Annotated in this window: 41 protein-coding genes and 2 pseudogenes; 25 read left to right on the forward strand and 18 right to left on the reverse strand. The window is 50.8% G+C overall.

The genetic code is table 11. The features are described from left to right. The first annotated feature begins 21 nt into the window (after window positions 1-21). From EYC98_RS18560 to EYC98_RS18570, 3 genes are all read left to right on the forward strand, one after another. Window positions 22-645: a glutathione S-transferase family protein gene (locus EYC98_RS18560; RefSeq protein ID WP_279246890.1), complete on the forward strand. Its 624-nt coding sequence runs from the start codon at window positions 22-24 to the stop codon at window positions 643-645. A 126-nt stretch (window positions 646-771) separates the two neighbouring features. Continuing rightward, window positions 772-2,307: an arylsulfatase gene (locus tag EYC98_RS18565; RefSeq protein WP_420887198.1), complete on the forward strand. Its 1,536-nt coding sequence runs from the start codon at window positions 772-774 to the stop codon at window positions 2,305-2,307. A 392-nt stretch (window positions 2,308-2,699) separates the two neighbouring features. After that, the gene (locus EYC98_RS18570; RefSeq protein WP_279246891.1) at window positions 2,700-3,362 is read left to right on the forward strand and encodes an HAD family hydrolase; all 663 of its coding nucleotides are present in this window, start codon (window positions 2,700-2,702) and stop codon (window positions 3,360-3,362) included. A 150-nt stretch (window positions 3,363-3,512) separates the two neighbouring features. On the opposite strand, the gene EYC98_RS18575 is transcribed toward EYC98_RS18570, so the two are convergent. Further along, window positions 3,513-4,298: a bacteriorhodopsin-like gene (locus EYC98_RS18575; protein ID WP_279246892.1), complete on the reverse strand. Its 786-nt coding sequence runs from the start codon at window positions 4,296-4,298 to the stop codon at window positions 3,513-3,515. Between the two features lie 272 nt (window positions 4,299-4,570). Here EYC98_RS18575 and EYC98_RS18580 point away from each other — a divergent pair, with 272 nt between their 5' ends. The 7 genes from EYC98_RS18580 (at window position 4,571) to EYC98_RS18610 (ending at window position 18,041) form a co-directional block, all read left to right on the forward strand. Beyond that, window positions 4,571-6,715, forward strand: a complete 2,145-nt coding sequence (locus tag EYC98_RS18580) for a molybdopterin-containing oxidoreductase family protein (RefSeq protein ID WP_279246893.1) — start codon at window positions 4,571-4,573, stop codon at window positions 6,713-6,715. A gap of 95 nt (window positions 6,716-6,810) precedes the next feature. After that, a complete protein-coding gene (locus tag EYC98_RS18585) occupies window positions 6,811-7,854 on the forward strand; it encodes a DUF429 domain-containing protein (RefSeq protein ID WP_279246894.1) in 1,044 nt (347 codons plus the stop codon). 423 nt (window positions 7,855-8,277) lie between these two features. Further along, window positions 8,278-9,867, forward strand: coding sequence for a DNA phosphorothioation-dependent restriction protein DptF (gene dptF / locus EYC98_RS18590; RefSeq protein ID WP_279246895.1), 1,590 nt, complete (start codon window positions 8,278-8,280; stop codon window positions 9,865-9,867). Window positions 9,868-9,869: 2 nt separating this feature from the next. Beyond that, window positions 9,870-11,213, forward strand: a complete 1,344-nt coding sequence (gene dptG, locus EYC98_RS18595) for a DNA phosphorothioation-dependent restriction protein DptG (protein WP_279246896.1) — start codon at window positions 9,870-9,872, stop codon at window positions 11,211-11,213. Then, window positions 11,194-16,344 (forward strand): DNA phosphorothioation-dependent restriction protein DptH, encoded by a 5,151-nt coding sequence (gene dptH, locus EYC98_RS18600; protein WP_279246897.1) that lies wholly within the window; start codon window positions 11,194-11,196, stop codon window positions 16,342-16,344. The genes dptG and dptH overlap by 20 nt, the downstream gene beginning before the upstream one ends. Continuing rightward, on the forward strand, window positions 16,334-16,867 hold the full coding sequence (locus EYC98_RS18605) for a hypothetical protein (protein WP_279246898.1): 534 nt from the start codon (window positions 16,334-16,336) through the stop codon (window positions 16,865-16,867). The genes dptH and EYC98_RS18605 overlap by 11 nt, the downstream gene beginning before the upstream one ends. 4 nt (window positions 16,868-16,871) lie before the next feature. After that, window positions 16,872-18,041, forward strand: a complete 1,170-nt coding sequence (locus tag EYC98_RS18610) for a DGQHR domain-containing protein (RefSeq protein ID WP_279246899.1) — start codon at window positions 16,872-16,874, stop codon at window positions 18,039-18,041. A 4-nt stretch (window positions 18,042-18,045) separates the two neighbouring features. Here the strand turns inward: EYC98_RS18610 and dndE are convergent, their stop codons facing one another. From dndE to EYC98_RS18640, 6 genes are all read right to left on the reverse strand, one after another. Beyond that, a complete protein-coding gene (gene dndE, locus EYC98_RS18615) occupies window positions 18,046-18,396 on the reverse strand; it encodes a DNA sulfur modification protein DndE (protein ID WP_279246900.1) in 351 nt (116 codons plus the stop codon). 12 nt (window positions 18,397-18,408) lie between these two features. After that, window positions 18,409-20,403, reverse strand: a complete 1,995-nt coding sequence (gene dndD / locus EYC98_RS18620; RefSeq protein WP_279246901.1) for a DNA sulfur modification protein DndD — start codon at window positions 20,401-20,403, stop codon at window positions 18,409-18,411. Then, window positions 20,400-21,983 carry a DNA phosphorothioation system sulfurtransferase DndC gene (gene dndC, locus EYC98_RS18625; RefSeq protein ID WP_279246902.1) on the reverse strand — a complete coding sequence of 528 codons (1,584 nt, stop codon included), beginning with the start codon at window positions 21,981-21,983 and terminating at the stop codon, window positions 20,400-20,402. The genes dndD and dndC overlap by 4 nt, the downstream gene beginning before the upstream one ends. Further along, window positions 21,980-23,077, reverse strand: a complete 1,098-nt coding sequence (gene dndB, locus EYC98_RS18630; protein WP_279246903.1) for a DNA sulfur modification protein DndB — start codon at window positions 23,075-23,077, stop codon at window positions 21,980-21,982. Before dndB ends, dndC begins: the two co-directional genes overlap by 4 nt. Window positions 23,078-23,488: 411 nt before the next feature. Further along, on the reverse strand, window positions 23,489-24,079 hold the full coding sequence (locus EYC98_RS18635; RefSeq protein ID WP_279246904.1) for a DUF4007 family protein: 591 nt from the start codon (window positions 24,077-24,079) through the stop codon (window positions 23,489-23,491). 498 nt (window positions 24,080-24,577) lie between these two features. Then, the gene (locus tag EYC98_RS18640; RefSeq protein ID WP_279246905.1) at window positions 24,578-25,006 is read right to left on the reverse strand and encodes an SHOCT domain-containing protein; all 429 of its coding nucleotides are present in this window, start codon (window positions 25,004-25,006) and stop codon (window positions 24,578-24,580) included. Between the two features lie 351 nt (window positions 25,007-25,357). Here EYC98_RS18640 and EYC98_RS18645 point away from each other — a divergent pair. The 3 genes and pseudogenes from EYC98_RS18645 to EYC98_RS18655 form a co-directional block, all read left to right on the forward strand. Continuing rightward, window positions 25,358-25,711: pseudogene (locus tag EYC98_RS18645) on the forward strand (DDE-type integrase/transposase/recombinase); the annotation flags it as partial. A gap of 449 nt (window positions 25,712-26,160) precedes the next feature. Beyond that, on the forward strand, window positions 26,161-27,054 hold the full coding sequence (locus tag EYC98_RS18650; RefSeq protein WP_279246906.1) for a hypothetical protein: 894 nt from the start codon (window positions 26,161-26,163) through the stop codon (window positions 27,052-27,054). Between the two features lie 161 nt (window positions 27,055-27,215). Further along, window positions 27,216-28,241, forward strand: a complete 1,026-nt coding sequence (locus EYC98_RS18655) for a RelA/SpoT domain-containing protein (protein ID WP_279246907.1) — start codon at window positions 27,216-27,218, stop codon at window positions 28,239-28,241. Window positions 28,242-28,456: 215 nt separating this feature from the next. Here the strand turns inward: EYC98_RS18655 and EYC98_RS18660 are convergent, their stop codons facing one another. Continuing rightward, window positions 28,457-28,708, reverse strand: coding sequence for a hypothetical protein (locus tag EYC98_RS18660; RefSeq protein WP_279246908.1), 252 nt, complete (start codon window positions 28,706-28,708; stop codon window positions 28,457-28,459). A gap of 286 nt (window positions 28,709-28,994) precedes the next feature. On the opposite strand from EYC98_RS18660, the gene EYC98_RS18665 reads away from it, so the two are divergent. The 3 genes from EYC98_RS18665 (at window position 28,995) to EYC98_RS18675 (ending at window position 31,054) form a co-directional block, all read left to right on the forward strand. Further along, entirely contained in the window at window positions 28,995-29,477 is a 483-nt protein-coding gene (locus EYC98_RS18665) for a hypothetical protein (RefSeq protein ID WP_279246909.1), read from the forward strand. After that, window positions 29,478-30,071, forward strand: coding sequence for an AbiU2 domain-containing protein (locus EYC98_RS18670; protein WP_279246910.1), 594 nt, complete (start codon window positions 29,478-29,480; stop codon window positions 30,069-30,071). A 614-nt stretch (window positions 30,072-30,685) separates the two neighbouring features. Then, a complete protein-coding gene (locus EYC98_RS18675; RefSeq protein WP_279246911.1) occupies window positions 30,686-31,054 on the forward strand; it encodes a hypothetical protein in 369 nt (122 codons plus the stop codon). A gap of 492 nt (window positions 31,055-31,546) precedes the next feature. Here EYC98_RS18675 and EYC98_RS18680 read toward each other — a convergent pair whose 3' ends face one another. Further along, window positions 31,547-32,911 carry a lipase family protein gene (locus EYC98_RS18680; RefSeq protein ID WP_279246912.1) on the reverse strand — a complete coding sequence of 455 codons (1,365 nt, stop codon included), beginning with the start codon at window positions 32,909-32,911 and terminating at the stop codon, window positions 31,547-31,549. Window positions 32,912-33,108: 197 nt separating this feature from the next. On the opposite strand from EYC98_RS18680, the pseudogene EYC98_RS18685 reads away from it, so the two are divergent. From EYC98_RS18685 to EYC98_RS18700, 4 genes and pseudogenes are all read left to right on the forward strand, one after another. Continuing rightward, a pseudogene (locus EYC98_RS18685) lies at window positions 33,109-33,222 on the forward strand (IS6 family transposase); the annotation flags it as partial. A 67-nt stretch (window positions 33,223-33,289) separates the two neighbouring features. Continuing rightward, complete coding sequence (locus EYC98_RS18690; protein WP_279246913.1) at window positions 33,290-33,670, forward strand: hypothetical protein; 381 nt, start codon at window positions 33,290-33,292, stop codon at window positions 33,668-33,670. 384 nt (window positions 33,671-34,054) lie between these two features. Continuing rightward, window positions 34,055-35,788, forward strand: coding sequence for a SulP family inorganic anion transporter (locus EYC98_RS18695; RefSeq protein WP_279246914.1), 1,734 nt, complete (start codon window positions 34,055-34,057; stop codon window positions 35,786-35,788). Between the two features lie 213 nt (window positions 35,789-36,001). Next, window positions 36,002-36,994 carry an NAD-dependent epimerase/dehydratase family protein gene (locus EYC98_RS18700; protein ID WP_279246915.1) on the forward strand — a complete coding sequence of 331 codons (993 nt, stop codon included), beginning with the start codon at window positions 36,002-36,004 and terminating at the stop codon, window positions 36,992-36,994. Window positions 36,995-37,068: 74 nt separating this feature from the next. Here the strand turns inward: EYC98_RS18700 and EYC98_RS18705 are convergent, their stop codons facing one another. Next, window positions 37,069-37,824, reverse strand: a complete 756-nt coding sequence (locus EYC98_RS18705) for a competence/damage-inducible protein A (protein WP_279246916.1) — start codon at window positions 37,822-37,824, stop codon at window positions 37,069-37,071. A 280-nt stretch (window positions 37,825-38,104) separates the two neighbouring features. Here EYC98_RS18705 and EYC98_RS18710 point away from each other — a divergent pair, with 280 nt between their 5' ends. Continuing rightward, entirely contained in the window at window positions 38,105-38,896 is a 792-nt protein-coding gene (locus EYC98_RS18710) for an SDR family NAD(P)-dependent oxidoreductase (RefSeq protein WP_279246917.1), read from the forward strand. 188 nt (window positions 38,897-39,084) lie between these two features. On the opposite strand, the gene EYC98_RS18715 is transcribed toward EYC98_RS18710, so the two are convergent. Next, window positions 39,085-43,563 carry a hypothetical protein gene (locus EYC98_RS18715; RefSeq protein ID WP_279246918.1) on the reverse strand — a complete coding sequence of 1,493 codons (4,479 nt, stop codon included), beginning with the start codon at window positions 43,561-43,563 and terminating at the stop codon, window positions 39,085-39,087. A gap of 415 nt (window positions 43,564-43,978) precedes the next feature. On the opposite strand from EYC98_RS18715, the gene EYC98_RS18720 reads away from it, so the two are divergent. Further along, window positions 43,979-44,818, forward strand: coding sequence for an enoyl-CoA hydratase-related protein (locus EYC98_RS18720; RefSeq protein WP_279246919.1), 840 nt, complete (start codon window positions 43,979-43,981; stop codon window positions 44,816-44,818). Between the two features lie 59 nt (window positions 44,819-44,877). Here the strand turns inward: EYC98_RS18720 and EYC98_RS18725 are convergent, their stop codons facing one another. Continuing rightward, entirely contained in the window at window positions 44,878-45,528 is a 651-nt protein-coding gene (locus tag EYC98_RS18725; protein WP_279246920.1) for a YgdI/YgdR family lipoprotein, read from the reverse strand. A gap of 172 nt (window positions 45,529-45,700) precedes the next feature. Between EYC98_RS18725 and EYC98_RS18730 the strand changes: the two genes are divergently transcribed. From EYC98_RS18730 to EYC98_RS18740, 3 genes are read left to right on the forward strand one after another with little or no spacing between them, the layout of a single operon-like run. Continuing rightward, a complete protein-coding gene (locus tag EYC98_RS18730) occupies window positions 45,701-47,062 on the forward strand; it encodes a TrpB-like pyridoxal phosphate-dependent enzyme (protein ID WP_279246921.1) in 1,362 nt (453 codons plus the stop codon). 59 nt (window positions 47,063-47,121) lie between these two features. Continuing rightward, window positions 47,122-49,539, forward strand: a complete 2,418-nt coding sequence (locus tag EYC98_RS18735) for a TonB-dependent receptor (protein ID WP_279246922.1) — start codon at window positions 47,122-47,124, stop codon at window positions 49,537-49,539. 16 nt (window positions 49,540-49,555) lie between these two features. After that, a complete protein-coding gene (locus EYC98_RS18740) occupies window positions 49,556-50,125 on the forward strand; it encodes a carboxymuconolactone decarboxylase family protein (RefSeq protein ID WP_279246923.1) in 570 nt (189 codons plus the stop codon). 57 nt (window positions 50,126-50,182) lie between these two features. On the opposite strand, the gene ppnN is transcribed toward EYC98_RS18740, so the two are convergent. The 6 genes from ppnN to EYC98_RS18770 all read right to left on the reverse strand — a co-directional run bounded on the left by ppnN (window position 50,183) and on the right by EYC98_RS18770 (window position 57,651). Beyond that, window positions 50,183-51,541 carry a nucleotide 5'-monophosphate nucleosidase PpnN gene (ppnN, locus tag EYC98_RS18745; protein ID WP_279246924.1) on the reverse strand — a complete coding sequence of 453 codons (1,359 nt, stop codon included), beginning with the start codon at window positions 51,539-51,541 and terminating at the stop codon, window positions 50,183-50,185. A 127-nt stretch (window positions 51,542-51,668) separates the two neighbouring features. Continuing rightward, window positions 51,669-52,193, reverse strand: coding sequence for a hypothetical protein (locus EYC98_RS18750; RefSeq protein ID WP_279246925.1), 525 nt, complete (start codon window positions 52,191-52,193; stop codon window positions 51,669-51,671). 77 nt (window positions 52,194-52,270) lie between these two features. Beyond that, window positions 52,271-53,722, reverse strand: a complete 1,452-nt coding sequence (locus EYC98_RS18755) for an amidohydrolase (protein WP_279246926.1) — start codon at window positions 53,720-53,722, stop codon at window positions 52,271-52,273. Window positions 53,723-53,801: 79 nt separating this feature from the next. Next, on the reverse strand, window positions 53,802-55,268 hold the full coding sequence (locus tag EYC98_RS18760; RefSeq protein WP_279246927.1) for an SDR family oxidoreductase: 1,467 nt from the start codon (window positions 55,266-55,268) through the stop codon (window positions 53,802-53,804). 122 nt (window positions 55,269-55,390) lie between these two features. Then, window positions 55,391-56,131, reverse strand: a complete 741-nt coding sequence (locus EYC98_RS18765; RefSeq protein WP_279246928.1) for a VPLPA-CTERM sorting domain-containing protein — start codon at window positions 56,129-56,131, stop codon at window positions 55,391-55,393. 185 nt (window positions 56,132-56,316) lie between these two features. Beyond that, window positions 56,317-57,651, reverse strand: coding sequence for a cytochrome P450 (locus EYC98_RS18770; RefSeq protein ID WP_279246929.1), 1,335 nt, complete (start codon window positions 57,649-57,651; stop codon window positions 56,317-56,319). Window positions 57,652-57,671: the final 20 nt, after the last annotated feature.

A 57,671-nucleotide genomic window follows, 5' to 3' on the forward strand; every position in this document is an offset into this window, starting at 1 on the left:
GGTCACCCAAGGAGAACCATCATGACTACCATCAAACTTCACAGACACGCATTATCCGGCCACTCTCACCGCGCGCAGCTGCTGCTGTCGCTGTTGGGCATTGATGCCACCCTGGTCGACGTGGACCTGGCCGCCGGTGAACACAAACAGGCCGAGTTTCTGGCCAAAAACGCTCTGGGCCAAGTGCCCGTGTTGGAAGACGGCGATACTGTTATTGCCGACTCTAACGCGATTCTGGTGTATCTGGCCGAGCGCTACGATACCAGCCATACCTGGTTGCCCACCGAGCCGCTGGCGGCCGCGCAAGTGCAGCGCTTTCTGTCGATAGCGGCGGGGCAGGTAGCCTCGGGGCCGGCGTCAGCCCGACTGGTCAATGTCTTTGGTGCTGCCCTTGACCATCAGCGGGCCATGACAGTAGCGCACAACCTGCTGGAGGTACTGGAGTCTCACCTGATTGAGCGCGAGTGGCTGGTGGGTAGTCATCCGACCCTTGCCGACGTGGCCAACTACGCCTATATCGCCCATGCCCCCGAAGGCGATGTGTCGCTGGCAAACTACCCCAACGTGCGGGCGTGGCTGGCGCGCATCGCAGCGTTGCCCGGGTTTGTACCCATGCAGGCCACTGCGGTAGGGCTGGCTGCTTAAAGGCTTGCCTCTGCGGGCGTTAAGGTGCGCAGAGGCATTTGTCCCGCTTTAAGCTGGGTCAGGCACTTGCATCATTGGCTGATTAGGCAATACTGTCGGGATAAAATCTAACGAAAGGAAATTCTCATGCTACTGACCCGCATGCAAAGTGCAGCGCTCACCCTTCTTCTGTTACCCGCGTGGGTGCTGGCAGCCGACAGGCCCAACGTTTTGATCATCTGGGGGGACGATATTGGTATCAGCAATATTAGTGCTTACAGCGATGGCATGATGGGGTATCGCACCCCCAATATTGACCGAATCGCCGATGAAGGCGTTCGGTTTACCGATTATTACGGTGACCAGAGTTGTACCGCCGGTCGCTCAACCTTTATTACGGGTCAGGCTGGCCTGCGTACCGGGCTGACCAAAGTGGGGCTTCCTGGGTCCGAACTGGGCCTGCAGGACAGGGATATCACTATTGCCGAAGTGCTCAAGTCGCGGGGCTATGCGACCGGGCAGTTTGGCAAAAACCACCTGGGTGACAAAGACGAATTCCTGCCCACTGCCCATGGTTTTGACGAGTTCTTTGGCAACTTGTACCACCTCAATGCCGAGGAAGAGCCGGAAGATGAAGACTACCCCAAGGCAGAGTGGTTTCAGCAACGGTTTGGCCCCCGTGGCGTCATTCGTTCCTATGCCGATGGACGCATAGAAGACACCGGTCCGCTGACGCGCAAGCGCATGGAAACTACCGACGAAGAATTTGTCACAGCCGCGCAAAAATTTGTTGATACCCAGGTCAAGGCCGACAAGCCGTTTTTCGTCTGGCTCAATACCACCGGCATGCACTTTCGGACCCATCGCGCCGAGAAGCACGTGGGCAAATCGGGGCAGGGCTTCTACAACGATGTGATGGTGGCTCACGATGCGCTGGTTGGCGATATGTTGAACCAGTTGGATGAGTTGGGTATTGCCGATGACACCATCGTCTTTTATTCCACCGATAATGGCGTGCATTACAACACCTGGCCCGATGCCGGTATTACGCCTTTTCGCTCCGAGAAAAACTCTAACTGGGAAGGTGCCTATCGGGTACCTGCCATGGTGCGCTGGCCGGCCAAAATACCAGCGGGTAGTGTCTCTAACGACATTATGTCGCACCTGGACTGGATGCCGACGCTGGCAGCGGCGGCCGGAGAGCCCGACCTGAAACAGAAGTTTCTTAAGGGTGATACCGGCGTCACGGGCAAGACCGGTCGCAAATACCGTCTGCATCTGGATGGCTATAATTTTATGCCCTACTTGAGTGGGGAGGCTGCCAAGGGCCCGCGCCAGGAATTTCATTACTTGAGCGACGAGGGTATGCCGGTGGGTGTGCGTGTGGGTGACTGGAAAATTGTCTACGCAGAGAACCGCGCCAAGACCATGGCGCTGTGGGCGGAGCCGTTTGTGACCCTGCGTATGTTCAAGATCTTCAACTTGCGCCGGGACCCGTTTGAGCGAGCCGATCACAACTCCAATTCCTACTGGGACTGGATGATCGACAAGGCCCCGCAAGGCTACCTGGGTCTGGCGACCACGCAGCAGTTTCTGATGACCTTCAAGGACTACCCGCCCAGCCAAAAAGCCGACTCCTGGTCAATCGACAAGTTAACTGATGAGCTGTTAAAGCAGGAATAGCGGCAGATTTGATGCTTGCCTGCACGCCGACTTGGCGTGCAGCGGCATGGCCATTGAACCCCAAAAAACCGATTGCCGCTTCTAAAAAGGGGTCAGAGCCCTTTATGATCATTGTTCTTTCAAGAAAAGGGCTCTGACCCCTTATAGTTAATCTTGTCGTATTTTTGCTCGGAATCGTGATGACCTGGGCGGCCCTGCACACCAAATCTGCTCGTTCCTGAGGTAAGGCGCACACCTGTCTGTACCCAATGATTCGCCCCCTCGCTGCTAGCGCCGCAAAGATAAGGTCGCTTCACATTGATCTTCACACGAACTTCGCCCGTATACCCCGCACTAATTGCTCTGAACACACCCTCTGTCCAAACCTATACTGGCCGCTCAGGAAAATATTTATGTCACTTAAAGCTATTGCATTCGGTTCCATTGGAACCTTGATTGAAACCTCAGAAATCCAGCGAAGCGCGTTCAATAACGCATTCAAGGAACACGGTCTGGACTGGAACTGGACGCGAGATGACTATAGCAGGATGCTCCTACAATCTGGAGGGCGCCAGCGCATTGCAGCCTATGCCAATACTCATAACGCCGATGTCGACGCCAACGAAATCCATCAGACGAAAACAAAGCTTTTCGATGCTCATATTGAGGAGCATGGCGCGCCAATACGCGCCGGCGTAAAAGAGGTCATTGAGTTTGCCAAACAAACTGGCAGGAAACTGGCTCTGGTCAGCACAACCAGTGAAGACAACATTATTGCCACTTTGACAGTTCTGAGTGGCCTTGTGGATCGTGACGACTTTGCATTTATTGGCAATGCGTCAATGGTCGAGAACGGGAAGCCGGCGCCAGATATTTATATCAAAGCGATGCATGACATGGCCATAAAACCAGACGAGGTTATCGCTATCGAAGACTCAGAACCCAGCCTTGAATCTGCGGTGGCGGCAGGAATTCGCTGCATTGGATTTCCGGGTGAGAATACGGCAGAACAAAATTATGACGGTGCTATTGTTCGAGTTGATGCTCTGACCACAGCAATGTTCTCTGACAAATGAGCTAAGTCGTCCAACGCTTCAATCGAAGGCGAGTTTAAAGGGCTCAGGTTAAAGGGGTCAGAGCCCTTTCATGATCTTTGTTCGTTCAAGAAAAGGGCTCTGACCCCTTATAGTTTTAGACTCTCCAAACAAATGATCGAGCCCGACGGATCAGGCTTTTTGACTGGTGTCTTCGTTTGCTGCGTACCAGATGAACAGACCAAATGCGATTTTGTTTAAAACGTCGGCGAGGTTGTAAACGATGTTAAGAGTGCCAGCGTCCGTACCACCGGCCATATAGCCGAAGAAGTAGCCCAGCGGGTAGATCGACCATCCGATTGTCACAGTCCACTTCATAAGGCTGTACGATTTTTGCACGGCCGGGGGCGCTTCTGAAGCCGCCACTTTACTCGCTTCTCCGAAGAAGATTTCATAGAGTATGAAGGCCCAGCCAACCATTCCAATGCTGAACCCGAGCGTGACATTCATGTAGCCAGCTTCACCCATGTAGCCGGGGACAAGCATAACCAGAGTGCCGATGAGCAAACGCCAAAAAATGCCGCCGGAAACTTTGGCGATGGCAGCAAGGATAAGATAGAACTCAATCATCAGCAGCGGCACGGTTAACAACCAATCAATGTACCTGAAATCGGTTGGTGTGCTGCCGGTAGAAACCCAGACTTCGCGCATGTAAAAGTAGTGAAACGCTGCGATAAAAGTCACCAGCGCTGAGACGGTGAGCGACGTTGCCCACTTACCCCCCATCCTCAACGATTCCATGAGGAAGAAGATGGTAGCCGCGGCGAGTGCCATTGAAATCAACCAAAATGAGTAGCCGACGAAGTCGCCAGATTGAAGCATCGCCGAGTCGCCTGCCGCGGCTGTAGCGAGAGGGCTGAAGAAAAACAGACTTAAGAGTGTTGTAGCTAGAGATGTAAACGTAAATTTACTTTTCATAAAAGACTCCGAGATTGTAAGTTATTAAAGGTACCTCGGCTGGCTTTTTTGTAACCAGTCAATAAGCGTACGATAAAAAATCGGTACTGGATTACTGTGCCGTTTTGGCAGCTCGAGTGTTCCGTGTAATTGCATTAAGGCGTGCTGCCCGTTTCTCTTTTTACCGGATGAGTTTTAAGGGGTCAGAGCCCTTTAAGAGGCTTGTCATCAGGTAGCCTAATCACGCAACATAGCCTGAGTGACCAAAGCTCTAATAATAATCGGGTTCAAACATGGCTATTGAAACCAAAAAAACTTATTGCCGCTTCTGTCTGGGCTGCTGCGCTATGGACATAGACGTGGATGGCGATGAGCTTATTGCCCTGCGCGGCGACCCTGATAATGTTTTGTCTGGCGGTTATACCTGCCTGCGCGGCCGCGAGCTGATTACCATGCACCAGCACCCGGACCGGATTCGCGGCGTGCTCAAGCGCGAGGGCGACAACTTTGTCGAGATGGACCAGTCACAGGCGCTGGATGAAGTTGCGGCCAAGTTGCAGTCCCTGCTTGAACAATACGGCGGTCGATCCATTGCCACCTATAACGGCAGTTGGGCCTTTACCAACTACCCGACACTGTTTGTGTCCAAAGCCTTTCATCGGGCCATAGATTCTCCGTCACTGTTCTCGCCCATCACCCTGGACCAGCCCGCCAAGGCCTATATGCCCGCGCGCTTTGGCGCCTGGTCGGCGGGGGTCCACTCCTTCAAGGATGCCGACGTGGTGATGTTCATTGGCTGCAACACGGTGGTATCGCAATATTCGTCCGCCGGTGGCTTGCCACCCTACAACCCCTACCGGCGCCTGCAGGACGCGCTGGACAAAGGCGTTAACGTGATTGTAATAGACCCGCGCGAAACCGAAACCGCGCGCAGGGCCAGGCTGCACCTGCAGGTGCGCCCCGGCGAAGACCCCACCCTGCTGGCAGGCATCATCAGAATCATTATTGACGAGCGGCTCTACGACAAAGCCTTCTGTGACGAGTTTGTCGACAGCATCAGTGCCCTGCGCGACGCACTGGAACCCTTTACCCCGGACTATGCTGCCAAACGCAGTGATGTACCTGAGCAGCAACTGTATGAGGCCGCACGCATGTTCGCCGGCGGCAACAAAGGCGCCGCCTCCACCGGCACCGGCCCGGAAATGGCGCCCAATGGCTCACTCACCGAACATATGGTCACCACTCTCAACGCCATTTGCGGGCGCTTCTATCGCGAAGGGGAAAACCCCACTGGCTGTGCACCGCTATCACCCGCGCGGCCGCGCAAGGCCCAGGTTATTTTTCCGCCCAAGGCCTGGGGCGAGCATTCACAGCCCACTCGGTTCCGGGGCCTGACCCAGCTGGGTGATGAGCTACCCTGCAACGTTATGGCCGATGAAATATTGACCCCCGGTGCAGGCCAGATAAGAGCCCTGTTTGTGAATGGCGGTAACCCGGTGGTGGCGTTCCCCAATCAGGACAAAGTGGCCCGGGCCATGGAAGACCTGGAACTACTGGTAGCCCTGGACCCCTGGTTCTCGGCCACCTCGCGCCGGGCCCATTATATTTTTGGTCCCAAGCTGCAGCTGGAGCGAGAAGAAGCCACCCTGCTGGGGGAGATCTACTTTGAGGAGTCTTACTCCCATTACACCGACAAAGTCACCAGTGCCAACGCCAACCTGCTGGAAGAGTGGGAGCTGTACTGGGAGTTGGCCACCCGCATGGGCATACCGCTGGAGGTGAATGGCGTTGCCCTGGATATGACCCAACGGCCCAGCAAGTTTGAGATTACCGAAATCATGACCCAGGGCTCAGCAGTGCCTTTGCAGCAGGTACGTGACGAGACCATCACCAGCGGCGGTAAGATTTTTAATCAAGCCGTGCGCCCGGTAGCCCCCAAAAGTGAAAGAAACCAGCACCGCTTCAAGCTGCTGCCTGAAGATGTAGCCCAGCAGCTCAAAGACGTTATCACCGAACCCCTCAATGAGCAGGGCCAGCCCCAGAGTAATGCGAGCTACAGCCACCTGCTGGTATCGCGGCGCATCAAACAGTTCTTCAACTCTACCGGCCACAACTTCAATAAGCTCAAAGACAAAGGCACCACCAACTACGCCTATATCCACTCCAGCGACCTGGCCAAGCTGAACCTGGCATCAGAGACCCTGGTCGAAATCGTTTCAGAAGCGGGCACCATAGCCGGGGTGGTCAAGGCCAGTGACGATGTAAAGCCGGGAGTCATCTCCATGGCCCACGCCTTTGGCGACACCACCAGCAACACAGACAATGTTAGGCAGCAGGGTTCATCGACCAACGTACTGGCGAGTGATGAGAAGTATTATGACCCTATTACCGGACAGGCACGGCAGAGTGCTATTCCGGTTAATATTCGGGTGGTTTGAAACGAGAGCATTATTCTCGTGGCTGATCCCAGCCAACGTCGTTGGCGCGCTATGTAAGGCTGATGGCGGTTACGGCCATTTATTCAAGAGACTCCGTGATTGAAAATTGCGAGATGAAAACTCTGTATGTTGGTATCGATCTAGCGATCGCGAAGAAGAAGTATCTGCCCATTTGCCTTTGTTCATGGGACGGAGAAAGGCTACTGCCGGTAGATTTGACGCAGCTGACTTGTAGGCCGCCCAGAGGCAGAGGGAACCTGGCAGTATTGGACGCGGAGCTGGTTAAGCGCTTTGTAGACGAGGCAGCGACTTACCTTCAGGCGGTAGCTACGAAACTGGGTGGCAGGATTGTCCGAATTGGCATTGATGCGCCGAGATCACCGCGTGTCGAAAACCAGAAAAGGCGCGCCGCTGAAGTCGCCATGGACCAAGCGGGAATCAGCTGCTTCACTACTCCTAGCGCCAGCGAATTTGAAATGATTTTTGGAAAAGTAAGGCGCCACATCGCCAATGGTGGTGAGGAAAGCCGCCTACCTCATGCTAACCAGTTATGGATGCAGGTAGGTTTTCGACTGTTCGAAAGGCTTTCGTCAATTGCTCCATGTATAGAAGTTTTCCCTCAGGCCACAGTTAGGGCTATAGGCTCTGGTGCCATTCATAAGAGTCAGGCGGGAGTTGTGGAGAGTCAATTGAGCACGGCGGCGCAGTACACGGGGTGGCCAGCTGGCGGTGGACGAGAGGTAGTGCTCGGCCAAATAGGTTTTGGTAGTAACCACGACCTGCTGGATGCCTACTTGTCGGCTTGGGTCGCAGCGCTGCCAGAGTCAGAGCGACGAGCTATGGGTGTACCGCCTGAAGATGTTGTATGGGTGCCCAGAGTAGGGGAGCCAGCCTTTGAGCGCCCAAAGGTTATCAACAAGCCAATAAGGGCTGTAGGGTCGCAAGATACCCCTCGAGCCTCAGACGGCCTACAAAGGCTGTGCCCAGGCTGTGGGCAACATCAGTTCAAGCGCTGGCCATTCGGCTGGGATGTCCATGCTGCACATCGTTGTGTCGGTCTTAAGTCTACCGACCCAATAGCGCGGAAGGCTGAGTATCGTGGTTTATATGCGCATCTTTTCCCCGGCAGAAAGAAATGATGCCGGCTGGGTCTCTCTATCATGCTGATGGCTGTTACGGACTCGCCCCTGAAAGTCGAGCTGACAGACAATTCCCCAATGAGGGCTGCTATAGCACTTATGGCTTAGAATTCAGCTTGGTTCAGAATCTAAGGACAAGAAGTTGATCTATGTAGGCCGCATAACCGCAAACTATGCTGTATCTTTACAAATCTTCAATTCCTTCCACTAGAATTGGGTAGCGTAGCAATGCGTCTCTGTTGATCAAGATAATGGCGAAATGGTTAAGGCCAGTGTGTTTTATGAATGTTGAATAATGTATTCAGTGGAATTACAACGAGTTCTTTAAGAGGCCCGGTAGTAGCTTGCTACGAATACAAATAATATGAATATTGTTATCAGAATACTCGGGAAATCAAAAATATCTACTAGAGTGAATTGTAAATGCGTCTAAAAAAAGCGTTAAGCATGCTCTCAAAGTCATCGCCCTATGCAGTTTCAACTGTTGGCGAAAGCATTGATAAAGAGCTAGAGAAAATTAAGCAGTATCTCTATGTAGAGACGGATATCGAAAGAGCATTTAGAGAAAAACTGAACGAAATTCAGTCACATGAGATCATTTTTCTGTGTGGTAGTAGTGGAGACGGAAAGTCAGAAATACTGACCCGATATAGAGAGGCATACCAAGGCAAAGTTGATTTTCACCTGGATGCCACACATAGCTTCAAGCCCGATGACACGGCCGTGGAGACGTTGGACTCGATTTTTGCTAAGTTCACTAATTCTGACAGGCCACTAGTAGTCGGAATAAATATCGGAATGCTGGGTAATTATGAACGTGAGGGTGATGATGCTCATAGTAATGTCAGATCTGCTATAAAGTGTTTTTTGGAAGGCGAGCAGCTAGCAGGTGACTATACATTTATTGATTTCGAGGCGTTTCCAAAATTTCAGATCGTAAATGGCGAGGTCGACTCAGAGTTTTTCAGCGGACTAATGGATAAGGTGGTAAAAGATGAAGTGGATAACCCATTTCGAGAAGCCCTCAATGAAGAAATTTCCCGCGGTACTCACAATCTCCTAGTCGCCAACTTTCTCCTGCTAGGTGAGCATTCAGTACAAAAAATAATTGTAGAGCTGCTTCTTTGTGCGCGCATAAGAAAGGATCAGTTTATTACCGCACGTATGCTTTTAGATTTTGTCTATTGCCTTTTAACTGGACCGGGCTATCTTTTCGACAACCTATTCAGTGGGGGTGACAATGAGCTTTTGGCTGCTTTGGCTGATTTCGACCCGAGTATCATACGTAATAAGCAGTTGGATTTGTTTGTTATACACAGGACTCTCGATTTCCGGGACGACAGCTATCTCGACTTCGTGAACGAATTGGAGTCAAGATATAGGGTTAAAGGTGATCTAGATCCTACCTCTCTAATTAGATGCTTCTATTTGCTTAAAAGCACTGAGCTAGAGAATGGCTATCACCTAAGATTCTCTGATTCTTTTGACGAAGCATCTTTGACGCTATACAAAAAAATATGGCAGCTGCATAAGGAATTTGACGGCAGTAGTGAAAGCAGAGCGCTACTAAAGCCATTTTACAACGAGATAGTCCTTCTTTCGATTAACAAGTATGCAAATAAGAACGCCTCATATCTAACGAAAGATGAATTTTACATTTCTTCTCATGGGTTATCTGACCTTGCAGCTGAGGTAGATATCGCTATCAGCTACCCGCGCATTCAAGCTGATGAAATACATGATATCTCTGAATTTAACCTGCATATTATTGTTAACGAAGATCAGCTAGAGCCGGTTCCGGTAAATGTGAATTTGCTGGCGATGATGATGGATATCTGCGCTGGTTTCCGGCCAAATAAGCACAACAAAAATAGCGTTGTTCTTTTGGATGAGTTAGTGAATAAGATCACTCGTCATGCGAGTAACTCTAAAGTGCTTTTCCTCCATCGAAACGGATTGCGTATTAAGATAAAAGAGAATCCTGATGGCGATATTCGAGTGGGTGGCCTTTAACGATGTCTATACTGAAAAAAGACCTTGCTGTGTCTAACGTTAACTCGCTGAACGGCTATTTTCCAGTACGTACAAGTGTTACTGAATCTGCCTTTGATTGGGAAGTTGCCAAAGGCGTAGTAGTCCGAAATGTTTACCGCAAGATACTGGCGAAAGACATGGCAGTCAAAGAAGGTGAAGGGGCTAGTTATTCGAAGTTTCGAGAGGTCTGCCAAAAGGATTTCACGGAACGATTGGACGAAATTCAGCTATGGGAATATTTGGAAGATATGTATTTTTCCCAGGATACATTTTTCACCATAGCGCCTGAATGTCTCTTATTTCGAATCGCTAATCTGCCAGTTAGCTCTCCAAAGAATAGACTTGGTGACCTCTTTTCAAGCCTGATGCAGGACTATCATAATCCGCAGCCGGAGAGGATGAAGAGGAATTTTTTGGAGCAGCAACTAGTAGACTCGCTGCGCTCCCCAGATGTCTTGAAGGATTTTTTCGGGCCGAGAAATTCCAAAAATATCGAAGAAGAGCCGTTCCTGCCTTTCCTTACATGCCACTTCCGTAAGGACATAAAATTTCTGTCTGACCACCCTGGTTATCTTATACATTGCCTTGAAGAGTTCTTGAGGCTTTATGGGTATTTGTATACAGCCCAATTGGCGCTGAATATAGATGGTTATAAGAGTGAGCCTGCGGCAAGGCCGTTGTATTTCATTATGGAAAACGAGACGGCGAGCCTCGAACGAACAGACCTAGTGCGTAACGGTCACCAAAAAGTTTCATCGAATATCCAAAAGATTTTCCCTTACCTGACGATGGCTGAAACCTTACAGGAAGTCGCTGAAGACCGTCCTCGAATACCCCTCTGGCATTTTGCGTCGCAGTTGGCGCCATTAGACACACCGCGACTGCGGCAGTATGCAAAGGATTTTGCAGAGGATCGCGATTTAGCGATAGATTCTGACGATTCAAATGAAGACCCGCTTTACTGGCTGCAACAATTATTGAAGCTATCGCTTATGCAGTTTGAGAAGGGGCAAACAAGATCTGCAGCCCAAGGTAAGTTTGTTAGGGCTGCCGAAGTTGAGCTATGCAGTACTTTTGTTAGAGCACGTGGCCGTGTTGGTAAAGTTCTGGTGATGAATCAGGATTACCTTGCTCTTCTAACCAATTTGGCGATAGGTGAGAAGCAGCGCTTGCGGTTTCATGAGTTACTCGAAGAGTTCAGAGCACGAGGAGTGTATTTTGACAAGAAGACACAGCAGAGCTTGATCGGCTTCTACGAGCGCGTAGGCAATGTCGAAAGAATGAGTGACAGTGGAGATGCAGTGTATGTCCGTAAAACTATTTGAAGAGTTTCTTGCATCCTACTTCCTGAACTGGGCGAATACTGGAGTGGAGCCAGGTTTTCGCTATCAGTTTCAATCGCCGAACCTGGAGAACAGCGCGAAGCTTTACAAATCTTTTATCAATCCTGAGCTGGTTTCTGGTTTCGTCGATGCACGGGGCTCGAAGTTGGCCTACACCAGCTGCGGTAATGCGAAGCTTATACCTGTAATACATAATGACCAAGATGGTCTTGGATATACAGAGAATTTCATTTCGTTTTTACGCGATGAAGTTGCTGGTCAGCAAGGTGAATTTGAATCAACCGCTTTACTGATTATTCACAACAGCTTGTTGGACACCATTGTTAATAGTGCGGAGGACCTAACAAGTTCCCACTCTGTATTTAACCCGGAGGAGATAAAGGCAGCTTTGCTTGATCTCGTCGATAGATCAGGCAAGCCAGAGAGTGTTGAGATCTCACGTATCCTCTTAGAGTATCAATTTGACTTGATCACAGAAGACCAAGGCAGCATGTTTGGCTTTGGAACGCTTTATACTGCGATTGCCGACGGTGTAATAGAGTTTCATGAACTTGGCCTGTTGCGTGACCCTGCAATACAGAAAATGCACGGGCCTCGGGCTGCAGAGCAGATACGCAAGCGTCTGGACAGCAATAGAGCCCTTTATGAACAGATTGAAGACGTGCAGGAGCACTATCCTGATCAGTTGGCGGACAACCTCCCTGACTTAGGTAAACCGTTCATAGCTAGGCACTTTCCGCCCGAAAAACCCTATTCTTGGAAGGACCTCACCTATGATGAGATTCGAAAGGAACAAGACCGTAATCGTGATCAAATTCTTGAAGTCAGATCTGAGAAATCGGCGACGGGTGAGCTAATAGTTCGAACGCGTGGTGCTAGTAAGTCAGCGCTGAGAGCCCGCCATATGCTTCTAGTGGTTGATCGAGAGAGGCAGGATTTTGATATTTCCCTGGAATTTACAGGCGGAAAGATCAAGCTTGGCGAGTTAAAGATTGTCGATAGTTGTCAGGTTAGTCCGATTACAGTCGGTAATCTTCAGCTCAGCAGTGGTAATGTGAACACTTCACTCGTCTTAATCGGCGCTATGCGTGAGTTACCGCGATTCTTTCGGATTGATTTAACCCGTGAAAAAACGTCTGAAAATTTCAAGTTTCACTGTCTCGTTCTTCAGAAGGGCCAGTTTAATATTGATGCGATAAGAAATAGTTTCCTAGTCGATGTAAGAAATAGTCTAGTAAAGCTTCAGTCTCAAGAGACCACTCTTCCCATCTCTAGCGCTGGAGCCGGTAGCACCGCGATCATGACTGAGGTTGGCCAGTCGTTTAACGTGATCGATCAAGATGTAATAGATTTCACTGATATCTCCAATGAAGTCGACAGAATTGATTTCGAGGTGATTAGTGGCGAAGCTAAACTCAAGTTCGACGTAGAAGGTGCCGCGGCAACGGACGTATTATCGTTACCATTGCTTTTAGATCTATCAAACAAGTCAAACCTTTTTAATGACGGGCTTTTTGGCGTATACAACAGAACCAAAGAGCGTGTGTATATCAATAATCAAGAAGTTAAGGGTACATCACGTAGTACCGAATTATTGAATTATGAGGCCGGTTTTATAGATGGGGGCCTGCTGTATTGTGATGATGGAACCGGCGAGCAGCTTAGCCATGTAGACTTACAAGAGCATGCGCCCGCTTTGTCGGCCGCCTATAGGGCGCTCTACCAGTACTATAGTGAGAAGAATACCTTGCCCTCTTTGTGCGGCTGGGGCCCTGAGTACCAGCGACTTGTCGGCTCAGTAGTTAAGGAATATCGACTTTACTTGGACGCAATTCCACAGAAGCAGTATCTTGAAGCAGGCCACAAGCGTGTACTGCAATTAGGTATGGCCAAGCTGGGTACGAAAGAGTACATCCTTCCTACCCATCCGTTGGTGCTGGCCTATTATCATTATCTGGTATCAAGTGCTGTCAGTGATAAATCAGCAAGTTTCTTTGAGCTACCCACGGTCACGCTTGAAAGACTGAATCCTCAAGGATTGTTGCCGTTTATTTATGATTCGGAGCACGATTTCTCCTATGTTAAAGCTGAAGAAGACAACTGTTTTTGGTTGCATTGCGTTGCTCACAAGGATGCCAACTACAGCTACATTACCAAACTAGTTAAGGACAAAATATCAGAATTTTCAGCCGCGTTCGACTCACTATTCCACAATATCAAGAACAGTGAAGCCAGAACTACGTTGATTATTAATTCAGTCAATAACTACGACAACCATGAAGTCTTTATGGGTGTGGTTGCGCATGTTGTTAAACTAAGAACAAAAACCTTTAATGTGCACATCAATATATACGACGAAGAGCTCATGGAGAATGAGTTCGATCGTTTCGCGGAGATGGGAAGTTACGATCGTATAAAGCAGCACTACGGCTTGAATACCGGTGTGGCGAAGGACCACGCAGACACGATTGTTGATATGCTTAGAACACGTGTCACATACAGCAAGTTCACGCATACTGAAGTTGATTCACAGGCCTATGCGCACTTAACGTTTTTTAGAAATAATCAAAAAGTCAAAGTTATCGATGTTAATCCAGTAGAAAAACTTTCTGGTGTTTGTTGTCATGGCCTTATCAACGGCGAGGCATCGGCAAGTGAGCAGGGCAATTACATCACAGGGTTTGGTCTTAAAGGTGTTGAGCATAGCGAGCTGCCGCATGTTGAAATTGCCAAGCTAGTTGGCAGGCTCATTCATCCGGCCAGAGAGTCGACAGTTGAATATCGCGACAACAGCGCGATAGCTCTGGCAGTAGATGATCACTTCAAACGATTACTGGAGCGGTCTTATGATAGCTCTATATGGACGTCCATTATTGACCCCAAAGTGACGCTGGATTTCTTTGAAAATAGCGAGAATATGTTATTGATCCACTACTCGGATCAGTACACAAGCTCCGCGAGCTACGATGCAATCACCGTTACCAGGCAGACTGATCTTTATGATCGTGTCCTGGCAAAGGAAGACGGAGGGCTGATAGGGGAGTTCAACGCCTTTAATGGTGAGTGGTTGCTCCAGATGGTGACCGCCAATCCAAAAAATCGTAAGGAACGAAAAGGCATTCTGGCGGCTTATAAGCTCGTAAGTTGCCTCCTCGCTGAATCTGACATCACCTGGGTACCAATGTCAGCCGCCGAGATGATTCGCGTGTCTGGCAATATTGGACTGAATATGTCTGGAATCGAATTCTCCAGGCACGCGCAGGGTTTTCGCTCGGGCCCTATTTCAGATGACGTATTGTTTGTGGGGATCAAGGACGACAGCCTTTATGTGCTACCTCTCGAGGTCAAAACGGGCGTTAGTTATGATTCCAAAAAGGCGATTACACAGGCCCAGGAGTTAGCGCGATACATTGTGGAGGATGTGCTCAACGGTGATGCATTGGAGCGCAAAATATATCGCAGTCTCTTCATTCGCCAGTTGCTGATGCAAGTTGATAAATATTTGCTGTACTCGGTCTACCCCGATGACTACTTTGCTCCATTGCTGGAGACCAAGGAGTGGTGGCTACAAGGAGACTACGACGTGGCAGCCGTTGCAGAGTATCCTAGCGGTTTCGTAGTCGCCAATTTGGAAAGTGATACTTGCCTTGAAACAAGCGCAGTCGAGGTAGACGGGATTCTTAAGATTGAGGTGCCTTATAGCTTTATACCCGCGACAATCTCTACTTCTCTAAAAACTCTAATGGCGGATAACAGTTCCACTGCTGTTGCTCCCCTGGCAGACAAGTACTTTATGAAGGAGACGCGGCCTCGAGTATTTAGTTACCAAGAGGCAAAAGCAGAAGATGAGGGTGAAGAGCAGCAACCTGAGGCTTCTAGAGTCGATGCGGGAGCAACCGAGCAAGAGGCTCCTGAGATTGATGATCCTCAAACCACTGAAGAGCGGGAGACCGCTGGAGTTATTACGGAAAATTCTGGTGATTCTCTTAAGGTATTGATTGGGCATGAGGTCAATCATAATGAAGCAGTATACTGGGAGCCCACCAACACAGCCAAATTTATGAATACCAACTCAGGTATTATTGGAACCATGGGGACCGGTAAAACGCAGTGCACAAAGTCTGTTGTTACCCAGCTGCATAGAAGCCAGCATCTAAACGTAGACGGTAAGCCGATTGGTATGCTGATTTTCGACTATAAGTCTGACTACGTAGATGATGATTTTATGGCTGCCACATCGGCAAAGAAGTATCGACTGCACAAGTTGCCCTACAACCCTCTCAGCCTATTTGGCGATACTCCAATGCTGCCTGTTCACACGGCCAGAGGTTTCTCTGAAACGATGGGTAAGGCATTCGGTCTAGGGCAGAAGCAGCTGCTAAGGCTGCGTAAGCTGATTGCAGAAGCTTATGAGCTTGCAGGAATTAGCAAGTCTGATCCTAATACATGGTCTAAGTCGGCACCTACCGTAGCCGATGTTTGGTCGCTCTTTATTTCGCAGGAAAAGGTGGAAGAGGACTCTCTTTATGCCGCCCTGGAAAGCCTTCATGAGCTGGAGATTTTTGAGGACGATGTAACCAAATGTACAAGCCTCTATGAGTTGATTGATGGCATTACGGTCGTTGAGCTAGCTGGATATCCCCCCCAAATACAGAACCTGGTGGTAGCCCTTACATTGGATCTCTTCTACTCGCAGATGCAGAAGCAGGGTAAGCCGAAGGTTAGAGGCGATTATCGACAAATAACGAAACTAATATTGGTTGATGAAGCCGACAACTTTATGTCTCAAGACTTTCCGAGCCTTCGAAGGGTGTTGAAGGAGGGGCGGGAGTACGGTGTTGGCGTGATATTGTCTACTCAAGATATCACTCACTTTAAAACAAAAGAAAATGACTACTCCTCATATATACTTAGCTGGGTCATTCATCGCGTTTCGCAGATCAAGAATCAGGACATTAAGTCGCTCTTCAATAAGGACGATAAGAGTGAGCAGGAACACTTGATGAAGACGATACGCGGATTAGATAAGCACTATAGCTTGTATGTGGATGGTGATAAGAAGGTCGTCAAAATAAAAGATCGAGCTTTCTGGGAGCTTTTTGATGGAATATAAGCTGAGTGATTTTTTCAGGGAAATTTGGCGAAAACTCAAATGTGTGAAAGAGAACCATCTCTTTCTCTGCTTTTTCTTTGTATTTATCGTGTTCCTGGGAACATGTGGATTATGGATTGAGCCGCTTTTAGGTGAATACCCACCCAACTGGGATAGGTTTACAGGTGGTCTAAACACCACTGGACTGCTATCAATTAGTGCGCCATTGGTAGCGGTAACGATATTCGATTCTGTACTAAGACTCGTAACCAAGTATCGCATCGATCCTGAGTCGATAGATGCGGATCTATTGGTGTGGTTGACGCTTTTTACGATTATTCTCATCGTGGTTCTTGCCGTGCTGTTTGCACTTGGAGGGAATACGACTAACGGCTACTCGCTATGTGCTATCTCAGCATGGGTTTTGGTAATCTTCTACTGGGCTATCGCCAATATCGATAATCCTTCATACCAGATACCCGGGGACCCAGGTAACGCCAATGGTACCGATAGCTATGATGACCTGATGACGGGAGGGAGTTGAAACTATGGACTATTTCTATTCTGAAGACGCAATACTTGTTGAACAACCCTTTGGTAGTTTTTACATAGCTGTTATACCGGCTTCGCAACTTGTCGAAATTGCATACTCTCTTCCTGCCACGTACGGTGAGCTAGAGTTAGACGGAGTTCAAAGAGGCCTCAACAAGAAGAGAGTCGAGAGCATAGCTAGGTTTTGTAAAACTGAGAATGCGCTCTTTCCGAATTCGATTATATTGGCTGCCAATATATTGGAAGACGGATCCGCCATCGCTAGTGAGCTAGCGTGGACTGTTTTAGATGGCAAACTAAACGTGCCTACGGAGGTTCGCGCCGCATCCATTGTAGACGGTCAGCACCGAATTGAAGGCCTAAAACTTGCGTTAGCAGAAGGGCTAGACGACTTTGACTTGGTTTGTTCCATCTACTTCGACTTGCCCGCGCCCAGACAGGCGGAGGTGTTTGCTACCATCAACTTCAATCAACAGAAAGTTGACAAGAGTTTGGCATATCAACTTTTTGGATATGACCTTGATTCATCAGACCCCAAGTATTGGGCGCCGGATACTTTGGCGATTTCCCTTACTCGAATATTGAACAACAACGATAGCTCACCTTTTAAGAACCATGTCTCCTACGGTACATCCAAAAAGTACCTTTCATTCACCAGTGAGAAAGAGGAAAAAGCATATAGGGAGGACCCTTGGAAAATATCAACATCCACAATGGTGGAGGGTATATCAAAGCTAATATCTTCGAACGCCACGGTTGATAGATATGAGCTTCACAAGAAAAGGGTTATAAAGAGGGATCGCAGTGTTCTTCGAGAAAACAAGAGACGTGCTTCTGAACCGTGGAGAGATTTATATTTGTCATACTGTGACGCGCAATTATATGACATTGTGGAAAAATATTTCAAAGCTGTGGAAGGTGTTTTATGGGCAGGTTCCGGCTTACCTATATTGAGAAAAACAATTGGTATTCAGGCGCTATTTGACCTGTTGAAGGTTGTCGCGGAAGTGGAAAAGGGTGCCCCTGATTTTTCCGTGGACGAATTCAGTCATATTTTGGAAAAAGTTGATCTTAATGATGTGGGCAACCTTGAAACAAACTATTCTGGATCGGGTCGAAGCCTAATAAAGCAATTACTGGTAGATGCATGCTTTCCAGGCCACTAAATTATTAGAGGTTGTCGATTAATCCCATGATGGAATTTCTCTGATCTAACTTCGTAGCTCCGTCAGCAACATGGCAGGCCCATGCGTGATGAGTATCCCTTCGATTCAGTCCCGGGTATTTTTCTCCAAGTAAGAACTCAACAACCAGGCTATGCTCGCCGAGCCATGTGAATTTGTCTAGCTCGCGGCCACCAAATTCCATCGCTCTTTGCTGCACGTCAAAAGTAAATCCTTGCTCTATGGAAACAAAAAACGCTAACCTTGCTCCGATGTTGACCGTCAGGCCGGTATTCGACTGTAGGCGTCTTAGGCAGTGAGTAGCGCTTTCTGAAATTTTCATTTTGTTTGGCAGCATTTTTTTAAATCCCTATAACTTAGAACGCCAGAAATAGCCTTCGTTGAATTCAGAGCAGCCGGCCTTAGAGTCGTAATCAACGGAGAATGCATGTGATATCTCCGGAGATAGTTCACTATAGAAATCCTCATCTATCTCAGTGTCAGTAGAGAGGATCAGTACTTGATGACTAGCAGTAGGGAAGTAGTTCTTAACGAGTTTGGTTCGGTGTTTAGAATCCAGTCTTCCTAGTGGCGTGTCAATTATTATAGGCAGGCTGCGGCCAGATGTGCGGCCAAGAGCTTCTAGCATGGCGATGGCATAAATCTGTTTTTCGCCGGCAGAGAGTTTCTTTTTGTTGATTGCCTTTCCATGTCTATCTGAAAGGTTGACGTCGAAAGTGGTAGGGTCAATTTTTGCCTGGATATCCATATCCTCTTTGCGGGCCAGCTTGCCAAATGATTTGACGAATTCTTGTTCTAGAATAGCCAGTTTGCGTACTCGCGTTTGCTCAGAAAATTCGCTTAACATGGCTCTAGAATTTGCGGCCAGTTCTATACCTTGCCCATGGCTCATAGACTTGCTGAATTTCTCGTCAAGATCTCTAAGTCTCCTTAGGTTATCCATAGCCGCTCGCAGCGAACGCTTCGCCTCTTCTTTGTTCACTTCGATTTGTTTGACTAGCCCACCTCTTTTGCCTTGTAGTTCACCAAGCTCTGCCAATATGTCGTCTAATCGCGACTGCTCAGGTGCACGTGCGATGTTGGCCGCGGCATTGGCTAGCTCTTCTTCTAACCGTTCTGCTCGCGAACTGAGTTTCTTTAGCTGTTGAACTTGCTGAGGAACATAAGAAGTTACCAATGTCTGAATTCGACTTAGCTCACTGTCAGAAATATCGTGGATAATGTCGACGCTGTTGTTATCTGAGTTCAGCGGCTCGAGCGTTGATGCGATAGCCTCGTCAATCGCTTTTTGGTTGCTCTTGCCAACCGCCTTGGTTAGTTCAGCACGCAATTTTCCCATATGTTTGTTGAGTTCTTTTTGAGTCGCTAGTCGATTCTTGGCAGCTTTTTCCGCTTCCAGCTGTTTCAGCAGGCTCTCTATCGATTTTTTTGCCAACGCTAGGGGAATCGCATCAGAAAAGAGTGCCTTGATTTCATCGTTCACGCTTGTCTTTTCCTTGATGAGTTGCTCGGAGCGAATCTCTTCGGCCTCTCTAGATTTCGCCCAGGCACCTCCTAGGTCGTTCAGTCGTTGCTGTGTTGTAGCTACATCGGCGGTGACTGCCACAAGCTCCGTATTAAGCTCTTCACTTTGCGATAAGTAGCTTTGATATTCGGCATAACTCTTCTGATATTGTTTCTCGAAAGCCTTTAGTTCCTGGGCTATATCTTTAGGGTGCTTTGTCTGCGTGTTTTCGCGCAAATACACGCCAAGATCGGCTCTCAGTCGATCGATGATGTCTAAACCCAGCAGCCTTTTAATCGCATCTGCTAGCGCCTCATTGCCTTCATCTTCAGCTAAGTCTGCAATTTTTTCACCATCAAAGAAAAACAGATCAGCAACGCCGATGGGTATAAGTTCATTGAGGAAGCTCTGGAGTTGTTCGCTGCTGAGCCCTTCCAGTACTTGGCCATCTTTATGTATTTCTAGATGCTCGGTGGTTTTGGTGCCCGTGTGTTCCCAACTACGTACAATTTTGAAATCGTTTACCGTGCCTTGTTTGCCAAAGGTAAAATCTAATTCAATAGAGGATGCGTTTGGCGCTACAACGCTTTTACGTGGTTTGTGAATATACTCAATCAGTTGTTGATGATAGGCCTGCGTAGAAATACTGCGTCCCATACTGCGCCGACCATAGAGCGCCAACCTCACAGCGGTCAAGGTAGTAGTTTTTCCCGCACCATTGAGGCCGCCAAAGAGCACAATAGGGCGCTTGTGGCCGTACTTCACTCTTGGAGCTAGGTCGACAACATGCTGGCCGCTGAACACGCCGAAGTCACTAAGCGTTAGAGATTTTAGAATCATTTAGCGAGCTTCTCGTATTCCGCAGCAAGTTCTTCCAGCTTTTCGTTGTAGCCAAGTTCTAGTGCTTTTAACTGTGGCTTATGCGTATTGGCGTCCATTTTTATCTTGATATCTTCCAGCGAACCCCAATCTCTGTTCAGCAGCGTTCCCATTTTCTGGTACAAGCCCTTACGTCGGCTCAGACCGTCCATTGAAAGCTCTAGCTCGATCAACTTCATGGCAAGCTCGAAAGGAACCTCATGTTGATTTTCTAACTCTTTTAGTAAATCAGCATCGGTCTGGGTAAATGCTCCTGAATCCTGGTCAGCCCAGTCAAGATCGGTGCCATAGACCTCTCTATAAATTTGAGGAAGTGTATCGGCCCAGTCTGGCTCATTGGGATCAAACATCCATTCGCGTCGAATGGCATACAATTCCTCGGCTTGGATCAAAGAAATGGCTATGCCTTGGTCGTTGAGTTTTTTCTCAATGGAAAGCAGTTCTTTCAACCACTCTTTGCGTTGTTTCATCCAATAGGGGCCAGGAATAGTTTTTATTAGAGAGTCTGAATCGTCATTGATAGCCTTGCGTGCATACTGGACTTTACCTGTGCGCCGCTTGTAGTTGCGATACTCGCTCTTGTTCTCTGGTAGTGTGCTTTTGTAGAGTTTATTGCGAAATTTCTTCAGCTCGATTAGCCATTCATTTCCATTACCAGATTCAATGAGGCCTTCTATTGCTCGGTCTTTGGTTACCACAGTGCAGGTCCAGCAGCCAAAACGGGAATTGCCACACGAGGGTGTGCTAGTGTCCGTTACCAATGGGCATTCCCCATCCTCGGTTGAGTCTTTATATAGATGGAACAGCTCGAAATGATCACCACCCCATGGAGCAGGCGCACCAAGTAAATACATCCAAACGTCGTCATGAGTCCAATCTTCAACCGGGGTGTACGTTAGCGCACCGGTTAGCGTTGAATGTCGATTGAATCTAGATCCCTTTATCTCGCGCGCCGCTTTCTTTAGCTTCCCATCTTTGTCGCGAACCTCCTTTCCTTCAATATTGCCTTTTCGGTTGCCACCTTCTTGCTTACGAGCTCCCAGAACGACCACGACTTCCCCAAAGCGGGCAACCTTATCCAAAATAAACTCACTAACAGGGTCTATTTTCATGCGCTCAGTGCACCACCTGAAGCTCTGTGTGGGTGCAGGATAGCCCTTACCGAGCAGATTGGCCCAGAAGGTTTGATCCATCTTGGGTAGCACTATGTGGGCAGATAAGGGGAGTCCCTGCTTCTTCGCTTGCGCATTGATTTGCTCGATAGTGGTAGTAACCATGTTTACTACCATGGGCGTCTCAACGAGCGTATCGGACGAGATGACATAGATATGCTTGTGGCGCTGAGCCTTCTTCAGCTTGGTGAGTGCCACGTAGATAAGAGACAGAATAGTGGTGCTGTCCTTGCCGCCGCTGAAGCCAATCACCCAGGGTTTTTCATCTTCCAGGTATAGGGTTTGTATCTCAGTGATTAGGGCAGGTAGTTTGGGGTCATCTGCTAGCAATTCGTCCATTGATTCATAGAGTGGCTGTTGTTTGCTCATTGTCTAAATTGCTCTTCCAAAATTTTGCTATCTGCGTTTAGCGGTACGTTTATGTGCTGCTTGATTAGGTTGGCTGTTAAGGCAACGTTGGCTCTTGCTTTACTGAGTTTGCCATAGACTAGGGCCCTGCCTTCCCAGACTTCTGTGTTAGCGCGTGACCAATCTATAGTGCTCAGATTCTTGAGCTCTTTCTTCCATGTTTTGGGCTTCTGGCTTATTAGATCTGCACCTGCACTCCCAAGAGCTTGTAGTGTTACACCATGCGCGTGCACGTAGTTCTGTCTCAGCTCAGCGGTACTGACTTCTTTGCGTTGCGCGGCTTTCCAATCATGGATATTGCTACAGACTTCCGTCCAGAACTCCGCGGCTAAGTCCTTCTCCTCTTGGCTTATTGAGTCTTTAGCTGATTTTCTCAAGAGTGCTCGACTCGCGAGTTTGATACTGCTTAATGTGAATAACTTGATGCTGCGGTTTGAGAGGCTGGATTTATCCATTTCAGTCAGCCGCCGGAAACAATCTACATTGGCGACGACGTGGCGCGCTAATTCTGAGCTTGGGTCCCTATGATCATAGAGCGTGCTCAACGAATCATTCGGTCGTACAGCATGTTTGTTCAAGTCAGCGAACATTTGCTGGCTGCGTTTGAGATCTTCGTCGACAAAGAAGAGCACAGGGATGTGATCATGGCCCAGTTCGTGGGCCTCTTTAATGGCTTCCTCGATGGCCGCACGGCGATGTTGGCCGTCGTTGATCAAAATTTGAGCGTTCATTGAGACCGTGAGCATTCCTAGGTTTACCGCCGGTCCGGTATCGGCCATGGGTTCAAAGTGGACTTGCTCGTCAACTGAGGCCGTAATCGCAGAGAGGGTGTAATTGTTTGGGTTGGCTATCAAATAGTCGGCTATTTCGGGTATACGGCTTTTGTTGAGAGTACGCTGTGCTCTTAGCTCCGGTGGCACCTCTTCTTCGTCAAAGACGAAAATTTTCGGTACTAGGCGCATGGGGCACATAGCTATATAGCAGGGCCTCCCCGCCTGCACACCCCTAGCGGCTGGAAAGGTGTGGCTGTACTCGTCGATTAGCGTCTTGGCCATAGCTCACTCACTTGAAATGCAGATTACTGCTGAAGAGGCAGAGGGCGATTGTATGTAAAAAAGCATTAGAGAGGAAGTCATAAATGACTTCCATATCGCTTAATCAGGCAGGTTTATTGATTTTTATGACAAGGGGGAAGTCTTTATCGGTCACTAGATGGTATTGGTAAACTGGCCCTAGTTGGGGGTAAGGGGTGCCTCACCTTTGCGAGCTGCGAGTACATGTGAGCCAAAAAAAATCAGAAAAATCAATATGTTGGCCGCACAGTCTAATTTTGGTGTCTGGCTCCAAAGTGACCGATGACTTTAACTTCTGCTCTATGCCGCAAGGTTCTCTGTGCTGCTTTCCATATGCAACTTTTTCAGGCAGATATTAATTTTCTGGGTGCAGAGCGGGAGTTTTCCAACGGCTCAGTAAGCTTTCTTCAGCGATTCAGCGGTTTTCCAAGGACCATGAGTTTTGGGGCGCAGGCGCTTATATTCATCACCTTTCTGTTCAATCAGACCAAGCTCTCCAAGCGCCGCTGGTTCTGTATATACCTGTAATATCTTGCGCGCGATTTGCTGGTTTAGCTTACTACCCGGTCCAAAGTGTTTCATGCTGTGAGGGCCAAGTTTTTTTGCCAAGCCTTCGAGCAGGTCGTTTTTAGAAAATGTGGAATGCTTTGGCAGAAACTCGAGTGCGAAGTAATGCCATGCCTCTGCGCGCTCTTCATCGGTGACTAGCTCATGATGCAAGAACCATAGGGATGTAATGGACTCAAGTTCTGGGTCCTTGTCTATCACGATGCGGCCCATCGGTGTCAGTACCAATGGCAAACCCTGTTCCGCCAACCCTGTCTTATGTAGCCAACTTCTGTAGGTGGCAGCGAAGGGAGGGCCATAGCCAAAAGGCTTCGCTAAGTCTTTGTCTTTCAGGTTGGGGGTTTTCAGGGCGCGATCAATGAGCCCGGCCATTCTTGGACGATCTAATGCAAAATTACCGTGGAATAGAACTGTCATGTGCGCAACCTAGGGATATCACGAATGGGGAATACAGGTGTAGTTAGCTTAGGCGTGCTGGTGCTTAAAATCCACTTGAGATTCTTACGCTCCAAGCTGGGACTAGGAAGTAGGAATTCGGCCGCCCTGGGTTCAGAATTACCGGCTTTCAAGAAGAGGCGGGTAAGGGGGCAGAGCACTTTAACCTTGCTAATTCCAGGCGGATAGCAGATCGGTTATTACGGCTCCGACCCCTTTATCTTTTTAGGGCTCTGACCCCTTTAACTAGTGGGCTGTTTCAGGGGTTTTATGTAGCGCGGTTTGTCTGAGACAGGCTTGATGTATCGCTGGTGGGGTGAAGGGGGAGGTACCCCCGTAGGCGAGTGTGTCTAGGCGTCCGGTACCTGTGGTCGCTGTCGCAGCCTCAGGATCATTGCGTTGAGTGAATGGAGTAGGCTAGTTGCTTGGGAATCAAGGCCGGACTACCGCAGTCACAGATCGTTAAATCTCCAATACCCTTCAGAAGCCTTCAATAATACTCTTGCGCTTATTTGAATATTCTTCCTCAGTCAGCACGCCCTGCTCATGCAGGTCCTCCAATACTCTTAGTCGGACGGCTATTGTGGAATTCTCGTACTCCTCAATGTCGGCAGTTTCTACGCCATTTTCCTGCCCCGCGTTAGTGCAACCGTTTCGAATATATAGCTTTTCCAAAGCCATATATCGCTCCTGATAGGCCTGAATTTCGACCTTTTCTGCATCGCTCAGATCCATGAAGAACCAGGGAACAATCAGGAACCAGCCAGCGACGCCAAGCGCTACATTCTTGCCGGTCTTCTTTGTTTCAGGCACAAGCTCGGCGACCTGAGCGTTTATATAGGCCAACTCTGCCTTTAGCTCCTGACAGCTCATCTCATCGTCCCCAAGTTTATAACTTGCCACTGGCATAGCAGTCTTACCAGCACAACCCACTAGGGCAGCTACAAGAGCTATACAAATTGCGTTTCGGTAGCGCTTGGGGAAATTATCTGTTCCTAAGCTATCCATTACACTGCAACCTCCGAAGGGGTTTTTGGTTTCTCAAGACTTCATTTAAGCAGCTCTATGAGGTACTGCCAAGCTAATTGCTTATCACTGGTAGAATCAGCGAATGAACCCATACAATCGACACCGATGCCCACGGCACGTCATCAACATCGGAGGAAAAGGGGGCAGAGCCCTTTAACTTTCAAGACGCGCCTTTATCTCTAATGCCACACAGATAGACGATCGACTATTTAGGGCTCTGACCCCTTTAACTCAGCAGCAAAGGGCTTCTTTAAACGCCTGTTGCGATCTAGTGGCACTGAGCCAAGGAAGATCGTGACCGATAAGATGCGAAGCTATGGAGTCGCTCACCGGGAGTTAATACCAGACACGATTCACAGCACGCAGCAGTATGAGAATAATCGGGCTGAACAATCACACGAGGCGACCAGGGTGCGAGAGCGGGTGATGCGTAAGTTCAAATCGGTCAAACAGGCTCAGAGATTTCTGGGTGCACATGCTGCGGTCTCCAATCTCTTCAATTTGGGTCGGCACATGGTGGGTGCTCAGCATTATCGTGATCTCACGGCAGGTGCGTTCGAAGAATGGGGTAGGGCGGTAGTTTGAGATCTGAGGATAGATTCCGATGATCTCAAAAAGTTAACTTGTCAAAACCCTTTACAGAGTGTTGATGCCTCGGCAAATCTACTGTACTTGCGAATGCCCATTATCTAAACCTGACCAGTTGTCTGTGTTTTTACGCATGTTGCCCTGCGATTTTTGGTTCGTCCATGGGCGCGAGGTTTGGGGTGGTGTGGCAGGCGTATACGTCGATTTGCCCCGGCCTTTCCCTGTGAACGATTTGAATATGGTGCCGCCACGGTCCATTTCTCACTAGCACCCATATCACAGAAACGAAATTGGTTACTTTTGGTTGCACCAATTGATAGTCATAATGAATATCTGTGAAATGGATTTTTCCTTGAGATTAGCGAGATGACAAACGGATGAGCTTCTGGAATATATATGACAACAGCCGACAGGCACTAAGAGAACGCCGAGGACATAAGGATAACTTGCAGAGCATCGAGAGGTGTAGAGAGGAAGCGATTGCACTGGAGGAGGCGGCCCGGGAGCGATCCAAGAAGACGACAGAACTTTTCAATCTGCAATTGCAGGGCGCGGTCAGCTCCTTGGAGTCAGCACGAGAGTGTCTGTCTAGTTTCATTGAGTTAGGCGAACAGAGGTTTGCCGAAACTGGCTCGAGTGAGGGCTTTGCTTTTACTGCCGATTTTAGTGAAGCGACTTCCACTGGCAGCGCTGATGTAAGTGCCACGTTATTGGCAGCGGTCAAAGGCTCTACAGGAGTGGCAGCTTCTATTGCGGCGTACTCAACTGTAGGTGCTGTGGGTGCTGCTTCCACTGGGGCGAGTATCGCAACTCTATCGGGAGCTGCCGCGACAAACGCCACGCTTGCTTGGTTCGGTGGAGGTGCATTGGCCGCGGGCGGTGGTGGTATGGCAGTTGGCATGGGCGTTCTAGGTGCTCTAGCAGCGGCCCCCGTGGCCTTCGCGGGTGCGGAATATGCATCCAAGCACTACAAAAAACGTGGGAGTAGTTCTGCTGAAGAGTTGATTAGAATCCAGCGTGAGTATGAGGAGAAAAAAGCTGAGTGTAGTTTAGCTGATCAGGTCTCCGAAAGGTTAGGCACCAAGATCGCGGTGTTTCGACATATAGTTTCTCGTGCAAATCACTGGGTATCGTTAGTGAGAAGTTTTAGTGATGTAGGAAGCACCCAGCTGGTTATCGTAACTCAGGCCTTTGGGCTCAGTATGATGCAGCTTGAAGAAGCGTTCCGATCGGTTATACAGCATGCGGTTGTTGATGAGCAGGGACAATTGACTGCACCACTTGATCTAGATGTCGATGAAATTGTACTCGCAAGAGAAAGCTCGAAGTGGTCGATATGAGTCGGTCAGCCCGCTTATGATCGACGTAAGGGCGGCCGACGATTATCATCGGATACACGAGGGCAAGTTCCCTAATATTTTCAGCTGCACCGTTCGCATAACAAATTGCTCTGTGTCTCAATAGTATTGACGAGGCACGCAGGACCAAGGGGATGTAGTAAATGTCAAAAATCGAATTAGATCATTCGAAGGGTGCGGTAAATAGAGCGGGGGTTACATTGCTGTCTCCAGAACAGCAGGGACAGCATGAAGCCAAATCTGTGTTGGATAACTGGCGAGGGTGTCATGTGGCTCCTCTGAACAGTTTCCAGACTTCTCTGAGACTTAGGCTCAAGAAAGTTGATGGAAAGGCGCTTGTATCTCAAAGGCTGAAGCGAACTCCCTCTATACTTTCAAAACTAGAGCGTAACCCCGGTATGAAGCTGGCTCGAATGCAGGACATCGGTGGGATTCGGGCGGTTGTGAAGACCATGAGGGAGGTTAGAGAAATTGAATCTGCGTATAAGAAAGGAACCAGGGTGTTTTCGCTTGTCAAAGGAGGAAAAGACTACATAAATTACCCTAAAGATTCGGGGTATAGAAGTGTTCATATGATTTTCAAATGTAAAGACGGATTCTCGATTGAATTACAAGTTAGAACTGAAATACAGCACGCATGGGCAACGGCCGTCGAAACAATGGGTACATTTCTGGACCACTCGCTCAAGTCTAGCCAGGGGCCCGAAGAGTGGCTTAGCTTTTTTACATTGGCCAGCTCTGCGTTTGCCATCCTCGAGAGCACGCCTCGAGCACCAGAGCATGACAGTTATTCTGCGAGACAGGTTTTAGAGGCCTTGCTAGAGAAAGAGCAGGAACTGGATGTCATAAAGAAGCTTTCTGGATTTAGAGTGGCTGCACGACACATAGAGGCTGATAAGGAAAAGGGTCACTATCATCTTGTTACGCTCAACCTTGAAACTAGGTTCGCGAATATACAAACCTATGCTCCGAAAGATATCGATAGAGCAAACATTGAGTATTCGCTGAAAGAAGAGCGTGTGAAAAAAGGAGAGAACCTGCAAGTTGTTCTGGTTACATCGGAGTCAATATCGGCACTAAAAAAGGCGTATCCGAGCTTCTTTCTAGATGCCCAATTGTTCGCAACGCAGATTGCTGTAGTTAGGAGGAAGCTCGCTAAGATGGCGTAGCACAATGGTGGAAATAATAGGAAGAGCGTCTAGAGTTGGATGCCAAATTTTAGAGCTTTCTCGTTGTCCTGGTGCAAGGTGCCTTGCTCTCAAGATTGACTTTTGGTAAATGAAAACTGACAAGCGGCGAACTACCGCACTGTAGGAGAGCGGCTCCTATTACTGTCAGTAAAATGCCTCTCCCAATCTGTCAAGTCTGGAGCGAGTAGGTGCCGTTAGCATCCACCCAGCACCACCAAATCCCCCTGCATCACCGCCAGCGCCACATCAGTAGCCACCACGCTCCTCAGGTCGCCATCTTCATCACTATCGAGGTTAATACAGAATCCCATCCAGAACTTTACCTGCGCATCCGAGTTACCGGCCTGCTGGAGGTATTGCTCGAGGGCTTCTTGGTGGCTCTGGACTTCACCAGCTTCGGCTTTCAGGTAGGCGAGGGTGAGTGTTGTTAGGTGCTTGATGGTCATGGTGTGAGGATAGCAGTTGTTGGTGGTTTGGCTATTTGCTGTGTATTACAGGCTGGGCAGTATTGGAATCTTAGGGCAGCTGCGTTTACAGATTGGGGAATGGCGGTAGCTTGAGATCAGGAGTTACATTTGGCTGGCTTCAGGAAGTTATCTTGTAAAAACCATAAAAATGATGTGGATATATTAAGACCAGCTGGAATAGACATGAAATATTTCCCTGAAAATATTATTTGCCCATGTAAACATCATTCGAAGCTACCCGATAACAGTAAGGATTGATTAATAGATGAATGTGAAGAAAAGCCCGGTATTGGTCAAAAAATGCGCAACCGAAGTGTCGCTTCGAGATGGTGAGATTTATGGCAAGAAACAACTGCGGCAGTGCTTCTGTAGCCTTGTTGAAATCTCAGGTAGATATCCCAATCTCTTCGACTTGGAGCTAGATCATGTGTATGTGCTAGCGAGGGTATGCTGGAATCCACCTGTGAAGTACTCGTCTCTAGCCAGTCACTTGGATATGGATACTGCCAAGGTCCAAGGAATGCTTAGTGATCTCGCCACTTTTGAGCTATGCGAGTACGATGGCACTAGCGAATATGTCCCTACAGAATTGGGCGAACAGTTTATTGTAGATCTCGCAGTTGAGACTTTTCTGACGGAGAGGACTCAGACACTCCCCGGGCTGAACAACGCGGTTGAATGGGTCGAAGCAATGCTCGGTTTGAATCCAGTCAGAAAAAGCTCTTACGCAACTTGGTCGATTGCCTAAATGATAAAAGATGAAGTAACCGAGCTAATCTGCAATATCCGCCACGGCATTATGACCGCAAGTATGAACTACGAACTTTGGTGGACTTATCGAAGCTCTGATAATCGCGAGCGATTCACTAGAGCAATGAACGAGTATGGCCCGGTGTTCCAGACTGCGATCAATGCTCATTTTCTGAGCACAGTAGTTTGTCTCTACAGGTTGTTCGAAACTCGTCAGGATACCGCCAATATTACGCGGCTGGGTGCAATACTGCTGGAGCAGGAGCTTATCTCTGAACAAGTAAGAGACGACTTTGTTGCCTTTGTTGACGCTGAGGTAAAACCAATTTGGCAGAAAGTCGCGATTCTCCGTAGTAATGCTTTTGCCCATGATTCGCTTAAGCTCTCAAATGAGGATGCGTTCAAGGTGGCGGAGATCACGCCAGATCAAATCGGTGAACTTGTGTTTGTTACCAAAGTCGCATTCGAAAAGCTCACTTATGCCGTCGATGGTTCTAGTAATGCTTATCCTGAGGCAAGTCATGCCGGAGAAAGGTTGCTGAGTGACTTACAGGAAATCTTCGATCAGAGATACACAGCACGCGGCACATAGCTATTAATCAGTTGTTACTCATGCGATACCCTTTGGGGCGCTGGGCGCTACTGGTGTCTTACAGGGTAAGTTTACTCGCAGCCAGCTAGTTTCTGTGCACTCTCGGCTCTTCATCATTAACGGGGACACCGGCATTCATTAAGCAGGTCTTACGAAGATCGTTTAATGGAGAGAGTACCAATCACCGAGCAGTAAAGCTCCGCTCCAAATAGGCACTTAGTCCGGGCTGAGCATTATCGTGATCTTAGGGCAGGTGCGTTCGCAGAGCGGGGTATGGTAGTTGCTTGAACAGACTTAGCGCAATTACTGCCGCCTCCAGGAGCTAACTTGCCAATACCCTGGCAACAGTTGAATTTAGTGACATTCACCGTTGAGTAGATATAACAGGTTGATTTGATCTGGGTCACGGCGTTCTCACTGGTGTTTTCGTAGACTGACCACAGACTTGATACCTTGGCCGGTTTGGCGTGTCGCGTTTGGTTAGTAATTTGGCGCTGTCAGTCATTCGGTCCAAGATGAGCCATAGGTATTGTTAGAGCATCAAAATTGGCTTTGGATTCTATTGGATTTGGGCAAAATCGTCCTCGGCTGTAAATCCCACGGAGGGACAAGAAATGAAAAAGATAATTATTACGCTGGCGCTGGTCAGCATGGCTTCTACCGCAGCGGCACAGGATACATATCGCGATATCGGCGGGATTACTTATGGGAGCGACGGCTATAATAGTCGTAATATTGGCGGCACCACCTATCACAATAATATTGGCGGCTCTGTTGGAAATGCTACGTCACGCAACATTGGTGGGACGACATATCACAATGGTTCTGTGAATGGTACGTCGCGTAATATTGGGGGCACCACCTATCATGATCTCAATGGTCAGCAGGGCACTTCCCGCACCATCGGTGGAACTACATATCATAACATCGGCGGCAAAACGACCGCATGCAGGGACATTGGCGGAACCACCTATTGCAACTAAACCCTTGGACAGCCTAGATACCACTCCCTGAGAGGGTAGGCTTTTAGTCAACTAATTCGAGGATATTATTTTTGCTAGCCTGGGTGAAAACCAGCTATAGATTACAATCAATCTCTACACCGCAATCATCACTAGGACCCCAGTCATCTACCGCATTTCGAGCGATTACAAGAATGTTGTTAGCCAGCTTGGTAGAGCAAAATACGAAATCCAGTTGGCGCGTCGCATTTTGTGGGTCGCGCTGACCCGTGTGGTAGTAGGTCGGTACATTTTTACTCCCCTTGGGTAGCTCGTCGGGCCATGGGTGCGCATGCAGCGGTTAGCAATTTATTCAATATGGGTAGGCATCTGGTCAAGGCTAAGCGCTGTCGGAATCTTAGGGAAGGTGCGTTCGCAGAATGGGGTAGGGCGGTTGCTTGAGATCGGATGGCAGATTCCAGCTGTCTCAATTAGTTAAGTTGCCAATACCTATAAAGTTGCCCCCGTTATCCCTTATTCCAAAACCATAATTACGCGATTGTTCCACTCAGCTATCTCGTTCCATGTACTCAGGTCATTGCTGTTGTCAGGGTATGGTACTAGTGGTTTTTCCAGCCCATAGCCAATAACTTCGAACTTGTGCGGTGGGAATAAATGATCGGCTTGTGCGCGAATGGAATTTCCTATTCGTTGAGATATAGCGAGGGCGTATTCTCTGCTGTATGAACTGGTTTCTCTATTCATTTCCCTATCGCTGGTTGTAGCTAAGCGCCCTCCGTCAGGTATATTTTCGATTGAATCTGGAATAAAGACAAACTTACCAATATGGCTCTCCAGAATAATATCCTGCTCAATTTTCAGTTCGGCCAACCTTTCAAGAGCGCCACTAATGAGCTGCAGCCAACGGTTATTGGGCATGTCTGATCTGTCGTAGGGGAAAACGGCAGCTTCGTTGAATACCCAAACCAGCGTGTTAATCGCTCCGTCTTTCTGGTGGCGTGCTTCATTCTCTGCGCGTAGTGCTTTATGTTCCGATAGTACAGCTTCCTTTTTTGCTTCCAGAGCTGCGACGGTCTGTCGCTCGGCGATAAGTCGTTGTACCTCTGCTTCCTGATATAAGTTGAAGAATAGCAGGGCCGGACTGAGCAGGATGACGGTATAGAGCGCAAGTTTGAAAGTTTGAGTGTTCTGCAGCAGAGTGGTCGTAATTCCTTGCAACGCCGTCGCGCTCGGGCGTAAGTCGATAGCTTTGACTTCTGCATTTTCAAGTAACACTGGAAGCCAGTAGCGAGCCATGAAACTGTGATCGTCGCATTCAGCGCTCTCAAAATAGTGGGAATGTCCACCAACAAAAAACCGGTTAGTCAGCTGCTTACCCATCATGCCATGAAAGCCCAATCTTCCAGCCATTCCGGTGCCCAATACGAATATCTGGTTTATGATGAGTATGGAATCTTTGCTACCACAATCATTTACAACGCGCTTCAGCTTGCCTGTCCGCAATAGATCTGACCAGTCAAAATCGGATGTCAAAACGCTGCCCGCCATCAGCACGGTATGAATGTTCGGGCAAGCGTTTACAGGTAATCGCTTTAGCGCCCAGCCGATAAGGTGCGTGCCGAAGCTATGGCCGACGAGGTCAATGCGGGCGTTGTCCGCGCCATGGAGCGAGATGGCCAATTGCTTGGAAAAGCGTCGTGTTACCAGCCATCGTAAGGGTGGAATTAAAAATGCAATCACTGAAAAGTAGCCATAGTGATAGTTGTGTACTTCGGTGTTTGGAGCACGCTCTGTGAGCATGCTAGCCAGCGCGTTTTGCCATTGCCCATACGTCCTTATGCCGTGGACAGTAATTACAATGTGTCGATCGTATGTCATAACCGCTCGTATTATTCAGTATTTGGTAGGTGCTCTTTGACAAAATTAGAATACGATAATTAGCAACGTGAGACAAAGGGGCAGGATACAAGGGGGAAGCTAACATCTAATTTGTCGAAGGCTATTTATGGCGCGATCAGGCGAGGACTTTTAAGGGTACTGCCAAGTTAAATCCCGCCCACTGGCAGAATCAGCGCATGAACACCTATAAACGCCACAGATTCCCACCAGATATCATTAGCTACGCCGTGTGGCTCTACTACCGGTTCAACCTCAGTCACCGTGATATCGAAGATCTACTCGCCGAACGGGAGGGGCACAATCCTCAACTCGCCACTCACTCGTTTACCACACAATACTAGCGACTAGCAGGTTGTGGTGATTCAACTGTTCTGCGGGAATCCGGACGTAAGTTGGAGTAACCTGTACTCCATCCTTCACCTCACTAAAATGAATGTTCAAAATGCAAGTTATGGCAGGGCTGCAAAGCTTGTAAATGTGTATCTCAAAACTATGGTGGTTCTAATAGATCCTTCCGGAGAACCTGCGAAGCTCATTTATCCACCAATCGACAGAATTCTGTTGCAGAGCCTCGCTGCTAAGTCTGATGCCGATGAAGAAACGAAGAAATTTTTTCGCAGAATAAAATGGACCCAGTTAGATGAGCCTGAATATTTTGAAGTGGTTGGAATATTAAGAACGCTCAACGGTGATAGGCCGTTCTGGATAATTGAAGAGCACTGGAATGTGACAAACTAGAGATGTTTATCTGGCTGTCTAGCTGGAGACTGGGGCCATAAACTCTGTCCTTTCAGGAAAAGGGGTCAAGGAAAAGGGGTCAGAGCCCTTTAACTTTCCAGACGCGCCGTTATTTCTAATGCCATACAGCTAGACGATGGACTATTTAGGGCTCTGGCCCCTTCAACTAGACCCCTTCAACTAGACCCCTTCAACTAGACCCCTGTAACTAAAAACCAGTAGCACGCTCTTCAGGCCGGTTTAGCGATGGCAAGCAACTCACACGGGCGGTGCGGGGTTATTGCAGGAAAAAATCCTGCCTGCTGTATACTGCAGGAGCATGCTCACAGGACGGGAATGGATGCTTACCCGGGAATATAATACAGCAGCTGCCGAGCCCGAGGCATGAGCCGACTAGCTCGCTTGTTACCGGCGACAGGTTGGCTGCGCCAGTACACGAGTGCAGAATTTAACTCGGACCTGATTGCTGCCGCGGTGGTCACTGTGATGCTGATACCGCAGTCGCTGGCCTACGCCATGCTTGCCGGAGCACCACCCGTAATGGGCCTGTACGCCAGCATATTACCGCTTGTGGCATACGCGCTGTTTGGCAGCAGCCGAACCCTGTCCGTGGGGCCGGTGGCCATTGTCTCACTGATGACCGCCACCGCGGTTGGTCAAGTCGTAGAGCCCGGTTCCGCCGAGTATATTAGCGCTACCATCACCCTGGCCCTGCTATCCGGCGTCATGATGCTGCTTATGGGTCTATTGCGTTTTGGTATGCTCGCCAATCTTTTGTCGCACCCGGTCGTCGCCGGCTTTATTACGGCTTCAAGCATCATCATTGTGCTCAGCCAGCTCAAACACATTCTGGGCATCAGCGCCCAGGGCGAAAATGCCTTCGCCCTCACCGCAGACCTGCTCGCCAATATCACCGCCACCAACCTGAGCACTTTATGCGTCGGTGGTTTTGCACTGGCCTTTCTGTTCTGGGCCCGCAAGGGACTATCGCCGCTGCTGGAAGCCGCAGGGTTGTCCACAGCAAATGCCAGCCGACTGGCCAAGGCCGGGCCAGTGCTGGCGGTTATCGTCACCACACTGGCGGCCTGGATGCTGGAGCTGGATCAACGCGCTGTGGCACTTGTTGGGGCCATCCCCGCTGGCTTGCCCAGCCTTAGCCTGCCAACGTTCGAAGTAAACCAATGGCGTGAACTGGCGGGAGCGGCACTGCTCATCTCAATCATAGGATACGTAGAGTCGGTGTCGGTAGGCAAAACCCTGGCCGCCAAGCGCGGCCAGCGTATTGATGCCAACCAGGAACTCATTGGACTGGGCGCGGCCAACGTGGCTTCTGCGGTTTCCGGTGGTATCCCTGTTACCGGTGGGTTTTCGCGTTCGGTAGTCAACTTTGAGGCGGGCGCGGCGACACAAATGGCCAGCATTCTCACGGCAATTGGCATCGGCTTGGCGGCCTTGCTACTCACCCCTTACCTGGCCTACCTGCCCAAAGCGACGCTGGCAGCAGCAATTATCGTCGCCATTTCTTCATTAATCGATCTTTCTTCCATCAAGCGCGCCTGGCTCTATTCGAAATCTGACTTCATCGCGGTTGCTACTACTATTGGTATCACTCTGGGGTTGGGTGTAGAACTCGGTGTCATCTGCGGCGTGGTGGCATCCATTGCCCTGCACCTGCACAAAACCAGCCAACCTCATATCGCTGTTGTCGGTGAAGTTCCGGGAACTGAGCATTTTCGTAACGTTGAACGCCACAGGGTCATTACCACTCCCCGAATTGTGACCCTGCGTATCGACGAAAGCCTGTATTTTGCCAATGTCAGTTTTGTGGAGGACAAAATCTACGCCATTCTGGCCGAAAATCCGGAAGTAGAACACATCATTCTGATGTGCACGGCAATCAATGAGATAGACCTTAGCGCGCTGGAAGTACTAGAGTCGGTGAATGAGCGAATCAGGGAGCTGGGCGCTGATCTGCATCTTAGCGAGGTCAAGGGCCCAGTGATGGACGCACTCAAGAAAACCGATTTTTTGGACAAGCTGACCGGTAAGGTTTACCTGAGCCAGCATCAGGCGATTGCGGAACTTGAGATCGCGACACCTAGCGTTTATTTCCCTTGAAGGTATGGGGAAAAGGGGTCAGAGCCCTTTAACCCTCCAGGCGCGCCTTTATCTCTAATGCCATGCAGATAGACGATGGACTATTTAGGGCTCTGACCCCTTTAAACACTCGCGATTGATTTCAGTCTCGCCACGCCTCATATGATCTTTAACGCCCTGCCGGGCGTAATAGAAGTACATTGTGATGAGCTTTCTGCTTCAGGGGTCAATAGTATGCCTGCCAAACCACGTATTGTTACTGTTACCGGTGCCGTCGGCTTTGTCGGCCGTCATGTGGTGCAGCGCCTGCTGGATGACGGTCGCTTTGCTGTGCGCTGTTTGGTGCGTCCAGACAGCGATGTATCTGCTCTACAGGCCATGTCGGCCAAGTTGCAGTTTGTGGCCGGTGATATCACGGTACCCGATACGCTGGTAGACGCTTTTCAAGATAGCTGGGGCGTGATTAATGTGGCGGGTTATCGTGAATTCTGGAGTCAGGATCGTGACCAATTCTATGCCTTAAATGAACGCGGTGCGCGTAATGTGTTTGAGGCATGCCTGGCGGCAGAGGTTAAAAAGGTGCTGCAGGTGAGTACACCGCTGGCGTTTGGTCTACCGGACACCTTGCCCTTTAACGAAGAGACGCCCGCGGGCCCCCATGCCAGTGACTATGCCCGTAGTAAGTACCAGGGTGACCAGGTCGGCTGGCTATTGCACCGCGAGCAGGGTTTGCCGCTCACGACGGTGTATCTGGCTGCGGTGATTGGTGCGGGTGATGACAAGGCGACTATGGAGGTAGGCAGGATGGTCGAGGGCAAGTTACCGGCCCTGGTGGGTGCCGATACAACCTACACCTACGTTTATGTGCGCGATGCGGCTGATGCAATCTTTAAAGCCCTGGTTAAACGTAATTCGGTGGGACAGTCGTACTTAATTGGTAACCAGCGTGCGACTACCCGGGAGTACTTTACGCTGATTGGCCAGTTGGCCGGGGTGGCCGTGCCCAAGCGGAATATCCCCGAAGCCTGGTTGTTGCCCGTGGCCCGCGGCATGGAATGGCTGGCACGTACCACCGGCAAGCGCCCGGTGCTGCCAATAGATGTACTTAAAACCACAATGGCGGGCTCGTTGCTGTTTGATGCCAGCCGCTCTATTGAAGCGCTGGGTATGCAGTACACGCCATTGCAAACGGCGCTGGCCGAAGCGGTTGAAGAGCTTCAGCAATAAGGTAAACAACCTATGAGCGCAACCCATAGGGTCAGACTGGATTGAAGCTGACGGCAGATCAATAGAGACCGTAGCTAAACTCCATCATCATGGGCTTCAGCGCCCATGGCCGTAATGAGCGCACGTAACGCTTTTGCCAGCACCTCTAATTCCGCTTCATCAGTGCCCCGGATCACCAGGTTAGTGCCGTAGCCTGCTTTACGGTAAAAGGGATAACTGCCAATATCTACAGCAGGATGTTTGGCCTGCAGTTCACCCAGTTGTTTGGCCACCTCGCTCTCGCCCAGATAAGCACCAATGGTTCGTGATCGCATTGGATCGGTGCCGCCCAGTCGCTCTTTTGTCAGCGCGCCAACCATGGCTTGCATCACCATGGGTACGCCAGCCATCACAAAAACATTACCCATTTGAAACCCTTGCGGGCCACCGGTGGTGTTGTCAATCAAAGTGGCGCCTTGCGGTACGCGCGCCATCAAGAGGCGCGATTCCATGATTTCGGGAGCCGTTTCGCGCCCGCGAATACGCGCGGCGATGTCTGGATGAAAGACGACGTCTACACCAAAGGCTTTGGCAATACACACCGCGGTAATGTCATCGTGGGTAGGGCCAATGCCGCCGGTCGTAAAAACATGGTCAAATTTGGCGCGCGTTTCATTCACGGTTTCCACAATGGTCGCTTCTATGTCGGGGATCACCCGCGCCTCGGTCAAACGCACGCCTAGTTCATTTAGCGCCTTGGCTAAAAAATTGAGGTTGGTGTCCTGGGTGCGTCCAGAAAGAATTTCGTTGCCGATAATCAGCATGCAGGCGGTTACGGTTTTGCCAGCCATTAGAGGTCTCTACTGTCAGTGGTGCGAAATATACAAAGTGTTACAGGCGCATGATAACGCTGCTAGCGTTGGTGGCGCCATTCTGGATAAAAGGGGTTGGATAAAAGGGGTCGGATAAAAGGGGTCAGAGCCCTTTAAATTGTGTCCTATAATCTCTAAATCATCGTTTTTACAGCAAAATCCAGGCATTCAGCAGATTCCGGCGATTACCCAGTCCTACAAGAATTCGGGTGTCAGTTGGAGTAACCTGTACTCCAAGCTTTTATCCCGGAGACACCCCATGCAAACAACCCTAATCACCGGCGCATCATCCGGCATCGGCGAATCCCTGGCTGGCCATTTCGCGGCCGGCGGTTCCAACCTTATTCTGGTGGCGCGCACTGAAGCCAAGCTGAAAACGCTGGCCAAACAGTTGCAGCGGGAGCACTCGGTGCAGGTGTGGGTGCTGCCGGCGGATCTTTCCAAGCGCGGGGCGGCCAAGAAGCTGGCGGCCAGTTTAAAGGCGCAAAGTATCGAGTTTGATGTGCTGGTGAACTGCGCGGGCATACTGGAGCATGGCTTCTTTGTGGACAACGGTGCTGCAGCGCACCAGCAGATCATTGACCTTAATATTACCGGGCTGACGTCTATGCTGGATGTGTTTTTGCCGGGCATGGTGAAACGCGGTGGCGGCCGGGTACTGAACGTGGCTTCCATTGCCTCGTTCCAGCCTTTGCCCAGCCTGGCGGTGTATGCGGCCAGCAAGGCCTATGTGCTCTCGCTTACTGAATCCCTGGCGGAAGAGCTCAAGGGCACGGGGGTGACTATCACGGCGCTGTGTCCCGGGGTTACGGCCACCAATATGCTGAGTTCAGCGCAGCAAAAGAGCGAGGGGCTGAATCTGCCTGGTTTCATCATCGGCGATGTGGAGGATGTGGCGGAGCAGGGTTATCAGGCTTGCATGAAGGGCGAGGTTATCTGCGTGCCCGGGGCCATTAACCTGGCGGCGACGGTGGCGGGGCGTGCCACACCCAAGTGGTTGCTGCGGCGGGTCTCGGGGCTGGTGGGGCGTTATACGGCGGGTAAGGGTTAACTAATGGGTAAGAGCCCTTTATGAAGATACTTGCATGCAGGGCCCGCTCGTATTTAGGGCCCTGCGCCCTGTAGCTCTGAGGATGACGTAAACGGTCCCCGGAGTCTTTCGGCTGGTTCCTAATCGGCGGCAAGACGCCAACAAGTGTCTCATATCAGATATCAATGAGGGGCAAGTCATGTTTCAAATCAGAAATTGATAATACCCAAAACCTTCTGTTGAAGTATCAGGTAATCGCCCAAATTATTCTCGTGGTCCGGTTCCGGTACACCATTTACCAGCGGTGCCACATCCCAGCGATCCTGCTCCTGTTGGGTCGGAGAGTATTGTCCAAGTAGGATTCGTTGAGCTAACAGTAAATCCTTAGTATCAACTTCCCCGTCTTGATTAATATCTCCGCTCGCAACATTCAATGGGTCTGATGCACCGTCCAGCGGGTTTGACCCTGCGAGGATCTCTTCTTTGTCGCTGAACCCGTCGCTATCCGTGTCATAAAGCAATGGATTGGTTCCGTAGAAATTATCTTCATCAATGTCTGTAATGCCATCGTCATCGTCATCGATATCATCAACGTTGGGTATATCATCGCTATCAGTATCTAATGGAGAAAAGCTGAAACTAACAGAACAGCTGGAATTTATTAATCCTGTGATCCACGTATTCCCGTTCCAGCTTCCTTCTGGGCAGCTACCGCCGACCGTCGGACTAGTTTCATAGCCAGAGTTTGCCGCTACATTTAGCGATAGTGATTGACCAGGGCTAATCACCTGGGGATCAGAGGGTGAAACAGTGCCGTTATCCCCGGCGAAGGGAAATGCAGCAATACTGCCTGCGTCTATTGGCTGAATAAGTTCAAGCGAAATGTTAGTTATATCTACATTACTTGAATTAGCGCCGTAGCCACTCAGCCGGAAAGACAATGTATGTGTGCCAGGCTCAAGGTATCCGCTATCTCCACCTATATAAACCTCCTCAGTGGATGTCGAGGCCATTAGCGAATTGCGCTGGTCGATACGAAATACCAGCTCGTCATCGATAAACATTGAAAACAAGCCTTCCTCGTTTTCCAGGAAAGCCCAATCGAAGAGAAGGTAATTAACCGGGTTTTCTGTTGTTAATTCCAATGCGAAACTTGCTGGCACTTGTTCCGAAGTACTTGATACTGAAGCAAGTGCTCTCTCCATCGAACGTGAATCTATTAGCGCGGATAAGGTGCCCATGGATGCGCCCGTCACGCGGTTCAAGCTGTTTTTGATGACTTGGGTTGTTCCGGTAGCAGTCTTCACAACCTGCTTCGCTACATTCGATGCGGCGGTAGTTGTTGCGTCGCCGATTTTCTCCCAAGTAGTCGTCCATGGTACATCAACGCAAGTACCATCTTCTTGCATTCGGCATTCCTGATTCTTTCTGTTCGCAAGGTAATCTGGATTGCCACCGTCTGCGAGTGATAAAGGGAACCCGAGAGTCGGCTTGAAGTCGTCCGGAAAGGAATCATATCCGTTGGAAGCGCCTGTGATCGAGTTGTCAATACTTTTACGATAGAAGCGGTAGGGACGACTATGGGGACATGTAAATGAACTCCAAGGAGCAGGATCGTTGACGCAATCGTCTCCTGTTGTCGGTGTTACGTCGATATTGTAGCCATATGTAAGGTGCAGATCCGTTGTATCCGCACCAGCATTTGGAGCCCATGCAGGAAAAATTGCGCGAATATCTACATAACTATCGACCCAGTCTGCTTCTTTCCCATAGCTGGAGATATGCCTGCTAAAGTTGTTACCGTGGCCCACCGCTAGGTGCTTGCGTGCATCATAAGCATCTAGAAATGTTTCGTGAATAGAAATCGAGCTTCCTAAATCTTTTTTTGCTCGTGCCGTTGCAGCGTCAATCAGCATAGCCCCCGCGCTGTGCGCGACAAAGTGGACGTGGTCATAGTTGCGGTTTTTCAGGTCCTTTCCCAGTTCTCGTCCTATTGCAGATGCTTTCCACCATGCTTCTGGTGGAAGGGTCAATGCTTCGAGTGCACCCCCAGTTGGGTTCAGGACAAATTCGGCTAGAGCCGGATCCCAGCGCGCTGCCGTTGTACTCCAGTCTACTACCCATACATCCCAGTTCTTACCGTTTACAGCGACGGTACAAACAGGGGTGAATTCATCAACGGGCACATCACATTGGTTGTTCCAGTCCGGCGAACTGCACCCAGGCCAACTATGGTAAACCGGTTGGGACGGCGGAGTACTTTTTAGCCCAATTCGCTTGCACGCATCATAAGCGGTCTCTCTCGCCCATACATTGCCAGCGGAATTCCAGCCGTGCGCAATAATAAGAGCCTTGGTGCTATTTGAATTGCACCCCGAGCTCGCAGTACAAGTGTAGTCAAACTCCGTCGGCTGAAGAGCTGCCTCGTTGATAAGCGTCAGACTCGACGAACAATCCTGACTGCCATAATACGCGCAGACTCGGTACATCAGGCTGCCAGCGTTTGTGTATGGAGCGGTAGCCGTTATAGAAGCTGGCGGCCTTGTCATTGGGTTGTGCTCTACCCAGTTCCATGAGACCCCGTAGTCCAGCGAATACTGGGGGAAACTGACGGGTGTAAATTGATCGCCTTCGATCGTAAGCGTAAAGTATTCGGAGCCTTTTCTGATTGAATGCGTTGGAATCGAGCTCACCATCGGTGTATCTGTGGGCTCTGTTTCTATACTGAATGCAGTGCCAGCGGAACATGAGTAGCTACCCTGGTTGACACACACGCGAATTCGTCCTTTGCCGACTACCGATGTATCGACATCAATGTCCAGCAGATTTGGTGAATGGATGACTGGGGTTGCGGGTAGCCAGAACCAGTCTTCGCCGTTCGTCGATTGCTGGACGCTATTTGCACTCTCGAACCCCGAACCTGTAACTTTAACTTTGCGGTACCCATTACTGCCCTGTGCAATCACTACCGGGAAAGCATGGTCGACCGCCGGAGCAATATCAGTGCCGGGATCTACAATCGAGACAGCTATGCCCTCGGAACATGCATTGCTAGCAAACGAAGCACAGACCCGTATGAATACTGTTCTCAAAATTGTATTGTTTATCGCGGCTGTTAAGGAGGTTGCGCTATTAACCAAAGGTAGAGACTGTGCCGGAGTCCACGTACTACCATTGTCAGTTGAAAACTGATGCCATGTTGATGAAGTAAAGTTGCTACCGGTGATTGTTACATCCTGGTGGCTATTTCCTTGTAAGATTTCGATCTGATCCACAGAATCCACCGTTGGAGTCGCAGGCGTATCAGGCATCGGTCCAACCAATATCGTATTGGTCTTATTAGGACCATTCGAATTGTTTGCCTTGATGTAGTAGCTATAGGTTTGGCCGGGCGTTAGGCCGATCTCGTTTCTAAAAGACCTGTCCGTGAAAACACCACTGGTCGGATAAATCTTCACCCCATCACGGTAGACTTCATAGTCGGTCGCTTGACTGCTGAGTCTCCAGCGCAACTGTACAGCCGGTCCGGCTGGGAAGCGGCTGTCCCAAAAAGGGGTGTCAGCACTGAGTGAAAACTGATCTGAGCCAGAGAAGCTGATATCGTAACCGCCGGTTTGGGTCCCAAAGTAGTCTTCCACCACCAGCCGGTAGGTGCCTGTCTGGTTTAGCTGACAGTTGCCCGAAGAGGCATAGCAGTCCAGTGACACCGTGGCATTATTACTACCGCTTGTCCGAAGCAGCGTACCGTCGGGCCGGTATAACCAGATTTTGGGATCAAGGGAACCGCTGGTCCTTGTGACACTGATGTGTGCCGCCTCGCCGGCGGTAGCTTCGAACAGGAAGGTATCAATGTCCCCGACGGTAAGATCGCCACTGACTGCATCGTCGTTCACAAGTGTCCCGTTTTGGTTCGTGCTGAGTACACGAACTATTTGAATCTCGTAGGTTCCCACCTGCGTGTCATAATAATCCGATACCACCAACCTGTAGGTGCCCGTCTCGGCTAGCGCACAGGTGCTCGAACCGGTGCGACAATCAAACTCCACTGTGGTGCTATCTGATTTGTAATCGTAGAGCGTACCATCGGGATTATAGAGCCATACCTCCGGATCCAGGTTCCCGCTGGTTTTAACCACACGGATATGCAGTGCCTCCCCTGCGACGGCATCGAATACGAATGTATCCAGGTCGCCGACCGTGATATCTCCGCCGACAACCCCGTCATCAATTAGCGAGCCGTTCTCATTTGAGCTGGATACTTGCGTTAGCTGGATATCGTAACCGCCGGTTTGGGTCCCAAAGTAGTCTTCCACCACCAGCCGGTAGGTGCCTGTCTGGTTTAGCTGACAGTTGCCCGAAGAGGCATAGCAGTCCAGTGACACCGTGGCATTATTACTACCGCTTGTCCGAAGCAGCGTACCGTCGGGCCGGTATAACCAGATTTTGGGATCAAGGGAACCGCTGGTCCTTGTGACACTGATGTGTGCCGCCTCGCCGGCGGTAGCTTCGAACGCAAACTCATCGGAGTCGTTTGGAGCAGAGATTGAGCCCAACACCACTCCATCATTCACCAACATGGTCTGTGCGCGGGCGACTGTCGGATAGAACATCCAAACAAGAGCTAGAAGCAACCAAGCAAGCTTCGTCGCGGTGAAATTATAGGAAACTAAATCGCTATGGCAAGTCATACCTTCGAGTAACTGAGTACTTCCATGTAATAGGCCTTACCCAAAGTATGGCTATAGAATGCGTTTATAGCAATTCTGAGGAAAGCACACCTCGGACGCGTGTTAAAAATCTAACAGAGCGCTTTTCTAACGCGCGATTCTGAGGACAGTTTACTGAATCCATATGAATTCGAGAATTGGGTAAACTGTCCCCGTGACCCGCGTGCAACGCCCAAGTGGTTGCTGCGCCGGGTCTCAGGACTGGTGGGGCGGTATACGGCGGGTAAGTAATTCAAGCAAAGCTGATGAGATGAAGGGATCAACCCTCTCAATGACCGGCAACTGGGCGTGTATCGACGTCACACCCGACTGACGCTAAGCTGGGTCAACGCCGCGTGTATCCCTGCCGTTGCTAACAGTTACTCAAGGAGCCCCAATGAGCCAACATCAGTATATTTTACTCGACTCGCCAGCAGCTGGCCTGTCACGTATTACGCTTAACCGCCCTGATTCGCGCAACGCCCTGAACAATGGGCTGCGCGGCGAAATCCTGGCGCAGTTAGAGGCCAACGACGCCGACGACGCGGTGCGGGTAACCATTCTGCGCGGCGCTGGTTCCTGCTTTTGTGCGGGCTATGACCTTAAGAGTAATAGCGATAAGGATCGGCCTTATCACACGGCGGGCGGTGACGGCAGTTGGGCGCGGCATGTGGTTGAGGGTGCGTTTAAGGTGTGGGACCTGGCCAAGCCGGTGATTGCGCAGGTACACGGTTACTGCCTGGCCGGGGGCACCGAACTGGCGACGTCCTGTGATCTTGTCTACGTCGCTGAAGATGCGCAAATAGGTTACCCGGTGGTGCGCAGCATGAGCCCGCCAGACAATCAGTTTTTCCCCTGGCTGGTGGGTATGCGTAACGCGATGGAAATGATGCTCACCGGCGACGCGATCTCTGGTACCGACGCGGTTACCTATGGCTTTGCCAATCGAGCGTATCCTGCGGCTGACCTGGAGGCTGCGGTACTGGCAGTAGCGACCCGAGTGGCCAAGGTGCCGCCGGATATTCAGCAAATGAACAAGCGCGGTGTGCACCGACAGATGGACCTCATGGGCCTGCGCGCGGCCGTGCGTCAGGGTACTGAAATTCAGGCGCTGGCCTTTCACACAGATTCGACCAAAGCGCATTTTAAGGAACTGGCAGCGGGTCTTACCGGGGCGCTGACGTCCAGGGACAAGGAGTTTGGCGATTACCGCACCCGCAACGACGATAAAGAATAGGCTGCCAGGGCACCTACGTTGCTGCCGCCGCTACCCTGTAAAAGCTCACAGGCGTTGGGTTAGTCCAGCAAGTTCTGCTTCTTGAGATCATCGACGAAGCTCTTGATGATATCGTTGAGCAGCTTTTTCTCGCCGCCTGCCTTGATGGTGTCTGATACTGCCTGCCACATGTGTTCTTCAGTATTGGTGAGAAACAGATCAGAAATGATGGTGTAGGTACGGTTGGTTGACCAGACGGGTTGCTCGTAGGCTACTTCGTAGGCATGGCCGTAGTAGCCGCCATAGCGACCGCGATTATAGGCACCGCCGTAGGCAGGCATAACGCCGTAGTAAACGGTGCCAGGGTGGTAAATCTCTTCAGCTCTTTCACCGATGTAGCGAGTGATCAGTATCATGTCCAAGCCGGCTTTTTTGGCGGCAGCGATCAGTTCATCTCCCTTCGGGTCCATATTCTCGACCAGGGTATGGCTGGGCACGGTTTTCACGTTGTAGCGGGCCAGTGATTTGGCGAATGCGTCTTCGAACTCGATGCGAGACTCCTGCTTACCGGCCACGCCAACAATAAGTACGCCGCTCAGGCCAGTTCTGCTACTGGCAGTGGGGTCAACGTACGAGCGTGTTATCTCGGAATTTGAACCGCAACCCGCGAGTACCAGCAAAAAGGCGGCTACAGCCAGGGACCAGATTGGCCATTTGCGCGGATTGCTCATGTGATTGCTCCTGGTGAGTGGTAGAAGGGTGATGTTTAGGCAGGAAAGACTAGCACGGTATGTCTATCTGCGTCTTAAAGGGAGTAGGTGGCTATTCAATCACCGGGACTAGGCGTTCCGCCTAGCTTTCGATAGTATTGGCGTTCGTTTTTTTGGACACCAAGGCAATCTAATGAGTGAGTACACCAAAATCCTTCTCGAGGAAGATGAAATGCCCACGCAGTGGTACAACGTGGTCGCCGATCTGCCCGCACCGCCACCGCCTCAGCTGCACCCCGGAACGCTGCAACCGGCAACCGCCGAGGATTTTGCGGCGCTTTTTCCCAAGGCGCTGATCGAGCAGGAAATGAGCACGCAGCGCTACATTGATATTCCCGGTGAGGTACTTGATGTGTATCGGTTGTGGCGTCCAAGCCCACTGTTTCGTGCTCGCCGATTGGAAAAGCTGCTGGATACCCCCGCGAAGATATTTTACAAGTATGAAGGCGTTAGTCCGGCGGGTTCGCACAAGCCCAATACCGCTGTACCTCAGGTGTATTACAACATGCTGGAAGGAGTGAAGAAGCTGACCACCGAAACCGGCGCGGGGCAGTGGGGCAGTTCGCTGGCATTTGCCTGTGCCCAGTTCGGCCTGGAGTGCGAGATATGGCAGGTGGCGGCGTCTTATCGTGCCAAACCGCATCGGCGTACGATGATGGAAATCTGGGGTGGCAAGGTGCATCCTAGCCCGTCTGATATTACCGAATTCGGCCGCTCGCTGCTTGCCAAGGACCCCAATCATCCGGGGTCACTCGGTATCGCCATCTCTGAGGCAGTCAGTGAGGCTGTTACCAGTGACGAGGTGCGCTATGCACTGGGCAGCGTGCTTAACCATGTGTTGCTGCACCAGACGATCATCGGCGAAGAGGCGTTGCTGCAGCTGGCCAAGGTTGGCGAGACGCCCGACGTGCTGGTGGGCTGCACCGGCGGCGGTTCTAACTTCGGCGGTCTGGCATTTCCGTTCCTGCGCGAAAAACTGGCCGGTAATATGAATCCGGTCATCCGCTGTGTGGAGCCTACCGCTTGTCCTACCCTTACCAAAGGTCAGTACCGCTATGACTTTGGCGATACCGCAGGGCTGACTCCATTGATGAAAATGCACACGCTGGGTCACTCGTTCATACCCGAGCCAATTCACGCCGGCGGCTTGCGCTATCACGGCATGGCGCCCCTGGTGTCGCATGTCTATGATTTGGGTCTGGTTGAAGCGATTGCCATTCCGCAGCTGGAATGTTTCGCGGGCGCAGTACAATTTGCGCGCACCGAGGGTATTGTGCCCGCACCGGAGCCCACTCACGCTATAGCAGCTGCAGTGCGTGAAGCCCTGATCTGCAAGGAAACGGGAGAAGAGAAAGTGATACTGACGGCGCTATGTGGCCACGGTCATCTCGATCTCGCATCCTATGACCAGTTCATGCGGGGCGAAATGCAGGATCTGGAGTTATCCGACGAAGCGATTGCCGAGGCTATGAAGGATGTACCTGTATTGGCATAGCACTGCGCTGGAAAAGAACAACAACACGATACGATGAACCTGTTAAGCAAGGAATGTTTATGAATAAGCCAATATCACTTAGCCCGATGCTGCCGCTGGCCGTCGCTATATCCGCCATCGCCTCCATGGAGTTGCACGCCCAGGACGCTGCGGCGGAGAAAACCGGTGCTGAAATGGTGCTTGAAGAAATGGTGGTCACCGCGCGGCGTCGCGAAGAGGGGCTGCAGGATGCACCGATTGCTATCTCGGCGTTCACTGGCGACAGCCTGGCCTACCGGGGTGTTACGCGGCTGGATGAGATAGTCAGCTTCGTACCCAGCCTGACACTCGAAAACAATCCGGCGTTTGGTGGCTCTTCTAACTCTGCCGCCATTTATTTGCGTGGCGTTGGTCAAAAAGACTTTTTGCCCACCACCGAGCCCGGTGTTGGCCTGTATGTCGACGGTGTTTACCTGGCGCGCTCTGTGGGCGGCATTCTGGACCTGGTAGACGTCGAGCGACTGGAAGTTCTACGCGGGCCTCAGGGTACGCTGTTTGGCCGTAATACCATCGGTGGAGCCATCAGTATTACCACCAAGAAGCCTGAGCCCGATGAAGAGATGTCTGCTGAGTTGTCTGCTGCCTATGGCACCGACGACCGCATCAATCTGAAAGGCTCGCTCATGTTGCCTTTGTCAGACACAGTGGCCGTGCGCGGCTCCATAGCCTCTTTCTCACAGGATGGTTACGTTGATCGTGCCGATGGCATAGACCTGGGCAACGACGACACACTGACCGGTAGGCTCGCGTTGGCCTGGCTGCCTAGCGACAGGCTGCGTATTGATCTGGCGGCAGATGCCACCAAAGATCGTGAGAATGGCCCTGCCATGCAGTTGATCGGTATTGATTACACCGACCTGAGCCAGCTCGAAGGTGTTGTGGCCGCGGTGCCGCCGCCTATGGCATTTATCCATAACGTGACGACAGCGGCGTTGGGCCCGGGCATGCCCTGTGCCGCCACTGATGCGGCGGGCAACGGCGTTACTTCTAATCCGGGTTCGCCGAACTGTTACGACGACCGCTATATTAACGGCAAAAACGCTACCAATCAGGGTACGGCTCCGACCGAGTCCAATACCGACATTCTCGGGTTGTCTGCCACCGTTGCTTACGAGATGACGGATGCCGTCACACTCAAGTCAATTACTGCGTGGCGTGATCTGGATTCTGAATTTGCCCGCGACGGCGATCACTCGCCGCATCGTATCTCGCAATTCGAGGACACGCTGGAGCAGGAGCAGTTTTCTCAGGAGTTGCAGCTGTTGGGCTCGCATGAAAAGCTCGAGTGGATTGTCGGCGCGTACTACTTCGCCGAAGAAGGCGACAACGTCAATACGCTGGATTTTACAATCTCCAACTTTCAATCGGGTGGCGAGTTTGACAATGAGGCCTGGGCGATCTTTGCGCAGGCAACCTACGACATCACCGAACAGTTACATTTCACGTTGGGTGGTCGCTACACGGAAGAGAGCAAAAAATTCACCCCTAATCAGGTGATTTTCGAAAACTACTATGCGGGCATCAGCAACGTCGTGCCACCGGGTAATCCGCTGGCAGCCCTTGATGCGCCTTTTCTGCAGGCTGGTACTCTCATTTTGCCAAGCGTGGAGAAAGAAATTGAAATCGACGAATTCACACCCATGGCAAACCTGTCCTATGATTTCAGCGATGATTTGATGTTCTATGGCAGCTATTCGGAAGGGTTTAAGTCCGGCGGCTTTACGCAGCGGGTTTTCCCGCCAATCATAGCTGGCGTCACTGCGCCTCCGGGTACCCCGGATATCGATCTGATACCCACCTACGACCCTGAATTTGTTAAGGCGTATGAGTTGGGCTTCAAGTCGACGCTGGCAGATGGCAAGGTCCGCCTTAACGGCGCGTTATTTACCTCTGACTACGATGATTTGCAGGTGCAGGTGTTCAATAGTGTTGCTCCTGTCACCGAGAACATTGGCTCGGCGACAATCAGCGGTGTTGAACTTGAGGTACAGGCCGCACCCGGCAATGGTTGGCTGATCGAGGGCAGTTTTTCCTATCTGGACGCGGAATATAACGATATCGAAACTGACCTGACTTTGATTGGCGAAAACTTCGCCTTTGAACGCATCCCTGAGATGTCTGGTTCGTTGGGTGTTTCCAAAGAGGTCGACATGTCTGATCTTGGCGATGTGGTACTGCGCGTCGACTGGAGCTACCGTGACGAAACCTACAACGATGCTTACAACACAGAACTGCTGAAGACCGAATCCTACGATCTGTGGAATGCCAGTGCACGCTGGACCAACACGGCGGGTGATTGGTCGGTGCTGCTTTCAGGACGGAACCTGGGTGACGAGCAATACCTTGTGACCGGGGTCTACGGTACCGCCTTCCAGTCTTACGAGGGTAATTACGATCGTGGTCGCCAATGGTTACTCGAAGTGACTAAAACCTTTTAGAGCGGAGTGTTAAGCAGTGGCCAGAGTTAAGATTGTAAAACCCGAGAGTATCGAGGATCCCGCCGTGGCGGGTATCTTCGAATGGGTAACGCAGATGGAGGGGTCCGTACCCAACCATTTTTTTGTCGAGCTGAACTTTCCTGAGTTTTTCCCGGCCAAACTCGGTGCCACCAAAATACTGTGGGAGGCGGGCGAACTTGAGATGGAAGAAATACAGCACGTTGGTATTGTGGTATCCAAAGCCAATGGTTGTTCCTACTGCACCGCGGCCTTCTGCACCATTCTCAACCATGGGCTTGGCGCCGCGAAAGACTACGTTGCCACGGTTGCAGCCACTGGAGCCGACGCGGTGGATTCGCCAAGGCTTATGGCGATCCTTGATTATGCGCTGAAAGTAAACAGTGATCCGGCAGGTGTTGAAGATAGCCAGGTGGCGGCGCTGCGCGAACACGGGCTGACCGACAAGGGGATTGTGCAGCTGACACACGTGGTCAGTGACTTTGGCTCTTACAACCGTCTGAACCTTGCTTTACAGACAGACTACGATTACGAAGATCTGTGGCGCACATTGGCGAGCAAGGCCTAACGCCCCTCGGGTCTATCTTTAAGGGGTCAGAGCCCTTAACTCCGTTGGCCTGTCCCGTTAGTCAATCAACTGATAGCAGGGCTGATACTCGCCTTCACCCAACTTCATGCGCCCATCGCGGGCCATGGATCGCAACAGGCGATCAATACTGCTCATAAAGTCTTTGTTGCCGGTGAGTTTATACGGCCCGTGGGTTTGTACTTGCTCAATACCAAATTCTTTTACATTGCCCGCTACTATTCCAGAAAAGGCGCTGCGCAGGGAGCTGGCCAGTTCATGCTTGGGTTCTGAGGCGCTCAGATTGAGAGCGGCCATGTTTTCATGGGTAGGAATAAAGGGCTCTTGTAAGCTGGGCGGAATATTGAGTTCCCAGTTGAAGTAATAGGCCTGGTTTGCGGTGCTGCGACGCTCGTGAACTTCTTCCACGGCGGCTCTTACGTTTCTGCCGACTTCATGCGGTGAACCGAGGAAAACCTGAAAGTAGTTTTCAACATCGTCGCCCAGGCAGTCTTTTAGAAACTGCACCAGCTCCTGAAAATATTCAGCGCAGGTCTCAGGGCCTGCGAATATAAGCGGTATGGCCTCATTGTTGTCGGGGTGCATGACAATACCCAGCAGGTACAAAATTTCCTCCACGGTTCCCACCCCACCGGGGAAGACTATGATGGAATGGGCAAGCCTGACGAATGCTTCCAGACGTTTTTCAATATCCGGCATGATAATCAGTTCGTTGACGATGGCATTGGGTGATTCGGAAGAGATGATGCCGGGTTCACTGATGCCAATATAGCGGCCGTCTTTGATTTGTTGTTTAGCATGTCCCACCGCTGCGCCTTTCATGGGCGCTTTCATGGCGCCTATGCCACAGCCGGTGACGATGTTGAGACCGCGCAAGCCCAGTTCATAACCGACGTCCTTGGCGTAGTCGTATTCGTCGCGGGGAATAGAGTGCCCGCCCCAGCAGACCACCATGCTGGGCGGTTCGTTGGGACGCACAACCTGGGCATTGCGGAGAATGCGAAATACGGTATTGGTGGTATCTGCTGAGCTGGTCGGTTGGGTCTGGGTGCCGGTGATTTTGAAGTCGGTATAGACAATGTCCCGTAGCGCCGAAAACAGATGCTCCTGAATGCCGCGGATCATCTTGCCGTCCACAAAGGACTGGGGCGGTGCGTTGAATAACTCGATTCTAAGGCCGCGCGACTGGGGGATCAGCTGAATGTCAAAATCCTCATAGTCATCCTCGGTCTTTTTGTAAACGTCCTTTTCGCCGTCGGTGTTGAGGATGGCCAGGGCGCAATGACGAAACACGGCAAATAACTCCCCGCGGCTGGTGGTGAGGCCATCCATGTCTGACTGCGAGAGAAGGTTCAGGGATTTGAGCGGATTTACGATAACGTGGGATATTGTTTTCATGTAGGAGATGATGCCCGTTATTTTTTAGACACTCAATGCATGAGCGTTTTTTGGGTGGTTTCTGTGATGCAGGGCGCAGGCCGATTTAATATAGGGCTCTGACCCCTTTAAACAAGCTCTTAAACGTTCAGCCCTCGCTGACTTTCCCCGACAGCATATAGCTAGCGTAGTTGTTGCGGTTGAAAGAGTATTTCTCTCCGGCTATCTGCTGATCGATGTATTGGGTGAATTCCTCAGTATAGGGCGTCGCTCGACAGGCCCAGTAAGTTTTTACACCTGGGAAGGACAACCAGAAATCCAAGGTTTTAGCCCAACGCAGCCAAACCTGCGGTTCAACATTTCCAGATTCATGCTGTTGCATCAAAAATTCCATGCTACTCAAGAATTCGGTCATGACCCATTGAAACCGACCTCTATCTTCTATCGAAAGATTGGCCACGCCACTGACGGCTTGCATGAAAAATTTGTTGGCGTCCGCGTCAAAGCCAAAAGTATGTTGCTGGGCTGCCAGACGTTCCAGAACCCGAGCAGTCATATCGGCACGTTGCGAACCGGTGTTATTGCGCACCTGAATCGCGAGATAGACTAGCGTAAAAATAACGCCAAAGCCGCCTAAAAACTCACCTAGCTGGGCCAATGTTTCAAGAGTCACAGATATTCTCCTCTTTGTTATTAAGCTTAAGTGGTCAGATTAAGGGCTCTGACCCCTTTAAATGCAACCCGGCAGAGCTAGGGAGCCCTATAGTCCAAGGGCGGCTCGCGATCTCCCAGCAGAGGCCTGTAAGTGAAATTAGGACCTCGGCGCTCCTCAAATTCAGCCTGTGCAGATTTCAACAGTGCGGGTGAATTCAGGAGTTCCAGTGTGGAGCGCGCCATGGCCTTTGCTGCCAACAGCATGCCATTGGTGCCAATGGGCGTACCACCCGCGGCGACAGCCTGCCAGGTGTGCGGAACGGTCCCCGGCACCCAGGTCGCGGTGGATAAACCTACGGTGGGCACACCCCAGCTGACGTCTCCTACATCAGTGGAACCCGGTATACGCACAATTTGATCGGAATAGGGCTGCACTGTGTGTGCCAGCGCCATATCCGGCAGGGAGCTAGCAGGCATGGTCTGGCGCAGCTTGTTGGCAAACTCCAGGTCAGACGGTGAATAACTAACGCCTCCAAAATAGCTCAAATGATCGTGCATCATTTTACTCAATGTCAGGTTCGGCAACACACTGTGACTGCCGTGTATGACCTCGTACTCGACAGTAGTGCCGGTGCCTAAGGCAGCGCCCTTGGCTGCGTTCTCCAATCGCGCAAACGTACTCTCCACCAACTCGCCGCTCGCACCGCGAACATAGTAGTAGACCTCCGCGAAATCTGGCACCACGTTGGGGGCTTCACCGCCATGGGTAATGACGTACTGAATGCGAGTGTCTGTGGTTACATGTTCGCGCAGCATATTCGCCATATGATTCATGGCTTCCACAGCGTCAAGCGCCGAACGCCCGCGGTGAGGTGCTACAGCGGCATGCGCCGCCACACCATGAAAACGAAACTTGGCGGATTTATTTGCCAGCGTAGTGCCGGCTGAGGACACATTACGGTCTGACGGGTGCCAGTGCAGTACGGCGTCCACTCCGTCAAAGAGCCCCGCGCGGACCATATAGACCTTCCCCGACCCTCCTTCCTCAGCCGGAGCCCCATAGAGCTTTATAGTTCCAGCTTGGCCGGTAGCCTCAAGTCGTCTGGCAACTGCAATGGCCGCTGACACCGAGCCGGCGCCAAACAGGTGGTGTCCGCAGGCGTGGCCGGCGCTGCCATGGTCTGCGCGTATTCGAATGGGTTCAGCCTGTTGCGATAGACCTGGCAGGGCATCAAATTCTGCCAGAATTCCGATCACTGGGCCTCCGCGCCCATAGCTGGCGACGAACGCGGTGGGCAGCCCCGCAACAGGTGCATCAATGGTAAAACCTGCTGCGCGTAAAGTATCCTGAAGTGCCGCCGAGCTCTTGTGCTCCACATAGCCCAGTTCTGCCAAGTTCCAGAGCGTCATGGCGAGCTCGGATGCCGGTTCCTCTTGCGCCTGAATTTCTTGTGCCACCCAATCTGATAGATCGTCAGCAACAGCTTGCTGCGCTGTAATTGCACAGAGCAAAGCGACAGAATAAATGGCAGCAGATAGTCGGCACATAGTGCTTGGTCACTCCTGTGAATAGAAATAGTTATCGATGGCGTCGTAGTATGAACATAAATAAGTATAGGGCAACTAACTAGGGGTTAACTAAGGGCTCTGACCCCTTTAAAGAGGCTCGCCGCACTATCTCCCGGGACATGGCCTTGAAGATCCACAGATGAAATGGCACCAGCGGATACCAATACAGCAGGCCCCAGACGCCGGCCGGATGAAAGTACGCGGTTGCGCGCACTTCACAGGAGCCCTCGTTGGGGATAATGTCGAATTCCAGCACGCCTGCGCCAGGCAGCTTCATCTCTAACAACAGGGTAAGTTTGCGCTGGGGTTGCAGGGCGATGACTCGCCAGGCGTCCACGACGTCGCCTACCCGCAGGTTGTCTGGGTCACGACGCCGGCGCCTGAAGCTGGGCCCGCCCACCAGCCAGTCTCCGGCGCGGCGTAGCCACCACAAGGTATTGAGGGCAAAAAAATCGCCATCATTGCCTACACGACAAATCTGCTGCCATAGTTCAGTGGGGCTGGATGAGCTTTGGCAACTGCCGGTAGCTTGCTTGGCGTAGTAGGCATAGCGCGGCTCAAAGTTGCGGCAGCGAATAGACCCCTCTACCCAATGCGCAGGGATGTCGTGGTTGGCCTCTTGTGCCAGCGCATCCAGAATGGCTTCTTCCAGGGCGAGCAGTGGTATGGGAACCAGAGCGCGCAGAGCGGTATCGTCGGCCAGTACATCGTGCTTTAAACCGTCTACCAGCGCCCGCGCGATGTTTGTCGGTACGGTGGTGACGAGGCCCAGCCAGTGCGAAGACAGCTTGGGCGTGAGTACGGGCACCGGCAGAATCCAGATTTTGCGCCCCAGTATTTTCGCCAATCTGCGCATGATGTCTGCGTAAGTGAGCACGTCTGGACCGGCTGCGTCGTAAATTTGCCCGGCAGCAGCTGGTAGGTCTGCTACTCCGGCCAGGTAGGCAAGCAAATCGGGTAGGGCGATAGGCGGCGACAGTGAGTAAACCCAGCGCGGGGTTATCATCACTGGCAGGTTATTTACCAGGTCGCGCATGACCTCAAAAGCAGCCGACCCTGGCCCTATGATCATACCTGCCCGCACTTCTGTTATGGGCACGCTGCCACTGCGCAGCACCTCACCGGTTTCGTAGCGCGATTGCAAATGCAGCGATTCCGGGTTGTGCGGAATCAACCCGCCCAGATAGACAATTCGCTTTACCTCGGCGAGTGCTGCTGCGTCGCGGAAATTGGCGGCGGCTTGCAAATCCAGATCGCCAAAATTGCTTCCTGCCGCCATGGAATGCACCAGGTAGTATGCGGTGTGCACGCCTTGGAGAGCAGGGGCAAGCGAGTCGGGATCTAAAGCATCGGCGGCGGCGCACTCTACACCCGGCCATTCGCGCCCTTCAAGTACGGCACGATTGCGCGAGACTGCGCGCACGCGTTTGCCGCGAGCGGATAAGAAGGGCACCAGGTTAGAGCCGATATAGCCGCTGGCACCAAACACCAGCGTTACGTCATCAGGTTCGGCGTGAGTTGTCATAGGCTTAGAATACGGGAAACGGCGGGGCAGCGGGTCAGTGCACGCTATTTTCTGCCAATTTCTTCTGCAGCACTTCAGTCAACAGCGGCGTTAAGGGCTCTGACCCCTTTAGAGCAACCCCTTTAGAGCATTCGTCGCTGCCGGTGCTTGGCGATCACCAGGCCTCCGAGGGCGCTGATCAATAGCCATGCGGCGGCTGGAAGGGGGACCGGCGAAATGCTCGTAGCATCAAAATATACTGAGTGCATATTGGCGCCATTTATTATATCGCCTTCAGCGTCATACTCAGGGGAGGTATCCAAAAAATCGAGGACAAAACGACTGACCGCGGGCCCTGCTTCGGGCAAGCTACCCGGTAGTGAGTTGTCGACAAGAAAATCTCCAGCCAGAAACTGGACTCGGAAATTAATTGCCATCCAGGCTTTTCCAGCTGAATCCTCTATGCTGAAACCAGAAAATTGACGCTCAAAGCCATCAAGCTCTGGGCCTACGTCGGCATGAAGCAAAAAAATATCAGTTTCCACTGCACTCACATAAGCAAAACCTGCTGGATCACTGAATACATCGGGGCCAATAACACCTGATAGGCCGACCATCGCACCCGGGTAAACGTTTCCGGGAGCAACGTCAGCTCCTAGAGCACTATTATCATATGTGAAGGTTGCGCTTATCGTTTGGCCACTGGAATAAATTGGATTCGGGGCAGGTAAGAACTCCCACTCGCCATCCACAGAGGACTGCAATGTGCCTTCTTCTTCCTTATCAACTATGCCTGTAAGGGCATATTGCACCGTGACAGCGTGTGCGCTGAATGCAGCGCTAACCAGAAAGATTCCCGCAAGTGTTCTCATCAGGGTTTTCATTTCTTCTCACCTCTCAAGGCTTACCGAGCTCTTGCTTGAGTCTGTGAAGTAGCGACTACATCAGTGGACTGGCAGAGCTATAAACGGCTTCTAGTACTGACAAGTAAAGCTCAGGAATGCCAATAACGCCAGCCGGCCAGGCTCCAACAGAACTAAGGGCTCTGACCCCTTTAAAAGCCAGAGCTTCAGCTCTTGCCATACAAATCAACTTCCAGACTGGAAATTGCGTGTACCAGGGCGTTGGGTGATATTTTCTGCTTGCCGGTCCAGGTGATATTGGGGAAGCGGTCAAAGATGCGTTCAAAGGCTATCTCCAGCTGCATCTTCGCCACGCGAAAGCCGAGACATTTATGTGCACCGTGGCCGAAGGCTACATGCTTGGCAACATTGGTGCGGTGCATATCAAAGGTGTCAGGATTGGGGAATATATCAGCATCGTAATTGCCGGCGCCGTACCACAGCACTACCTTTTCATCCTTGGCGATCTTCTGCCCGCGTATCTCGGTATCTTGGGTGGCTGTTCTGCGCATATGGATGACGGGGGTGGTCATGCGTAATGACTCATCAGACATCTTGGGCGTCAGGCTGGGGTCTTCTAGCAGCATAGCTCGTTGATCGGGGAACTGGGTCATCAACCGCAGTGTGCCAGAGAGGGAATTGCGGGTGGTATCGTTGCCGGCAAAAATGATCAGTAGCCAGGAGCCATCCAGGAATTCCTGCGGTAACAGTTCGTCGTCCATGGTGGACTGGGCGATGGCGGTCAACAAATCGTCGCGCGGGTTCAGGCGGCGATCTGCCATGACGCTCTCGCCGTAGGCGAACATGTCATTCACGACAGTCTTAAATCGCAGAGGGAACAGCGGCTCTGAGAAAAACGTTTGCCACGGGTTGGTCATAAACTGAGACGCCATTTCCAGGTAGTGCATCCAGTGCACGACTTTGGGCCGGTCTTCTTCATCAATGCCTAACATCTCACACAAGGTGAACAGGGGTAGTTGTTCGGCAAACAGTTTTACAAAGTCCACCACCGGGCCACGCTTTTCCATGTCGTCCAGCAATGAGTCAACTTTGACTTCCACTTTCGCGCGCAATTCAGCGACGTAGTTTGGCGGCAAAAAAAAGTCTTTTTGTTGCATCCGCATTTCTAAATGCTGCTGCGCGTCCAGGTTGATCAGTGAGTTGTAGGCGGCGGGCATCAGTTTTTTGGGCCGCCAGTTTTCGCGCGGGGGAACCCCGATATTGATGCTGCCTCGCTGAGAAGAAAAAACATCCGTCGCCAGTTCGATCTTGCGAATATCTTCGTAGCGACTGATAGACCAAAAACCAGACATGCCCTGCTTGCTGGGTGACCACATGACCGGTGCGGTCTCGCGCATGGCTTTGTAGAGGTCAAACGGGTGGCCTACTGTCCAGGACGAGGGGTTCCATAGCGCGAAGTCGGTCAGCGATGGATAGATCGCGTCATAAACGGGATTTTGCGCACCTGTATCAATCAGTATGTCGTCGCTAACCAGTCTCACACTCTTTCTCCGTATTTAAT

Source organism: Candidatus Litorirhabdus singularis, from assembly GCF_026262625.1.
GTDB classification, from domain to species: domain Bacteria; phylum Pseudomonadota; class Gammaproteobacteria; order Pseudomonadales; family Halieaceae; genus Litorirhabdus; species Litorirhabdus singularis.

What these genes read in the sequence shown, in the direction of transcription:
- EYC98_RS18560 (WP_279246890.1), top strand. Translation starts at nt 22, where the DNA reads ATGACTACCATCAAACTTCACAGACACGCATTATCCGGCCACTCTCAC.
- EYC98_RS18565 (WP_420887198.1), top strand. Translation starts at nt 772, where the DNA reads ATGCTACTGACCCGCATGCAAAGTGCAGCGCTCACCCTTCTTCTGTTA.
- EYC98_RS18570 (WP_279246891.1), top strand. Translation starts at nt 2,700, where the DNA reads ATGTCACTTAAAGCTATTGCATTCGGTTCCATTGGAACCTTGATTGAA.
- EYC98_RS18575 (WP_279246892.1), bottom strand. Translation starts at nt 4,298, where the DNA reads ATGAAAAGTAAATTTACGTTTACATCTCTAGCTACAACACTCTTAAGT.
- EYC98_RS18580 (WP_279246893.1), top strand. Translation starts at nt 4,571, where the DNA reads ATGGCTATTGAAACCAAAAAAACTTATTGCCGCTTCTGTCTGGGCTGC.
- dptF (WP_279246895.1), top strand. Translation starts at nt 8,278, where the DNA reads ATGCGTCTAAAAAAAGCGTTAAGCATGCTCTCAAAGTCATCGCCCTAT.
- dptG (WP_279246896.1), top strand. Translation starts at nt 9,870, where the DNA reads ATGTCTATACTGAAAAAAGACCTTGCTGTGTCTAACGTTAACTCGCTG.
- dptH (WP_279246897.1), top strand. Translation starts at nt 11,194, where the DNA reads ATGTCCGTAAAACTATTTGAAGAGTTTCTTGCATCCTACTTCCTGAAC.
- EYC98_RS18605 (WP_279246898.1), top strand. Translation starts at nt 16,334, where the DNA reads ATGGAATATAAGCTGAGTGATTTTTTCAGGGAAATTTGGCGAAAACTC.
- EYC98_RS18610 (WP_279246899.1), top strand. Translation starts at nt 16,872, where the DNA reads ATGGACTATTTCTATTCTGAAGACGCAATACTTGTTGAACAACCCTTT.
- dndE (WP_279246900.1), bottom strand. Translation starts at nt 18,396, where the DNA reads ATGCTGCCAAACAAAATGAAAATTTCAGAAAGCGCTACTCACTGCCTA.
- dndD (WP_279246901.1), bottom strand. Translation starts at nt 20,403, where the DNA reads ATGATTCTAAAATCTCTAACGCTTAGTGACTTCGGCGTGTTCAGCGGC.
- dndC (WP_279246902.1), bottom strand. Translation starts at nt 21,983, where the DNA reads ATGAGCAAACAACAGCCACTCTATGAATCAATGGACGAATTGCTAGCA.
- dndB (WP_279246903.1), bottom strand. Translation starts at nt 23,077, where the DNA reads ATGGCCAAGACGCTAATCGACGAGTACAGCCACACCTTTCCAGCCGCT.
- EYC98_RS18635 (WP_279246904.1), bottom strand. Translation starts at nt 24,079, where the DNA reads ATGACAGTTCTATTCCACGGTAATTTTGCATTAGATCGTCCAAGAATG.
- EYC98_RS18640 (WP_279246905.1), bottom strand. Translation starts at nt 25,006, where the DNA reads ATGCCAGTGGCAAGTTATAAACTTGGGGACGATGAGATGAGCTGTCAG.
- EYC98_RS18655 (WP_279246907.1), top strand. Translation starts at nt 27,216, where the DNA reads ATGTCAAAAATCGAATTAGATCATTCGAAGGGTGCGGTAAATAGAGCG.
- EYC98_RS18660 (WP_279246908.1), bottom strand. Translation starts at nt 28,708, where the DNA reads ATGACCATCAAGCACCTAACAACACTCACCCTCGCCTACCTGAAAGCC.
- EYC98_RS18665 (WP_279246909.1), top strand. Translation starts at nt 28,995, where the DNA reads ATGAATGTGAAGAAAAGCCCGGTATTGGTCAAAAAATGCGCAACCGAA.
- EYC98_RS18670 (WP_279246910.1), top strand. Translation starts at nt 29,478, where the DNA reads ATGATAAAAGATGAAGTAACCGAGCTAATCTGCAATATCCGCCACGGC.
- EYC98_RS18675 (WP_279246911.1), top strand. Translation starts at nt 30,686, where the DNA reads ATGAAAAAGATAATTATTACGCTGGCGCTGGTCAGCATGGCTTCTACC.
- EYC98_RS18680 (WP_279246912.1), bottom strand. Translation starts at nt 32,911, where the DNA reads ATGACATACGATCGACACATTGTAATTACTGTCCACGGCATAAGGACG.
- EYC98_RS18695 (WP_279246914.1), top strand. Translation starts at nt 34,055, where the DNA reads ATGAGCCGACTAGCTCGCTTGTTACCGGCGACAGGTTGGCTGCGCCAG.
- EYC98_RS18700 (WP_279246915.1), top strand. Translation starts at nt 36,002, where the DNA reads ATGCCTGCCAAACCACGTATTGTTACTGTTACCGGTGCCGTCGGCTTT.
- EYC98_RS18705 (WP_279246916.1), bottom strand. Translation starts at nt 37,824, where the DNA reads ATGGCTGGCAAAACCGTAACCGCCTGCATGCTGATTATCGGCAACGAA.
- EYC98_RS18710 (WP_279246917.1), top strand. Translation starts at nt 38,105, where the DNA reads ATGCAAACAACCCTAATCACCGGCGCATCATCCGGCATCGGCGAATCC.
- EYC98_RS18715 (WP_279246918.1), bottom strand. Translation starts at nt 43,563, where the DNA reads ATGACTTGCCATAGCGATTTAGTTTCCTATAATTTCACCGCGACGAAG.
- EYC98_RS18720 (WP_279246919.1), top strand. Translation starts at nt 43,979, where the DNA reads ATGAGCCAACATCAGTATATTTTACTCGACTCGCCAGCAGCTGGCCTG.
- EYC98_RS18725 (WP_279246920.1), bottom strand. Translation starts at nt 45,528, where the DNA reads ATGAGCAATCCGCGCAAATGGCCAATCTGGTCCCTGGCTGTAGCCGCC.
- EYC98_RS18730 (WP_279246921.1), top strand. Translation starts at nt 45,701, where the DNA reads ATGAGTGAGTACACCAAAATCCTTCTCGAGGAAGATGAAATGCCCACG.
- EYC98_RS18735 (WP_279246922.1), top strand. Translation starts at nt 47,122, where the DNA reads ATGAATAAGCCAATATCACTTAGCCCGATGCTGCCGCTGGCCGTCGCT.
- ppnN (WP_279246924.1), bottom strand. Translation starts at nt 51,541, where the DNA reads ATGAAAACAATATCCCACGTTATCGTAAATCCGCTCAAATCCCTGAAC.
- EYC98_RS18755 (WP_279246926.1), bottom strand. Translation starts at nt 53,722, where the DNA reads ATGTGCCGACTATCTGCTGCCATTTATTCTGTCGCTTTGCTCTGTGCA.
- EYC98_RS18760 (WP_279246927.1), bottom strand. Translation starts at nt 55,268, where the DNA reads ATGACAACTCACGCCGAACCTGATGACGTAACGCTGGTGTTTGGTGCC.
- EYC98_RS18765 (WP_279246928.1), bottom strand. Translation starts at nt 56,131, where the DNA reads ATGAAAACCCTGATGAGAACACTTGCGGGAATCTTTCTGGTTAGCGCT.